Annotated in this window: 52 protein-coding genes and 1 pseudogene (1 of these 53 only partly in view); 19 read left to right on the top strand and 34 right to left on the bottom strand. The window is 41.8% G+C overall.

Annotation, left to right across the window (positions count from 1 at the left end):
* Positions 1-5: 5 nt before the first annotated feature.
* The 16 genes from FTU16_RS03080 to FTU16_RS03155 form a co-directional block, all read right to left on the bottom strand.
* On the bottom strand, positions 6-1,328 hold the full coding sequence (locus FTU16_RS03080; protein WP_180144622.1) for a TolC family protein: 1,323 nt from the start codon (positions 1,326-1,328) through the stop codon (positions 6-8).
* A 47-nt stretch (positions 1,329-1,375) separates the two neighbouring features.
* On the bottom strand, positions 1,376-1,807 hold the full coding sequence (locus tag FTU16_RS03085; protein WP_218954032.1) for a cation efflux protein, CzcI-like: 432 nt from the start codon (positions 1,805-1,807) through the stop codon (positions 1,376-1,378).
* 198 nt (positions 1,808-2,005) lie between these two features.
* Complete coding sequence (locus FTU16_RS03090; protein ID WP_078190870.1) at positions 2,006-3,409, bottom strand: amino acid permease; 1,404 nt, start codon at positions 3,407-3,409, stop codon at positions 2,006-2,008.
* 213 nt (positions 3,410-3,622) lie between these two features.
* Positions 3,623-4,261, bottom strand: a complete 639-nt coding sequence (locus FTU16_RS03095; protein WP_180073824.1) for an ATP-binding cassette domain-containing protein — start codon at positions 4,259-4,261, stop codon at positions 3,623-3,625.
* Positions 4,248-4,946: a molybdate ABC transporter permease subunit gene (gene modB / locus FTU16_RS03100; RefSeq protein WP_180073825.1), complete on the bottom strand. Its 699-nt coding sequence runs from the start codon at positions 4,944-4,946 to the stop codon at positions 4,248-4,250. The genes FTU16_RS03095 and modB overlap by 14 nt, the downstream gene beginning before the upstream one ends.
* A 3-nt stretch (positions 4,947-4,949) precedes the next feature.
* Positions 4,950-5,711 carry a molybdate ABC transporter substrate-binding protein gene (modA, locus tag FTU16_RS03105; protein WP_180162670.1) on the bottom strand — a complete coding sequence of 254 codons (762 nt, stop codon included), beginning with the start codon at positions 5,709-5,711 and terminating at the stop codon, positions 4,950-4,952.
* A 9-nt stretch (positions 5,712-5,720) separates the two neighbouring features.
* Entirely contained in the window at positions 5,721-6,971 is a 1,251-nt protein-coding gene (locus FTU16_RS03110; protein ID WP_180162671.1) for a molybdopterin molybdotransferase MoeA, read from the bottom strand.
* On the bottom strand, positions 6,968-7,891 hold the full coding sequence (moaCB, locus tag FTU16_RS03115; RefSeq protein WP_180162672.1) for a bifunctional molybdenum cofactor biosynthesis protein MoaC/MoaB: 924 nt from the start codon (positions 7,889-7,891) through the stop codon (positions 6,968-6,970). Before moaCB ends, FTU16_RS03110 begins: the two co-directional genes overlap by 4 nt.
* A gap of 60 nt (positions 7,892-7,951) precedes the next feature.
* Positions 7,952-8,515: a molybdenum cofactor biosynthesis protein MoaE gene (locus tag FTU16_RS03120; protein ID WP_180004420.1), complete on the bottom strand. Its 564-nt coding sequence runs from the start codon at positions 8,513-8,515 to the stop codon at positions 7,952-7,954.
* A gap of 2 nt (positions 8,516-8,517) precedes the next feature.
* Entirely contained in the window at positions 8,518-8,769 is a 252-nt protein-coding gene (locus tag FTU16_RS03125; RefSeq protein ID WP_180059966.1) for a MoaD/ThiS family protein, read from the bottom strand.
* Between the two features lie 2 nt (positions 8,770-8,771).
* Complete coding sequence (gene moaA, locus FTU16_RS03130; protein WP_180088303.1) at positions 8,772-9,809, bottom strand: GTP 3',8-cyclase MoaA; 1,038 nt, start codon at positions 9,807-9,809, stop codon at positions 8,772-8,774.
* Between the two features lie 356 nt (positions 9,810-10,165).
* Positions 10,166-10,789, bottom strand: coding sequence for a molybdenum cofactor guanylyltransferase (locus FTU16_RS03135; protein ID WP_373683881.1), 624 nt, complete (start codon positions 10,787-10,789; stop codon positions 10,166-10,168).
* Positions 10,789-13,581, bottom strand: coding sequence for a nitrate reductase (locus FTU16_RS03140; RefSeq protein WP_180162673.1), 2,793 nt, complete (start codon positions 13,579-13,581; stop codon positions 10,789-10,791). Before FTU16_RS03140 ends, FTU16_RS03135 begins: the two co-directional genes overlap by 1 nt.
* Before the next feature lie 291 nt (positions 13,582-13,872).
* The gene (nirD, locus tag FTU16_RS03145; RefSeq protein WP_180162674.1) at positions 13,873-15,483 is read right to left on the bottom strand and encodes a nitrite reductase small subunit NirD; all 1,611 of its coding nucleotides are present in this window, start codon (positions 15,481-15,483) and stop codon (positions 13,873-13,875) included.
* 113 nt (positions 15,484-15,596) lie between these two features.
* Entirely contained in the window at positions 15,597-18,143 is a 2,547-nt protein-coding gene (gene nirB, locus FTU16_RS03150) for a nitrite reductase large subunit NirB (RefSeq protein WP_218955616.1), read from the bottom strand.
* Positions 18,144-18,209: 66 nt separating this feature from the next.
* Positions 18,210-19,559: an MFS transporter gene (locus FTU16_RS03155; RefSeq protein ID WP_180009439.1), complete on the bottom strand. Its 1,350-nt coding sequence runs from the start codon at positions 19,557-19,559 to the stop codon at positions 18,210-18,212.
* A gap of 446 nt (positions 19,560-20,005) precedes the next feature.
* Between FTU16_RS03155 and FTU16_RS03160 the strand changes: the two genes are divergently transcribed.
* Together FTU16_RS03160 and FTU16_RS03165 are read left to right on the top strand one after the other, a co-directional pair.
* A complete protein-coding gene (locus FTU16_RS03160; protein ID WP_180162675.1) occupies positions 20,006-20,593 on the top strand; it encodes an ANTAR domain-containing response regulator in 588 nt (195 codons plus the stop codon).
* A gap of 3 nt (positions 20,594-20,596) precedes the next feature.
* Positions 20,597-21,592: an ABC transporter substrate-binding protein gene (locus FTU16_RS03165; RefSeq protein WP_180059975.1), complete on the top strand. Its 996-nt coding sequence runs from the start codon at positions 20,597-20,599 to the stop codon at positions 21,590-21,592.
* A 76-nt stretch (positions 21,593-21,668) separates the two neighbouring features.
* On the opposite strand, the gene catM is transcribed toward FTU16_RS03165, so the two are convergent.
* Complete coding sequence (gene catM, locus FTU16_RS03170; RefSeq protein WP_180109353.1) at positions 21,669-22,592, bottom strand: cis,cis-muconate-binding transcription regulator CatM; 924 nt, start codon at positions 22,590-22,592, stop codon at positions 21,669-21,671.
* A gap of 103 nt (positions 22,593-22,695) precedes the next feature.
* On the opposite strand from catM, the gene FTU16_RS03175 reads away from it, so the two are divergent.
* The 6 genes from FTU16_RS03175 to pcaD all read left to right on the top strand — a co-directional run bounded on the left by FTU16_RS03175 (position 22,696) and on the right by pcaD (position 27,807).
* Complete coding sequence (locus FTU16_RS03175) at positions 22,696-23,805, top strand: muconate/chloromuconate family cycloisomerase (RefSeq protein WP_180026996.1); 1,110 nt, start codon at positions 22,696-22,698, stop codon at positions 23,803-23,805.
* 20 nt (positions 23,806-23,825) lie between these two features.
* Entirely contained in the window at positions 23,826-24,116 is a 291-nt protein-coding gene (gene catC / locus FTU16_RS03180) for a muconolactone Delta-isomerase (protein ID WP_078190886.1), read from the top strand.
* Positions 24,117-24,270: 154 nt separating this feature from the next.
* Positions 24,271-24,957, top strand: coding sequence for a 3-oxoacid CoA-transferase subunit A (locus FTU16_RS03185; RefSeq protein ID WP_078193765.1), 687 nt, complete (start codon positions 24,271-24,273; stop codon positions 24,955-24,957).
* A gap of 19 nt (positions 24,958-24,976) precedes the next feature.
* Complete coding sequence (locus FTU16_RS03190; protein WP_180026995.1) at positions 24,977-25,627, top strand: 3-oxoacid CoA-transferase subunit B; 651 nt, start codon at positions 24,977-24,979, stop codon at positions 25,625-25,627.
* A gap of 126 nt (positions 25,628-25,753) precedes the next feature.
* Entirely contained in the window at positions 25,754-26,959 is a 1,206-nt protein-coding gene (gene pcaF / locus FTU16_RS03195; RefSeq protein ID WP_180162676.1) for a 3-oxoadipyl-CoA thiolase, read from the top strand.
* 68 nt (positions 26,960-27,027) lie between these two features.
* Positions 27,028-27,807, top strand: a complete 780-nt coding sequence (pcaD, locus tag FTU16_RS03200; protein ID WP_180162677.1) for a 3-oxoadipate enol-lactonase — start codon at positions 27,028-27,030, stop codon at positions 27,805-27,807.
* A gap of 83 nt (positions 27,808-27,890) precedes the next feature.
* Here the strand turns inward: pcaD and FTU16_RS03205 are convergent, their stop codons facing one another.
* The 7 genes from FTU16_RS03205 to FTU16_RS03235 all read right to left on the bottom strand — a co-directional run bounded on the left by FTU16_RS03205 (position 27,891) and on the right by FTU16_RS03235 (position 36,517).
* A complete protein-coding gene (locus FTU16_RS03205; RefSeq protein WP_180162678.1) occupies positions 27,891-29,258 on the bottom strand; it encodes an amidohydrolase family protein in 1,368 nt (455 codons plus the stop codon).
* A gap of 37 nt (positions 29,259-29,295) precedes the next feature.
* Positions 29,296-30,216 (bottom strand): ABC transporter permease, encoded by a 921-nt coding sequence (locus FTU16_RS03210; protein ID WP_180162679.1) that lies wholly within the window; start codon positions 30,214-30,216, stop codon positions 29,296-29,298.
* Between the two features lie 15 nt (positions 30,217-30,231).
* Positions 30,232-31,329, bottom strand: a complete 1,098-nt coding sequence (locus FTU16_RS03215; RefSeq protein WP_180162680.1) for an ABC transporter permease — start codon at positions 31,327-31,329, stop codon at positions 30,232-30,234.
* Between the two features lie 18 nt (positions 31,330-31,347).
* A complete protein-coding gene (locus FTU16_RS03220) occupies positions 31,348-32,943 on the bottom strand; it encodes an ABC transporter ATP-binding protein (protein ID WP_180162681.1) in 1,596 nt (531 codons plus the stop codon).
* A 78-nt stretch (positions 32,944-33,021) separates the two neighbouring features.
* Positions 33,022-34,122, bottom strand: a complete 1,101-nt coding sequence (locus FTU16_RS03225; protein ID WP_180162682.1) for a BMP family ABC transporter substrate-binding protein — start codon at positions 34,120-34,122, stop codon at positions 33,022-33,024.
* Positions 34,123-34,426: 304 nt separating this feature from the next.
* Complete coding sequence (locus FTU16_RS03230; RefSeq protein WP_180064061.1) at positions 34,427-35,416, bottom strand: isopenicillin N synthase family oxygenase; 990 nt, start codon at positions 35,414-35,416, stop codon at positions 34,427-34,429.
* 75 nt (positions 35,417-35,491) lie between these two features.
* A complete protein-coding gene (locus tag FTU16_RS03235; RefSeq protein WP_257227086.1) occupies positions 35,492-36,517 on the bottom strand; it encodes a BMP family ABC transporter substrate-binding protein in 1,026 nt (341 codons plus the stop codon).
* Positions 36,518-37,004: 487 nt separating this feature from the next.
* On the opposite strand from FTU16_RS03235, the gene FTU16_RS03240 reads away from it, so the two are divergent.
* Positions 37,005-38,357 (top strand): 8-oxoguanine deaminase, encoded by a 1,353-nt coding sequence (locus FTU16_RS03240; protein WP_180162684.1) that lies wholly within the window; start codon positions 37,005-37,007, stop codon positions 38,355-38,357.
* Between the two features lie 295 nt (positions 38,358-38,652).
* On the opposite strand, the gene FTU16_RS03245 is transcribed toward FTU16_RS03240, so the two are convergent.
* The 3 genes from FTU16_RS03245 to FTU16_RS03255 all read right to left on the bottom strand — a co-directional run bounded on the left by FTU16_RS03245 (position 38,653) and on the right by FTU16_RS03255 (position 42,800).
* Positions 38,653-39,891, bottom strand: coding sequence for a CaiB/BaiF CoA-transferase family protein (locus tag FTU16_RS03245; protein ID WP_180042190.1), 1,239 nt, complete (start codon positions 39,889-39,891; stop codon positions 38,653-38,655).
* 51 nt (positions 39,892-39,942) lie between these two features.
* Positions 39,943-41,370 carry an MFS transporter gene (locus FTU16_RS03250; RefSeq protein WP_168377497.1) on the bottom strand — a complete coding sequence of 476 codons (1,428 nt, stop codon included), beginning with the start codon at positions 41,368-41,370 and terminating at the stop codon, positions 39,943-39,945.
* A gap of 209 nt (positions 41,371-41,579) precedes the next feature.
* Entirely contained in the window at positions 41,580-42,800 is a 1,221-nt protein-coding gene (locus FTU16_RS03255; RefSeq protein WP_180162685.1) for an acyl-CoA dehydrogenase, read from the bottom strand.
* A 246-nt stretch (positions 42,801-43,046) separates the two neighbouring features.
* Here FTU16_RS03255 and FTU16_RS03260 point away from each other — a divergent pair, with 246 nt between their 5' ends.
* From FTU16_RS03260 to FTU16_RS03290, 7 genes are all read left to right on the top strand, one after another.
* The gene (locus tag FTU16_RS03260) at positions 43,047-43,982 is read left to right on the top strand and encodes a LysR substrate-binding domain-containing protein (RefSeq protein ID WP_180050982.1); all 936 of its coding nucleotides are present in this window, start codon (positions 43,047-43,049) and stop codon (positions 43,980-43,982) included.
* 104 nt (positions 43,983-44,086) lie between these two features.
* A complete protein-coding gene (locus tag FTU16_RS03265) occupies positions 44,087-44,788 on the top strand; it encodes an NAD-dependent deacylase (protein WP_180004398.1) in 702 nt (233 codons plus the stop codon).
* A 188-nt stretch (positions 44,789-44,976) separates the two neighbouring features.
* Positions 44,977-45,921: an ABC transporter permease gene (locus FTU16_RS03270; RefSeq protein ID WP_168377501.1), complete on the top strand. Its 945-nt coding sequence runs from the start codon at positions 44,977-44,979 to the stop codon at positions 45,919-45,921.
* The gene (locus tag FTU16_RS03275; RefSeq protein WP_180162686.1) at positions 45,921-46,802 is read left to right on the top strand and encodes an ABC transporter ATP-binding protein; all 882 of its coding nucleotides are present in this window, start codon (positions 45,921-45,923) and stop codon (positions 46,800-46,802) included. The genes FTU16_RS03270 and FTU16_RS03275 overlap by 1 nt, the downstream gene beginning before the upstream one ends.
* Before the next feature lie 81 nt (positions 46,803-46,883).
* Positions 46,884-47,900, top strand: a complete 1,017-nt coding sequence (locus tag FTU16_RS03280) for an isopenicillin N synthase family oxygenase (RefSeq protein WP_180008900.1) — start codon at positions 46,884-46,886, stop codon at positions 47,898-47,900.
* Positions 47,897-48,778, top strand: a complete 882-nt coding sequence (locus FTU16_RS03285; RefSeq protein ID WP_180162687.1) for a hypothetical protein — start codon at positions 47,897-47,899, stop codon at positions 48,776-48,778. The genes FTU16_RS03280 and FTU16_RS03285 overlap by 4 nt, the downstream gene beginning before the upstream one ends.
* A gap of 7 nt (positions 48,779-48,785) precedes the next feature.
* Entirely contained in the window at positions 48,786-49,115 is a 330-nt protein-coding gene (locus FTU16_RS03290) for a multidrug efflux SMR transporter (RefSeq protein WP_180073918.1), read from the top strand.
* A 140-nt stretch (positions 49,116-49,255) separates the two neighbouring features.
* On the opposite strand, the gene FTU16_RS03295 is transcribed toward FTU16_RS03290, so the two are convergent.
* The 4 genes from FTU16_RS03295 to FTU16_RS03310 form a co-directional block, all read right to left on the bottom strand.
* Positions 49,256-50,056, bottom strand: a complete 801-nt coding sequence (locus FTU16_RS03295) for a sulfite exporter TauE/SafE family protein (protein WP_180162688.1) — start codon at positions 50,054-50,056, stop codon at positions 49,256-49,258.
* A gap of 45 nt (positions 50,057-50,101) precedes the next feature.
* Entirely contained in the window at positions 50,102-50,596 is a 495-nt protein-coding gene (locus FTU16_RS03300) for a flavin reductase (RefSeq protein WP_180048946.1), read from the bottom strand.
* Between the two features lie 103 nt (positions 50,597-50,699).
* Entirely contained in the window at positions 50,700-51,728 is a 1,029-nt protein-coding gene (locus FTU16_RS03305) for a methionine synthase (protein ID WP_180114844.1), read from the bottom strand.
* A 270-nt stretch (positions 51,729-51,998) separates the two neighbouring features.
* A complete protein-coding gene (locus tag FTU16_RS03310) occupies positions 51,999-52,988 on the bottom strand; it encodes a putative oxygenase MesX (protein ID WP_180162689.1) in 990 nt (329 codons plus the stop codon).
* A 621-nt stretch (positions 52,989-53,609) separates the two neighbouring features.
* On the opposite strand from FTU16_RS03310, the pseudogene FTU16_RS03315 reads away from it, so the two are divergent.
* Positions 53,610-54,025 (top strand): annotated as a pseudogene (locus FTU16_RS03315) (epoxyqueuosine reductase QueH); the annotation flags it as partial.
* Positions 54,026-54,153: 128 nt separating this feature from the next.
* On the opposite strand, the gene FTU16_RS03320 reads toward FTU16_RS03315, so the two are convergent.
* From FTU16_RS03320 to FTU16_RS03330, 3 genes are read right to left on the bottom strand one after another with little or no spacing between them, the layout of a single operon-like run.
* A complete protein-coding gene (locus tag FTU16_RS03320; RefSeq protein ID WP_180162690.1) occupies positions 54,154-55,176 on the bottom strand; it encodes an ABC transporter substrate-binding protein in 1,023 nt (340 codons plus the stop codon).
* Positions 55,173-55,367 carry a hypothetical protein gene (locus FTU16_RS03325; protein ID WP_180162691.1) on the bottom strand — a complete coding sequence of 65 codons (195 nt, stop codon included), beginning with the start codon at positions 55,365-55,367 and terminating at the stop codon, positions 55,173-55,175. The genes FTU16_RS03320 and FTU16_RS03325 overlap by 4 nt, the downstream gene beginning before the upstream one ends.
* An 11-nt stretch (positions 55,368-55,378) precedes the next feature.
* The gene (locus FTU16_RS03330) at positions 55,379-55,819 is read right to left on the bottom strand and encodes a ribbon-helix-helix protein, CopG family (protein WP_180162692.1); all 441 of its coding nucleotides are present in this window, start codon (positions 55,817-55,819) and stop codon (positions 55,379-55,381) included.
* A 447-nt stretch (positions 55,820-56,266) separates the two neighbouring features.
* Here FTU16_RS03330 and FTU16_RS03335 point away from each other — a divergent pair, with 447 nt between their 5' ends.
* Positions 56,267-57,349, top strand: coding sequence for a putative zinc-binding metallopeptidase (locus FTU16_RS03335; RefSeq protein ID WP_180059581.1), 1,083 nt, complete (start codon positions 56,267-56,269; stop codon positions 57,347-57,349).
* Positions 57,350-57,537: 188 nt separating this feature from the next.
* Positions 57,538-57,671, top strand: the beginning of a protein-coding gene (locus tag FTU16_RS03340; RefSeq protein WP_180162693.1) for a triacylglycerol lipase. The gene runs 1,816 nt beyond the window's last position; only the first 134 of its 1,950 coding nucleotides appear in the window; it begins with the start codon at positions 57,538-57,540; its stop codon lies off the right edge, out of view.

Below are 57,671 nucleotides of genomic sequence, written 5' to 3' on the forward strand. Positions count from 1 at the left end.
CTGCCTTATTGTGCTGATGCGCTGTTGATGAGATTTTGGGATGCCTCAATGGCTTTCTTATTGAGTTGGCTATAAGCATCTGAACGGCTGATTTCTTCATAACTGGTTCCAATACTTAAGGCTTCAGCACTGAGTGCGCTTTGCCAAGCCTGCGCCAAAATTTGCATTTGGCTAAGTCGAAGGTCTTGGAGTTGTTTTGTGGTTTGCTGTACGTCTGTAATAGCAAATTTACCTGCCTGAAAACCTTGCAAAGTTCGGTTTTGAACCTTTTCAGCCAAACCAATCTGATTGCCTGTGGCATCAAACTGCATACGCAGACCTTTAAGCTGGTGAATGCTATTGGCAATGTCCAAAACTTGCTGTTTTAACTCGCGCTGTTGCTGATGATTTAATAAAATTTGCTGTTTTTGCGCCATTGGAATGGCATATTGCTGGCGGTTAAAAATATTGAGCGGAATATCCACACCAAGTACCAAGGCCGTATCATTGGCGTCAGTTGGAGATTTGGTACGTGACATGCCCATATTTAGGGTTGGGTTTGGGCGTGCCTGTACTTTTAAATGTTCAATTTGCTGATTTGCCTGCTGAATATTCAAGGCATACAATTTTTGTAACCAACCTTCCGATAAATTACATTCAACTAAACTTTGGCTCTGTTCAGGCCAAGGCGTAACGCTGTTATTCAACGCGATTTGCGACGTGGATTCACCCCATAAATTAGAAAGCTGACGTGCCACAGTTTGCTGTTTTAAAACTGCCTGTTGGTATAAACGCTGTATTTCCAATGCTTCAATTTGAGCGCGCTCCACATCCACCAAAGCGATACTGCCTGCTTGATAGCGTTTTTGCGCACTGTCCAAATTAGATTTACTGAGTTTGAGCTGTGTAGCGTAAATCGATTGCTCATTTTGAGCGATGGCTAGCTGTGACCATGCAAACTTCACAATCAGCTGACTTTGCGCATTCCAAATCTGCTGTTGCAACTGAATTTGCTGTGCAGAGGTACTCGCGAGTGCTTGATTGATTTTACGCTGACCGAATACATCCAATGGCTGGCTAATTCCGATACTGAGCTCTTGATCTTGATTTTTACCAAAACCATTTTGTTCAATCGATAGACTTGGGTTCTGCCAGAGCTTGCTTTGACGCACATTAAAATCAGAGATTTGCTGTTGTTGTTGCCAAATATCAGTTTGGGCTTGGTAGTTTTGTACTTTGGCAAATGCAGATTCAAAACTACTGACATTTTCGGCAAACGTACTTTGTAAGGCCGTCGAAATACCGACAGCTAAGCCTAGACGTATAAACGCCGTAAAATATAAAGACATGATTTTTCCCACTCATTTATTAAAAAAAGTGGCAGGAATGTTTTAGGCTACCCCGCCATTAGCGGGGCATAAACAGGAGGAGGTGTTTGCAGTAATAAATCAGGGGCTTGATAAAGATTCTTCCAAACAAATTTTGGCGAATATTCAAAGCTCTGATGTGCAATAAAAAGAATCGATTGTTGGTTTTGTACAATCAAATGCGTCATAGAAGGCAAATGGTCTTGATGATCTTCACCAAGTTGCAGATCGTTAGCGATATTTTTGACTGGTTTACTACTGGATTCATCAGATGCTTGATGCAACGAATGCTGTGGATTCGTTTCATTGCTAACGCATAAGGTATTTTGATGATGACCAAAATGATAGCTTTGAACAACTTGAGTTTGCTCTTCATGCACACAGAAAGCGGCTGCCACGTTCCAAAGGCTTTGGAACATGAACAATCCAACTAAGACTGTTATCCATGTCGCAGAACGCATATTGCATCAATCAAGAAAATTTTAACGATTATAAAGCTTGGAGTCGGTCGAAGGTCAAGTGAATCTTTGAATTTGTCTTAAAAATGGATTGCCATAGAGATATAACGTAAGGCATTCGCTTTAATCCCCTGACACGGCACATGCTAAAGACAATCCATTGGTTCATGATTACGATTTTTATCGGCGAAACCTTTATTTTTAATTCAGTTCGGAATCATTCTTCAACTTAGCTTTTCTTGTCACAACTAAGCCGCAGAGAACCACCAATGTCGTAACACCTAAAGATAATGAAGTTTCATAACTGTAGGCTGGAGATAAAAACATATAGATCAGCACACTTAAGATCACCAAAATGACTGCCCATGTCAGCCATGGAAATAGCCACATTTTAAACGCAACCTCAGTTCCATTTTTTTCGATTTGTGTTCTCAATTTAAGCTGTGAAAATGCAATCACTAAATAAACCAATAAGGCAATTGAACCTGTTGTAGACAGTAAAAATCCAAATACTTGGCCTGGAAATAAATAATTGACTGCACAGCAAATTAAGCCCACTACAGACGATGCAAATACAGCAATAGCAGGTACACCAGAGGCATTAATAGATGTGACCCATTGAGGTGCTTCTTTGCGTGTCCCCAATGAAAATAGCATCCTTGATGAACTATAAAGTGCTGCATTCATACAACTTGCAACTGCAATAAATACCACACTATCAATAATCAATTTTGATTGAGGGACATTTAAACTGACCAAGACATATTGGAAGGTGCCTAATTGTTGTAATTGCGGTGAACGCCAATCTACCAGTGCAACCGTTATAAAAATTGAAACCACAAAAAATAAGATGACCCGATACAATACTAAATTGGTTGCACGTTTAATTTTTTGTTCAGGATCTTTTGATTCTGCTGCAGCGATCGATAGTATTTCTACACCAAAGAATGAAAATGCTGAAATCAATATTGCTGAAAGTACACCACCCAGGCCATTTGGCATAAATCCATCATTTTTGAACAGATTTTCTACACCACTCACGTCAGGTGCTAAGGGCCAAAATCCAAATATTGCGGTGAGTCCAATGGCGATAAAAATCACAATAGCCAAGACTTTTATCAGAGAAAACCAAAATTCAAACTCACCAAAACTTCGAGTACTAAAAAAGTTGGCTAAACTGAGAAGCACAATGAAGAATGTTGCAAATACAGCACTGGATATTGATGGAAACCATGCATGCAAAATTTCTGCACCGGCAATTGCTTCAATAGGAATAACTAAAACCCAAAACCACCAATATAACCATCCGATAGTAAAGCCAGCCCATGGCCCTATGGCTTTTCTTGCATAGGTTGAAAATGAGCCGGTGTCAGGTTGAGCTACAGCCATTTCTCCCAACATTCGCATGACTAAAAAAACCAATATACTGGTAATTATATAAGCAAGAACGGCGGCAGGCCCTGCTTTTGCAATCGCAGCAGATGATCCAACAAACAGTCCAGCACCAATTACACCACCAATACTGATCATTGTAATATGCCGATTAGATAGCCCTGCACCCAGTTTTGCAGTTGAATTATGTGTGGCTAAGCTATCATCATGCATCGATTAGATTCCCTGTTTGCACGGTCAGTCGTACAAATCATTATTTCCAAGATCATTAGGAATAAAAAAGGGAAAACGCTGTGTTCTCCCTTGTTTTGTAACAATTTAATCTAGAAAATGAGTTTTTCATAGTTCTAATCAAAACTTTAAGATGCAGCTTAATACCATTTTTTCATCTAATTCACTGTTATTACTTATATAATTTATATTTATTTAAAAACTTATTTGACCATTTTCTAGATACAAAATATGGGCTTTTAAATAATCTAACTCATCGCCATGATGCGTAACATATATCATCGGCAGCGCCAACTGTTCTTTCACCGTGTTTAAAAATGGCAATATTTGATCTTTCAGCCTGCGGTCCAGTCCTGTCAGCGGTTCATCTAACAGCAGTAAGTCAGGCTGTGACAGCAATGCGCGTCCTATGGAAACGCGCTGCGCCTCACCGCCAGAAAGTTCATGCGCCCGCCGTTTGAGCAGTGGCTGTAACTCAAGCAGATTAGTCACTTGCTCAAATTTAAATTTCGCATTTTCCTGAGCGCCTAAGTTCTCCGCATATTGCAGATTTTGCTGCACATTCATATGCGGAAAAATCCATGCTTTTTGAAAAATCAGCGCAATACTGCGTTGATGCATCGGCACGTTAATCTTCTGCGCCGTATCGAACACATCACGCTGATTCAGCGATATATAACCTTGCTGCGGCTGCAGCAAACCAACCAAATTTTTCAGCAGCGTAGACTTGCCGCTGCCTGATGGCCCCATAATGCCAAGCAGCTGTTCTTGCATCTGCAGCCGAGCCTGCAATTGAAAATCTGCATATTGAAACTGAAAATTACACTGAAGCATGGCCGGCTCCGAGTTTTCGCTGATAGCGCTGTAAAATATAATAATTGGCAATCAATGCGCCAAAAGCCGCCAGCAGTGAAAGGATCACTAAACGCATTGCGGATTCTTCGCCATTGGGCTGCTGTATCAGCGAATAGATAGCAATTGGAATGGTTCGGGTTTCATCAGGAATATTACCCACAAAGGTAATGGTTGCGCCAAATTCGCCTAAACTTCGGCTAAATCCTAAAATGCTGCCAATTAAAATCCCTGGTAAAGCCAGCGGCAGGCTGATTGAGACAAATACCCGTAAAGGATGTGCGCCTAGTGAGCCTGCAACCTGCTCAAGCTGTTGATTGATCATTTGAAAAGACAAACGGATCGGCTGCACAATCAGCGGAAATGACACAATCATCGATGCTAAAACGGCGCCTTTCCAATTAAAAACCAGCTGAATTCCCCATTCAATTAGCATCTTGCCGATCCAGCCATTTGAACCAAACAGCACCAATAGCAAATATCCTAGAACCACCGGCGGCAGCACCATTGGCATTTGTAAAAGTGCTTCGACCAAAAATTTTAAATGAAACTCATAGCGCGCCAAAACCCATGCCAGCCCTATAGCAAATGGTAAGCAAAATACAGTGGCGCAAATGGCAACCTTAGCCGACAGATACAAGGCGCTCCACTCTTCAGGGCTTAGCATGCTTTAGCCCTTCACACCAAAGCCATAATTCTTAAACAGCATTTTGCTTTGCGCATGGTCTTTAAGATAACGGTAAAACTTCACGGCCTCAGGTTTAGCTGCGCCTTGCTGTGTTAAAGCCAATGGGTAAATGATGGGTTGATGGGTATGGTTTGGAAAAATCCCGGCTATTTTAACTTTAGAACTGATCAGCGCATCGGTACGATAAACAATCCCCGCTTGGCACTCACCTCGTTCGACAAAAGCCAAAGCCGATCGTACATCATCTGTCCCGACAATCCTTCCATTCAAACTTGATAGCCAGCCCAACTTGGTTAGGCTTTGTTTGGCATATTTTCCAGCAGGTACAGACTCCATTTGCCCTGTACATAAGTGACCTTTGAATGCCTTGGCAAAACTAAACTGCGGCACGGCTTTAAATTGCATATTCACCGCTTTAGGCGTAATCAGCACCAAATCATTGCTTAGCATGTTGAATACTTGCTTTGCAGGTATTTTCTGTTTTTGCACCAAATAATTCATCCAGTCCACATCTGCTGAAAAATACAAATCACTTGGCGCACCGGCTTCAATCTGTTTGGCTAAAGCAGATGACGCGCCAAATACCGGTACAATTTTGATGTCTGGATTCTGTGCCTGATATTGCTTTGCAATATCGCTGATAGCATTGCTTAAACTGGCTGCAGCATAAATTTTGACTATTTCCGCCTGAGATGCGCCAGCAATGAAGCTCAGTCCTACTGCTAAGATGTATTTGAAATGCATAGCAAACTCCTAATGCTGAATAAATACGCCTTGAAGAATTTGTCCTGCTTGCACAGACTGCCCTGCAGGAATCCGAACAATGCAATTGGCTTGCATTAAATTGCTCAACATATGCGACTGCTGTTTAGACAGGCTGGTTAGTTGAAGCTTGCCTTGCTTATCAAAGTGCGCCGACATTCTTAAAAACCGCTCACGTGCATCTGCTTTTAGGTCATGTGTCATGACTGCGCTGAACCAGTCCAGTGGAGTTGTTTGACCTTGTAAAGCTTTCAGTAATGTATCTGTATAAATTTGCATGCCCACATATACAGCAGCAGGATTCCCCGGCAGTCCGAGTAAATAACATGAGCTTGCATCATCTCGCTTATATTCCGCGAAAAGCATCGGTTTGCCCGGCTTCTGTTTTACTTTCCAAAAAATTTGTTTAAAGCCTAAGTCTAAGGCTACTGGACGGACAAAATCATAGTCACCCACAGATACGCCGCCAGTCGTTAAAATTAAATCAAAGCTGTCTTTTAAACGGTTGAATAAATCCAAGACCGCCTGCTTTTCATCTGCAATATGAATCACTTCAACTTGGATGTGCTGTGACTGAAACCATGCTGAAATCAGTGGCGCATTGGCATCAAAAATCTTACCTGCTCTATAGTCCTTAATATTTTCTGCGACTTCATCACCTGTAATGACCACAGCAACTTTAGGGTAAGCGTAGACCTCACAATGCGAAATACCAGCCATGCTCAGTGCTGCAATTGCCCCAACCGTTAGCTTTTGACCACGGACAGCCAAACATTGTCCGACCGAGAATTCCTCACCTGCATCACGAATATCCGCATGCGGGTTTAAGGCTGCAGTCAGTTCAATCTGCTGTGTATCCGCCTTCACTATTTCTTGCCGCGCTACTGTAGTCGTGCCTTCAGGAATCGGCGCGCCAGTAAATATACGGACAGCTTGGCCTGCTTTTAAAATAGTTTCAGCCGTTTGCCCTGCGCGGATTTCTCCAATGAGCTCAAATTGCGTACCTGCTTTAATTTCACCCGCTGCGCATATGGCATAGCCGTCTACAGCACTCTGAGCAAATAAAGGCAGCTGAATTTGTGAATGTACATCTGCCGCCAAATAACGGCCTAAAGCGTGCTGAAGCGCCAAAGTTTCATGCGCCAAACTTTGCGTATGTGTCTGAATCAGCGCAAGTGCTTCGTCCACTGAAATCAGCCCTGCTTCAGCACCGCAGCCTGTATGCAATACGGCTTGGTTCATTGGTAGCCTCCTGCATGGGGAATATTTTTCTGCACATCAAAGAGATGTACCAAGGCAGGTAAAATGGCAACTAGTGATTCTTTTGCGCCTTGTCTGCTGCCCGGCAGTGTAATTACTAAACTGTCATCAATATAGCCAGCAACACCGCGGCTGAGCGCTGCATAAGGCGTGCGTTTCTGCCCAAAACTGCGGGATGCTTCCATTAGCCCAGGAATTTCCCGTTTTAGCAGTGGCTGTATCGTTTCTACAGTTAAATCTTTTGGCCCTAAACCCGTACCGCCAACCGTCAATATCAGCGGGTATTGATTTTTTTGCTGCTCAATCAAGGTAAGCAGCTGTTCAGGACTGTCTGGTATCACTTGATAGCTGATGTTGCTGAAGTTTGCTTCTTCTAAAATTTCGAGGACATTTTGCCCCGCAGTATCTGGTTTTTTACCGGCAGCAACTGTATCTGAAAGCACAATAATCGAAGCCGATAAGCTTTCTTTTAATACACGGGTAAAATGTGATTTACCGCCTTTTTTCTTTTGCAGTTTCACTTGATCTAAGCATAAATCTTCAGGTTCACAATGCGGTTTCAGCATGTCATACAGCGTTAAACCGGCAAGACTGACCGCAGTCAAAGCTTCCATTTCCACACCCGTTGGACCAATGGTTTCAACCACTGCACTAATTTCGACATGCGCCTCAAATAATTCATACTCCACATCTGCACGGTAGATCGGCAGCGGATGACAGAGCGGAATAAGTTCATCCGTGCGTTTTGCGCCCAATATACCTGCAATCCGTGAGGTTTTCAGCGCATCGCCTTTTTCTGTATTGCCATTACGCAGCAGTTCAATGCAATGTGGCGGCGCATGCAGTATTCCAGTTGCAATGGCTGTACGGTAACTTTCCGCTTTCATGCCCACATTTTTCATTGCTCTATCCTTATTTTGTTCATTTTCAGCTGTAATATTGAAAATATTGAATTTTGGGTTTTATAAATGCCATTGGTAAATATTGGCGTTCAAATGCATGGTCTGGCTATTTTGATGTGAATGTTCGCATGACTCGCTATGAACATGAGCATGCTTCGTTTCGTGATCTGCCACTTCAGGCGCGTGATCCTTACGAATACAGCAGCCCTCTACATATTGACTGCTGCCATCCATATAAAACTCTTCTTTCCAAACAGGCACTTCATGCTTTACACGTTCAACCGCTTCTTCGCAGGCTGCAAAAGCTTCACGGCGGTGCGGTGCATAAGCCATAGCAATAATTGCAGTATCACCAATATCTAAACTGCCAATACGATGCACAACCCGTACATATGACACGTCGTATTTGGCTTGAATTTCCTGTTCAATTTGTCGGATCATTTTTTCAGCCACAGGCGCATAAGCTGTATATTTCAAAGCTTTTACCGCTTTGCCTTCATGGTGATTACGCACCGCGCCAATAAATACACCTATACCGCCACATTCAGGAAATGCCTCAATGCTGTCAAAATCAGCTTGGCTAAATACCGTATCTTGTATGCGTGAAATATGCTTGAGCTCCATATTCAGCCTCCCGCCACAGGTGACAGCAGCACAACGGTGCTGTCCTGCACCAATGCGGTTTGCCTTGGCACAATATCTTCCCCAATGGCACAGGCGCAGCGTTCAAGCATGCTGAATGACTCCGGAAATTGATCTGTAACTTGCTGTAAAACCTCTGCAATTGATTGCTGTGCCAAGCAAGTCAGACTTAAATTCGCTGGCAGCAGGCGTTCAATAGCGCCAAAAGATTCTATTTTGATGGTGATCTGAGTCATCTTTAACCTCCAATCATATGCATGCTGATTTTTCTAGATGGGCTGGATTGGGTAGTTATGGCATGAAAGCCTTGTTCCTTCTGCCAAATGTAACCGCCTAATTTTTGCTGCAAAGCCATTGCATCGAGCGGCATTAACTCTGTTGTTTTACTGCTTTTCAGCTGCTGAATTTCATGGCTGAGATTTAAACCTTTTCGGGCAAACAGGCAGTTAAAAAACTCGCCTTGCGCATTCAGTCTCAAACGGTCGCAGCTGCCGCAAAAAGAATTGCTGATGGTTGAAATAATACCTATAGGCAAGCCGTTGATTAAGTATGATCTGGCTGGTGACGCGCCTTGACCTTGCAGTGTTTGCACTTCAAAAGCAGTCTTTAGTTTATCCAGTATGTCTTGTTCAGTAACGACCGCAGCTTTAGACCAGTTTTGATCGCCATCCAACGGCATAAACTCGATAAACCGCAGTTCGAAACCTTTTTGCAGCGCCCATGCTGTTAATGGAATGATTTGCTGTTCATTTAGACCTTTGATTAACACAGAATTAATTTTGATTTCAAAGCCCGCTTGCTGAGCTGCTTCAATCCCGTCTAATACAGGCTGTAATTGTTTTTGTGTCAGCTGGAAAAATTGCGCTTCATCCAAACTGTCTAAGCTGATATTTATGCCGTCTAGTCCTGCTTGTTTTAGGGCGTGTGCATATTGCTTCAGGTAATGCGCATTGGTGGTCATGGAAATACGTTTAAGGCCTAGCTTTCTCAACTGCTGCAGCTGTTGAATAAAATGCACAACGCCTTGACGCATGAGAGGTTCGCCGCCCGTGATCCGGATCTGATCAATCCCGCGCAGCACCATAAACTCACAAAAATTGTAAAGTGATTCAAAACTAAGAAGATTATGTTTTTTCATCCATTCAGGATGTTCAGGCATACAATAGACACATTTAAAATTACAGCGGTCTGTCACTGAAATGCGCAATTTGCGTTTTTCACGGCCAAACTGATCCTTAAAAATGGTCGCTGGCTGTAATTGTGTCATGCTGTTCATGTTTATCTTCCATGGTGCTGTCATTTGCCCTGTCTTAGCTCAGTACAAATTTTGCGCCCTCTTTTCTTGCAGTAAAAATTGCAATAAGTGTTCCAACTTTGCGCTTTTTTGAATATTTATTTCAGAGGATTTGGTTTGTTTTTTTGACACACAAAATCAATAACTTATAAATAACTAATAGCAATTAAAAATATAAATTGCCGTTAAGCCCATTATCTAAGGTATAAAAGCAGTCTGTTTTATCTCTAGATATCATGCTCAAAAGCTTCATATTGGCTGTAGATTTTCTCTCTGGGTTCAAAAACAGCACATTAGGCTCATTATTTGAAATGAAAGCTCCGCAAAAGGTACAGCTTTTAGAGAAAATTCAGCTGACGGTGCTGCTGCAGCTCATCTAGAGAGTTAATGCTGTGAAAAAAGAGTGCATTATTTTGAAAACGTGCAACTTGCATGTGCATTTTACTAAAACACCCCTTCAAACTGCGCTGTTTTTGATCAAGATGCACCTGCAGCATTGTGAGACTGCTTCGTTTCAGCAAACAAAATGGATACAGCGCTTTGCCATTAATTTCCACTACAGCTACTTCACACAAGGGATCCCGCTGCATGGCCTGATGCAATCTCGAAAGCACTTTCTTCGGGATATAGGTCACATCGCACGGGACAAACAAAACATAATCAGACTCAACATGTGACCACGCGCTTTTCATCCCTATCAATGGCCCTAAAAATCCGGCTTCATCATCTTGATAAAAGCGGATCGAGGGAATGAGCCGTTTATAAATCGAATGGTCACGATGGCTGTTGATCCAGACATTTTCAACCCGTGATTTCAACTGCTGATGGATCTTAATCAGCTGAATTTCATTATCAAATTTTTGCAGCACTTTATTCATTCCGTTCATTCTGCGGGCCTGACCACCCGCCAAAATAACCAAGTCTGTTTCTGGATAGCCTACTGATTTGGTGATTTTCTTCATCATTCTGCGTACTCCGTCTGACAGGCTTTAATCAAACCCCGTATTTCTGCTAAGCACGAACCGCAATTACCGCCGGCTTTTAAACATGCTGTGACTTGTTTTTCATGGCTAATATTCTTTTCTTTAATGGTTTCGATAATGGTATTTTTGCCGACTTTAAAGCAGCTGCACACCAGCGGACCTGCACTGTTGGTCATATTCATTGGCTGACCTGCCAGCAGCGCTTTGCGGTGCATTGCGCTCAGCCGTTCACGCTTAAACATGCCTGCAATCCAATCACGATCAGGCAGCAATGCTCTAGGCGCAATATACAAGCTTGCAATCAGATGACCGTCTTGCAGCACCACGGTATGACTCAAATCGGCAGTTTGATCTTCCAAATTCAGCCATTCAAAGCTTTCATCGGTAAATGGCAGTAATGTTTTCAGCTGCTGAACCGTGTTTCTAAATTTTTTACGATCGGCCAACTCAAAACGCGTCGCTTTCGCTGTTTTAATTTTGGTCCACCACACCGTGTTTTGAATGGTGTTTTGCACCATTTGCTCAAAGCCGTCACGTACATACAGTACACCTTGCCACTGTGTATAAAACGGCTGTACAAATACAGGTGTATGTTTAAATTCAGGCTCACCAGATAGTGCATCGACCACAGGATTCACCACTTTGCCTATACGCGCATCCGATGCGACTTGGTCATTCCAATGAATTGGCGCAAAGATTTGACCGCGTCGAATTTGACTGCTGACCTGTGCACGTAAAATACATAAGCCCCAGTTAGATTTCACCTCAACCAGTTCACCATCTTTAACACCAAACTTCAGTGCATCTTGCGGGTGTATTTCACAAAATGGTTCGGCGATATGTGTACTCAAGTTTGCAGATAAACCCGTACGGCTCATGGTGTGCCATTGGTCACGGATACGGCCAGTATTTAAAACCAGCGGATATTCGCCGCAAATCTTGTTCAAAGGGTCAATAGCGGTTGTTGCGACAAACTTAGCTTTGGTATCGGCATGGCTGAATTGGCCTGCTGCAAACAAACGGCCGACTGCATCAGCGCTCTGATCTAACTGCCAAACTGGCCATTGCACGGGCTTTAATTCAGCATAATCTTGTGCAGATAACTTACTTAAACCCTGCAAGTTAAAGTAGCGAAAAGACTCAGTTGTATCACGTTGATCTAAAGGCGCATTTTGATAAGCAGATAATTTTGCATGTTCAATAAATATGTCATAGCTGCTGCTGTAGTCAAAACCGCTATAACCCATCTTTTTCGCAACTTGTGCAATAGACCACCAGTCTGCTCTGGCTTCACCCGGCGCATCTAAAAAAGCAGTTTGACGTGAAATACGGCGTTCAGAATTGGTAACGGTTCCGTCTTTTTCACCCCAGCCCAATGCAGGTAAAAGCACATCTGCATATATTGCTGTGTCTGTGTCTTTGCAAATATCCGACACCACTACAAACTCGCATTGCTCTAAGGCACGTTTGACTTGATCTGCATCTGGTAAGCTAACTACAGGATTAGTAGCCATAATCCAGATGACTTTTATTTTGCCGCTTTCAACCGCCTGAAACAGATCAACCGCTTTTAATCCCGCTTTATTGGCAATAAATGGACTTTGCCAAAACGCTTGTACTAATGCCTGATGCGCTGTGTTATCGACATCTAAGTGCGCAGCCAGCATATTGGCTAAGCCGCCAACCTCGCGGCCACCCATTGCATTGGGCTGACCTGTCATAGAAAAAGGCGCTGCACCTAATTTTCCGATTTTGCCAGTCAGCAAATGGCAGTTAATAATACTGTTGGCTTTGTCTACACCGCGCGAAGACTGATTAACCCCCATCGAAAATAGCGACATAACTTTGTCAGTTTGCGCAAATTTTTCAAAAAATAGCTGTAATTTTTCTAAAGAAATACCTGTACGCTCAGCAACTGCTGTCATAGAAGCTTCTGTTTTACTTTGCTCCAGCGCTTGCGCCAAACCTTGAGTATGTTTGGTGATAAAATCTACATCACTATGATTATTTTGTACTAAATACTGCAGCAAACCGTTGAACAGTGCGACATCTTGCCCCGGTAAAATTGGCAAATGCAAATCTGCAGCCTCACAGGTACTGGTAAAGCGCGGATCAATGACCACCACGAACAAATCACGTTCTTCTTTGGCTTTCATAATGCGCTGATACAGCACGGGATGGCACCATGCAGTATTGGATCCGACCAGCACCACCATATCTGTATGCTCAAAGTCTTCATAGCTTGCTGGTACAAGGTCTTCACCAAATGCACGCTTATGTGCCGCCACAGCCGATGACATGCAAAGCCGTGAATTGGTGTCAATATTTGCTGTACCTAAATAGCCTTTGACAAATTTATTAACGGCATAGTAATCCTCCGTCAGCAGTTGGCCCGACACATAAAAAGCGATGCTTTCACGTCCGTAAAGATCTATACATTGCTGAAATTTTTCGGCAATCAGTGCTGTTGCTGTGTTCCAATCTGTAGCCTGACGAGTATGAAATGGTGATGTTTGACGCCCAAGCATCGGCTGTAAAACACGTGTTTCTAATCCCATCGTATCGGCTAAGTTACTGCCTTTAATGCACAGCTTGCCATAGTTTGATGGATGGTTCGCATCGCCAGTTACGCTCACTTTTTGCCCTAAAGCTGTCTGTTCAACTGTTGCGCTCACGCCGCAACCGACACCGCAGTATGGACAAGTGGTTTGCGTTGTTTTAATTTTATTTTCTGTGGAGCTATGCAGTTCCACTATTGGGATGCTATTCACTTCTGCTGGCTCCTTTTCCAAACTTTTTTAAACACTTAACACGCTCGAATCGGTGTCTTTTCATTTACGTTTATATTTAAAGGTCAACATTCGGTTCGACCTACTTTTCTTTCGGGAAAAGTAGGCAAAACCATTGTCATCCGCTGAACTCGTCCACTACCGGCTTCTAACAGATGTATTGCAAATACATGACTATTCATCTGCAATCCTGCCTTAAACAACAGCGGATGACGTTATCGCGTATCCAATGACGATTTAAATCTTGTATCTTTTTTTATCAGGGCGATTCCGTTACCCTGCTTTCTTTAATGCAAAATCCTTACCAAACAGCAATTTGTTTCGGATGCTTGAAATTGGAGTTTGATCTGAAATCAATTCTGCATACCATGCACCGTCTTCAGTATCGCCAAACAGCACAGCGCCAATCACTCTATCTTTTTGAATAATAATGCGTTTATAGATTTGGCGTTTTTCATCATTCAAAATAATGTCTTCAAAATCATCCAACGGTTCAAAGTTGCCTGCAGAAAAAACATCACAGCCGCTGACTTTTAACTGCGTCGGAACCGTAGGCGCTTTGAAGGTTAAGCTGCCATGTTCGGCCAAATGCGATGCACAAATGAATGCCTGTCCCCAAAGCGGTTCAACTAAACCGAAAGTTTGGCTTCGGTGTTCAATACATTCACCCACCGCATAAATACTCGGATCAAAAGTTTGCATGGTGTCATTCACCATGACACCGCGGCCGCAGCGCAGTCCTGCACTTTGCGCAAGCTCAATATTCGGACGAATACCCACCGCAAAAACCACAAGATCTGCATATAAAACAGTACCGTCTTGCAAACGCAGCTGCTTCACATGGCCATCTTCACCCATCAACTCTTGGGTATTTGCTGCGGTCATGATTTTTATACCTTTTTGTTCAATCGCATGATTGAGCATTAAGCTGGCTTTTTCATCTAACTGACGGTCCATAATACGATCCATCAAATGCAGTACTGTGACATTCATGCCACGCTGTTTCAGGCCATACGCAGCCTCTAGGCCAAGTAAACCGCCGCCAATCACCACTGCATTTTGCTTAGATTTACAGTAATCCAGCATGCGGTTTACATCATAAATATCACGGAAGCTGAGAACACCTTTTAAGTCAGTTCCCGGTATAGGCGGAATAAATGGCTTAGAACCTGTCGCTAAAATCAGACGGTCATAATCGATGACCAAGCCTTTTTCTGTGTATACCTGCTTGCGCGGACGGTCTATGCGTACCGCCGCATCACCTGCTACAAAACGGATATTTTTGTCTTTATACCAAGCATGTGAATGCAGCATGATATCTTCAATGGTTTTATCACCTGAAAGCACAGGTGAAAGCATAATTCGGTTGTAATTACCCCAAGGTTCTTCACCAATGACCGTAATTTCATAACGCTCTGGTGCCATATCCAGCAGATCTTCTAAGCAACGCATACCTGCTAAGCCATTGCCGACCAAAACCAGTTTCATCAACTCAGACGATGGCGCGTTATTGGTAATATAGGTTTTTTGAGCAGTTGGACTAATCAGCACACGGCCATTTTCAATTTTGCTTGGAAAAACCAAGAGTTTTTGGTCTTTATCTTCTAAGCAGCGTCCAGTAGCAAGGCTGAAATGCTGTTTATAAATGGGTGATGCCACAACACGCTCACCCTGCAAGTCACCAATAATACCGCGGGACATAACATAGGCTTGGCTAAATGGGTCCTGATTGCTGAGCGCATAAACCCGCTTTTCTTCACCGACACGGAATATCGCAATTTGCTGATTTTCAATCAGTGCGCCCACACCTGTATTTGGCGTAATATCATCTAATGCACAAACATCAAACCAGTCTAAATCATTTATTTCTTTTAAAATTGTCATATTCTTGATCCTTTTTAAACTTCTTTTAGATCACTATCTTTTCATTTTCGCCTTAGCGAGAAACCGAATAAGGATGTAAATCAAATAAAAGAAGTTTTAAATTCGTTATTCTCTTAAGCTTCAACCACTGGAATGCGTGTCGTATCGCGTTCAGCTTCTGTTTTGGGTCTGATTTGACCGCGAACGGATGCAAACTGAATATGCGGATCATTTTGCTGTTCTGCTTTTGCATTCACGAAAGTCACAAAGCGTTTACGTACTTCAGGATCTTCTACAGCAGTACGCCATTCATCTTGATATGTACCCACAACATGGCTCATACGGCGTTCAAGTTCAGCCGCTACGCCAAGCGAATCATTCACAACGACATCTTTCAGGTAATCTAAACCGCCTTCCATGTTGTCGCGCCATACAGAAGTACGCTGCAAACGGTCTGCTGTTTGAATGTAGAACATAAAGAAACGGTCAATGTATTTGATCAATGTTTGCGTATCTAAGTCTGATGCCAAAAGCTCTGCGTGACGCGGCTTCATGCCGCCGTTGCCGCATACATAAAGGTTCCAGCCTTTTTCAGTCGCAATCACGCCCACATCTTTACTTTGCGCTTCAGCACATTCACGGGTACAGCCTGATACTGCCATTTTCAATTTATGCGGTGAACGCAGGCCTTTGTAGCGGTTTTCTAGGAAAATCGCCAAACCCACAGAGTCGTCTACGCCATAGCGGCACCAAGTACTGCCGACACATGATTTCACTGTACGCAATGATTTACCGTATGCATGACCAGACTCAAAACCTGCAGCAATCAATTTTTCCCAAATTTCAGGCAACTGATGCACTTGTGCACCAAACATATCGACACGCTGACCACCTGTCAGTTTGGTATATAGACCATATTCTTTCGCAATTTGACCTACGGCAATTAATCCATCCGGAGTAACTTCACCGCCTGCCATACGTGGCACGACTGAATAAGAGCCGTCTTTTTGTATGTTGCCTAGGTAGTAGTCATTACTGTCTTGCAAGCCTGCATGGCTTGGTTTAAGTACAAAATCATTCCAGCAAGACGCTAAAATATTGGCAACTGTCGGTTTACAGATGTCACAGCCTAAGCCATGGCCATGCTGTTGAATCAGGTCATCAAAGGTTTTGATCTCATTCACACGTACCAAGTGATACAGCTCTTGGCGTGAATAAGCAAAGTGTTCACATAAATGGTTATTTACAGTGACACCTTGACGCTGAAGCTCAGATTTGAGGACTTGAGAGACTAATGGCGCACAGCCGCCGCAAGCTGTTGCAGCTTTGGTGCATTTTTTCAATGCGCCTAAAGAGGTCGATCCGTCTGCAATGGCTGAGCAAATATCTGCTTTAGAGACATTGTTGCATGAACAAATCGTGGCGCTGTCTGGCAGCAGATCGACACCGCTGCCGCCCGATTTACCTGTAGATTGTGCATAGCCAGGCATGATTAGGCTTTCTGGGCTTTCAGGAACGTCTAAGCCATTCAGCATCATTTGCAGCAGGTCATTGTATTCTTTAGCACAGCCCACCAATACTGCACCAAGTAGCTTGGTTTTATCAGCATTCACGACAATTTTTTTATAGACCTGAGCTGCTTCATCTGCATAGAAATAGCTTAAGGCATTGGGTGTCATTGCATGCGCATCGCCAACAGATGCAACATCAACACCCATCAGTTTCAGCTTGGTGCTCATATCTGCACCAGCGAAAAGCGTGCAGTTTTGTTCCATCACATGCTTTGCTGCAATACGCGCCATGTCATAGCCCGGCGCAACCAGGCCATAAATTTTATTTTGCCAAAGCGCACATTCACCAATGGCATAAATGTCAGGGTTTGAAGTTTGGCAATAGTCATTAATCGCAATTCCGCCACGCTCACCAATGGCTAAACCGCTTTGGCGCGCTAATTCATCGCGTGGGCGGATACCTGCAGAGAATAAGATGATGTCGGTTTCCAGTTCAGAACCATCACCAAACTTCATTACATGCTTCGTATTTGCACCGTCTTCAATGCAAGATGTTGCTTTTTGCGTATGGACTTTAACACCTAGATTTTCAATTTTTGAGCGTAAAACTTTACCGCCTAGATCATCAATCTGAACTGCCATTAAGCGTGGTGCAAATTCAACAACATGGGTTTCTAAGTTTAAATCACGCAGCGCTTTTGCTGCTTCCAGACCCAATAAACCGCCGCCGATCACCACACCTGTTTTAGCATTCAAGCTTGCGGCACGGATGGCATCCAAGTCTTCAATGGTACGGTACACAAAGCAGTTTTCACGTTCATTGCCTGGAATTGGTGGCACAAAAGCGTATGAACCTGTTGCGAGCACTAGCTTGTCAAAAGAAAGAATATCACCGTGATTGGTTGTGACCGTTTTATTGCGCTGATCAATTTCAACCGCTTTGGTGCTAAGGCGTAAATCTATACCGTATGCATCGGCAAAGTCGCTGCGGCATAGGGTTAAATCTTTAGCCGATTTACCGCTGAAATATTCAGTTAAATGTACACGGTCATAGGCTAAACGCGGCTCTTCAGCCAAAATGGTTAATTCAACATCATCACCTGCGTGTTCCAGTACAGATTCGATAAATTTATGGCCAACCATGCCATGTCCAATCATGATGATTTTCATATTCTTTCTCCGCAAGATTTTTTTATTTGCCCCTAAATCGCGATGTTTAGAGGCAACTTTTCAGTATTAGTTTTGAGCTTCAGCTAAATTTCGTTCATTTACAGCTTGTTCAAATAGGCGCTGTTCTTTTTCTTTATGCTCTACAGAGAAGCGGATCATCAGTACACAGCTGGCTGCAATCACCACCAAACCGCCAAGCACCATTAGCGTGGTTTGAATATCCAGCATGCCTTTAAGCAAGAAGCCTGCAGCCACTGCACCTACGTTACCGCCTGCACCGATAATGCCTGCAACACCGCCTAAAGCATCACGGTCAATGAATGGCACCAGCGCATAGGTAGCACCGCAAGCCATATGTGTGAAGAGCGCAAAGACTGTCATTGCAAGGATTGCAAGCACTGCAGTATTCATTTGTGAGAAGACAATCAGGAATAAGCCTTCTAGCAGAATCATGGCAAATAACACTTTGGTACGGCCATCTAAGCCTTTTTTAGTCGCTACTTTGTCCGAAACAATGCCGCCAAGCGCACGAGCAAACAATGCAAGCAAACCAAAGATACCTGCTGCCATACCCGCCTCTTTTAATCCAAAGCTGAAATGGTCGACGTAGTACATTGCTACAATGTTGTGAATAAAGATTTCAATACCGAAACAAGCTGCGTAAGCGCCAAATAGAATCCATACACGGTAATTGCGTGCTGCATGCATTAGAATTGCCAAGCCGCCTTTTTTGTCACTGCCAACACTGATGCCTTGTTCGCGAAGTTCTTTAAAGTTGCCTTGCGGACAGTCTTGTGTGAACTTCCAGTAAAGCGCACCAACAATCAGCATCATCACACCAGGTACAATCAGCGCAATACGCCAGCCCATCGCTTGCTCTACACCAAACATAACGAGTGCGCCAAGCAGTAAAGGCATAAGGGCTTGAGTTGCACCGCCGCCTGCATTGCCCCAGCCTGCTGTTGCAGCATTGGCTGTACCCACAACATTAGGCGCAAACATAATGCTTGTATGGTATTGAGTGATGACGAAGCTTGCGCCAATCGCGCCGATCAGCAAGCGGAAGAAAAGAAAGGATTCATAGCTGCTCGCAGAAGCGACACCAAAGACTGGAATACTGCCGATGATTAATAAAGCTGTATAGGTTTTACGCGGGCCATATTTATCACATAAAGGACCAACGATCAGACGGACTAAAATCGTGATCGCAACAGCGGCAATATTAATATTGGCAATTTGATCTTTCGTGAGGTGAAATTCGCCAGCAATCACTGGCATCAACGGTGCACAGGCAAACCATGCAAAGAAGCAAACAAAGAATGCGAGCCAACTCATGTGGAAGGCCCGCATTGCTGCTGAAGAAAAATTAAATAGACTTATTTTTGTGGCTTTTTTGGCATTTAAATTTGAAGACACAACCTTCTCCTGACTGAACTGAACGCATGAATTACTCGGTTATGTCGCTAACACATAACAGAGTCGATCAGAACGGACGTCGTTGGCCGTCTAACAAATTTTTAGAGTCTTCTTTGACTCAATAAGTATTAAGCACGATACGTGCCAAGTTTTTATTTCAATCGTAAATTTCATCTCTATATTTAAGCATTGAGCGCCGATCTATCCGAAAATAAGCGAATTAAGGTAAATAGATAGTCAATATGCCTATAGAGATGCGGCTGAATGTTCAAACGTGGTTCAGCCCTGCACAAGATCAGTGCACGGAAATGGTTCAATTTTAAAATGTGCATATAACCAAGCTAAAATTTAGAAGCAGATTTATATTTTGTATTGTCTTAAAATTTGGCATTTAAATTGCTTAGAAAACTCAATACGTATTTGTTTGGCTCTGTCTGAGCGTTTGCATGCCAAAACTAAAAATAGCCCTAATTGATGATGATCAAGAACGCGCTGAATTTATTCAAGCCTCATTAATTCAACATGACTTTGATGTGGTCGCCAGTTTCATGATTGATCATTTAAATATGTCATATCTGCAAAATATTCAGGCAGATGTGATTTTATTGGATATGGATCATCCACATCGCGATGTCATTGAAAGCTGTGTCAGCCAATTTGACTTACCGACTGTTCTGTTCACTAAAAATTCGAGTCTTGAAATCATCCGAAGCGCGATTGATGCGGGTGTCACGGCATATATTGTCGATGGTATTGACCCTGCACGTTTGAATAGCATTTTAGAAATTTCGATTGAACAATATAAAAAGCATAAAAAACTGCTGAATGATTTGGCTGAAACCAAGTGCAAATTGGCCGATCGAAAAGATATTGAAAAAGCCAAAGTGCTTTTAATACAAATGCAAGGTTTAACCGAAGATCAAGCATTTAATTTGCTGAGAAAAAATGCCATGAGTCACCGTATGACGATGGGTGAAATGGCGCGCCGACTGCTTGATGCGCAAGCGCTGTTACAGTCTCAATTTAAGGAATAAACCATGCAAAAGCTTGAAAAAACTGATATTCAATTGGGCTATATTCCTTTACTTGACTGTGTTGCTTTGCTCTGGGCAGAACATCAAGGGTATTTTGCTGAACAAGGCTTGAATGTCACACTAACTCAAGAACCGTCTTGGGCAAGTTTACGTGACCGTCTAGCTTTTGGTTTTTTAGATGCAGCACACTGTTTATCGGCCATGCTGCCTGCGTCTGTGACGGGCAAAGACCATCTCGGCATCCCCTTACAAACCTCACTAACGCTCAGTACCAATTGCGCTTATATTAGTCTGAGTCAAAAGCTCTACTATGAATTAAAGATCCATGCATTAGATCTACCAATTAATTCAGCAGAGAAAATCGTATCTGCGATAAAGCAGAATCAAACGATTCAGTTGGCGCATGTTTTTCAGCATTCGATTCATCATTATATTTTAAGAGAATGGTTGGCACTTGCCGACACAGAACTCGCTCAAACGCAGACCTTTTCAACTCTACCACCGCCTTATATGGTGGAAGCAATATCAACGCAACGAATTGATGGATTCTGTGTCGGAGAGCCGTGGAATACGCAAGCTGAAATACAAGGCTATAGTCGTATCATCGTCAATAGCCAAGATATTATTAAGCCTATACCAGATAAGGTTTTGGCTTTTACTCATGATTGGGCAGAAAAACATCCCAATACCTTAAAGGCGATCAATCTTGCCATCCAAAAAGCCCAAAACGATCTACTTCAACAAACACATTTCTCAGAAATATTTTCTTTGTTAAAGCAATATCACATCATCCGTTTTGATTGTTCTGAGCAGATTCACGTCGAGGCTTTTCATCGGATCAAAAGCATCATTCAAAATTTTGGCAAGACCCAAGCGCCACAAACTTCAGACTTTGAATGGATGATTCAAAAAATGCAGCAATACGATCAATTAAATATTGAAGATGAAAAGGTTTTTGAAATAGCACAATCTTGTATTTATCAGGATGCTTTGGGCTGAAGTGATTGATATTCCATAAGACCCTATCATCTGAATAGTGGATCTTGTGTTACATCGACCATGAAACCTTGATTAGTTATGCATCTGCATCGATGGCGTGTAAGTCGATATTTTCTTCAACGAAGACTTCACGAATGCAATCCAGTATCTTTGGAATGTAATTACTATGATCCATATTTCGTACTGACAAAGAGATTGGACTATAGGCTTCCAAATCTAAGATTGGGATGTACATCAAATTTTTCATGCCAATATCACTGGCACTTTCAGGAATCAAGGAAATGCCCTCTCCCGACGCCACTAAGCCCAAAGCCATATGAATTTCACGCACTTCGGTTAAATGTTTAGGTACAAGTCCTAATTCGGTAAATATCGATTGAATGAGCGTGGAAAAATTCGGTTTCGGTGTCGTTGGATAGGCAAAAATTGGTTCATCTAAAATTTGAGAAAGATAAATGCCTTTGTCTTTAAATTCAGCCAAATGATGATTTTTATGAATAGCTAAACGTAGCGCTTCTTTTCTTAATAAAATACGTTTAATGGACGGATCAGTTAATCGAAGTCGTCCAAAACCAATATCGATTCGACCGGTTTTTAAGGCTTCAATCTGGTCGCGTGTACCACATTCTATGAGTTCAACATGAATATCTGGGTTGCGTTGTCGAAATAGATAAATAATTTGCGGCAATAATGCGTATAAAAGCGAACTGACATAACCAATGCGGACAGTTTTATCGACGGCATTAATTCGCTGTGCCATGGTTTTGGCCTGGGCGGTATGCGTCAATATCTGTACAGCATGCTCATAAAAGAACATACCAGCTTCTGTGGTTTTCACGGGTCTAGAACCACGCTCAAACAAGGTAATGCCCAGTTCTTCTTCAAGCTTTTGAATTTGGCGGCTCAAAGGCGGCTGAGCAATACATAATTTTTCTGCTGCCTTGGTAATACTTTGCTCTTCAACCACGGTGACAAAGTAACGTAAGTGCCTTAATTCCATTTATATACCTTTTAAGTATCTAAAAATACCAAAATCGCTCTAGTTAAAGATATTACATTAAATTAGGGTATATAAATAGTTGGATAGATAAGAAATACGCAAGATGTATAAGTCGATTGAAACCCTGCTCGTGGAAATCCCAACAATCCGTCCGCACAAGATGGCTGTTGCAACCATGCAAACGCAAACCCTTGTTTTGATTAAAATCACCACCGAAGATGGTTATATCGGTTGGGGTGAAGCGACGACGATTGGTGGTCTAGGCTATGGTGAAGAAAGCCCTGAAAGCATTCGTACCAATATTGAAACTTATTTTAGTCCTTTACTGAAAACTCTCACTGGTTTGAATGTTGCTCAAACCATGCAAGCTATTAAACGTAGTATTAACGGCAATCGCTTTGCTAAATGTGCCATTCAAACGGCGCTACTCGATATTTTGGCGCAGCGTTTAAATCTGCCCTTAAGTGAAGTATTGGGCGGCCGTTTACGTGACAGCTTGCCTGTTCTTTGGGTACTTGCATCTGGCAATACTGAAAAAGACATTGCCGAAGCACAAAAGATGATTGCGGCAAAACGACACAATATTTTCAAACTCAAAATAGGTTCACGCCCCGTTGAAGCTGATGTTGAGCATGTTTTAGCTATTAAAAAAGCGTTAGGTTCAGACATTTCTATACGTGTGGATGTTAACCGTGCATGGTCTGAATTAGATGCCATTAAAGGCATTCAGTTGTTACAAGATGGTGGTGTTGACCTGATTGAGCAGCCTTGCGCAATCGATAACATTGACGCGATGCGCCGTTTAACTCGTCGTTTTGATATTGGGATTATGGCAGATGAATCACTGATGGGGCCTCAAACGGCATATCAACTTGCTCGGCACAATTCTGCCTCTGTTTTTGCAGTCAAAGTTGCACAGTCTGGCGGTTTAATCGAAGGCTGTGAGGTTTCAAAAATCGCCAAACTTGCGGGTATCGATTTATACGGTGGAACCATGCTTGAAGGTCCTGTAGGCACTATTGCATCGGCACATGCATTTTCTACATTTGACAATTTAGCTTATGGCACTGAGCTTTTTGGTCCATTGCTGTTAACTGAAGAAATTTTAAAAACCCCACTTCAATATCAAGATTTCGAACTCAAGATTCCAACCACGGCAGGTTTAGGGATTGAAATTGATGAAAACAAAATTGATGACTTACGTCGTAAATAATATTTAGCTAGGAGTGAGAAATGCTTTTCCAAGTACGCATGGATGTCAATATTCCATTAGATATGCCAGTCGAAAAAGCCAATGAAATTAAAGCTGTAGAAAAAGCTTATTCACAAGATCTACAACGTCAAGGCAAATGGCGTCATATCTGGCGCATCACTGGTCAATATTCAAATATCAGTATTTTTGATGTTGAAAGCAATGAAGAGCTACACAACATTTTACAAGGGTTGCCCCTTTACCCGTATATGAATATTGAAGTTATGGCTTTAAATCGTCATCCCTCTTCTGTTCGTAGTGATGATAGCTGATGCGTTTGGATTCCAATTGTGTAGCACATGATTGGAGTCCATTGATCTGCATTTTTAAGTTTGTAAACATTTGAAATAAAAGATTATCTGCCATACATGACTGAAGTGGTTAGTCAGGTAAATAGTTTTATCGTTCTTGATGAAGGATCGTAGCATGATTGATAAAAGTACCGCTTCCTTAACAGAAGCACTTTCTCAAATTAAGGATGGATCTACCATTATGATTGGCGGCTTCGGTACGGCTGGTCAGCCTGCTGAACTGATTGATGGACTGATTGAACTTGGCATCAAAGATCTCATCATCGTCAACAACAATGCAGGTAATGGTGACTATGGACTTGCTAAATTACTCAAAGCTGGTGCTGTCCGTAAGATGATCTGTTCTTTCCCTCGCCAATCGGACTCTTGGGTGTTCGATGAGCTATACCGTGCAGGAAAAATAGAACTTGAGCTTGTACCACAAGGTAATTTGGCTTGCCGTATTCAAGCGGCAGGCATGGGTTTAGGTCCAATTTATACACCAACAGGTTTTGGTACGTTGTTGGCAGAAGGCAAACCTACACTCAATTATGAAGGCAAAGATTTCGTCCTCGAAAATCCAATTAAAGCTGATTTTGCTTTAATCAAAGCACATCAGGGCGACCGCTGGGGCAACTTGGTTTACAACAAATCAGCGCGTAACTTTGGCCCCATTATGGCTATGGCAGCAGATGTGACAATTGCTCAGGTTTCTGAAGTTGTTGAACTTGGTGCATTAGACCCAGAGCACATTATTACCCCTGGCATTTTTGTACAACATGTTGTGGCTGTTCAACCTGCACAGCTTGAGCAATCTGCATAAATCACGTGAGGAAAGAACCATGAGCTATACCAAATTAACCCGTGATCAAATTGCAGAACGTGTTGCACAAGATATTCCAGATGGTGCTTATGTCAATTTAGGCATTGGCTTGCCCACTAAAATTTCAAATTATTTACCAACAGATAAAGATGTTTTTCTACATTCAGAAAATGGACTTTTGGCTTTTGGTCCTCCTCCAGCTAAAGGCGAAGAAGACCCTGAGTTAATTAATGCAGGAAAAGAGTTTGTCACTATGCAAACGGGCGGCTGCTTTTTTCACCATGGTGACTCTTTTGCCATGATGCGTGGCGGGCATTTAGATATTGCAGTATTAGGCGCTTTTCAGGTTGCCCGAAATGGTGACTTAGCAAATTGGCATACTGGTGCGCCAGATGCAATTCCTGCTGTAGGTGGTGCAATGGATTTGGCTGTTGGGGCGAAAAAAGTCTTTATTACTACAGACCATGTGACCAAAAAAGGTGAACCGAAAATTGTTGCTGAATTGTCATACCCTGCGACAGGCCTGCAATGTGTCGATCGTATTTACACAGATTTGTGCGTCATTGATGTAACAGTTGAAGGCATGAAAGTGATTGAAAAAGTTGAGGGTCTGAGCTTTGACGAATTACAGTCAATGACCGGTGCAAAGCTGATAGATACGACAGCATAAAGCAAAAAGTCCCTCCTTGATTAAAGGAGGGATTTAGGGAGGATTAATATTAAAAAATTAACTTCCTGTAAATCCCTCCCAACCTCTCTTTAAAAAGGGAGGAGCTGAGTTTTTAGGATTTATAAAATGAAAAATGCCTATATTATTGATGCAATCCGCACCCCTTTCGGTCGTTATGCGGGCGGTTTAGCAGCAGTGCGTACCGACGACCTAGGTGCCTTACCCATTAAGGCACTGATGCAGCGAAATCCAAGTATTGCTTGGGAGTCAGTTGATGACGTGATTTACGGCTGCGCGAACCAAGCCGGTGAAGATAACCGTAATGTTGCACGAATGTCGTCGCTACTTGCAGGTGTACCTTTTCAAGTTCCTGCTACAACTGTAAACCGACTTTGTGGTTCATCACTTGATGCGATTGCGATGGCAGCCCGTGCAATTAAAGCAAATGAAGCAGACTTAATTATTGCCGGCGGTGTAGAGAGTATGTCCCGTGCGCCCTTTGTTATGGGTAAATCGGAAAGTGCTTATGGACGCAGTCAAAAGATTGAAGACACCACCATGGGTTGGCGTTTTATCAATCCAATACTCAAGCAAATGTATGGCGTGGAAACCATGCCTCAAACCGCTGAAAATGTGGCAGAACAATTCAACATTAACCGTGCTGATCAAGATGCTTTTGCCTTAGAAAGTCAGCGCCGTACAGCCGCTGCACAGGCCAATGGTTTTTTTGAGAAAGAAATCATCCCTGTAGTCATTCCACAGCGTAAAAGCGACCCACTGATAGTCGATACAGATGAGCATCCACGTGCATCGACGACAGCAGAAGGCTTAGCAAAACTCAAACCTGTGGTGAAAGCTGATGGGACGGTAACTGCGGGCAATGCTTCAGGGATCAATGATGGTGCAGCTGCACTACTGATTGCTTCAGATAATGCTGTCAACAAATTTAAGTTAAAGCCACGGGCCAAAATTATTGCGGCAACGGTGGTGGGTGTTGAACCCAAAATCATGGGCTTTGGTCCTGCGCCTGCCATAAAAAAGTTGTTAGCTCAAACAGGTCTAAGCCTTGAACAAATGGATGTAATCGAGCTGAATGAAGCTTTTGCGGCTCAAGCCTTAGCGGTTACCCGTGAATTAGGTTTAGAAGATGGTGCTAAACATGTTAATCCAAACGGGGGCGCTATTGCTTTGGGTCATCCATTAGGTGCATCTGGAGCACGTTTAGTCACGACTGCATTAAATCAGCTTGAGGAAATTTCAGGTCAATATGCCCTCTGTTCGATGTGCATTGGTGTCGGTCAAGGCATCGCTTTGATTATTGAACGTGTTTAATCCTCAATAAAAGTCCACCTTATCAAAGGGGGGATTTAGGGGGATTTATAAAATTAAGGATTCAAAACATGCCTACATTTATATCCAATGATGCAACGATTAATTACGCAACCTTTGGTGACCACATACGACCTGCGATTGTGTTTTCTAATTCTTTAGGCACAAAATTCAGCATGTGGCAGCCTCAGATAGAGGCACTACAGCAGGATTATTTTGTGATTTGTTATGATACACGTGGTCATGGTGCATCTTCTGCCCCTCAAGGGCCATATAGCCTTGATCAATTGGGTACAGATGTCATCCATTTATTGGATCATTTAAATATTCAACAAGCCACATTTTGTGGAATATCGATGGGTGGTTTAACAGGCCAATGGCTTGCAAAACATCATCCTGAACGCTTTAACCATGTCATTGTATGCAATACCGCTGCAAAAATTGGGCAAGAATCAGCTTGGAATGAACGTGCGCAATTAGTCCGTCAACAAGGTCTGGAACCAATTGCAGAAACGGCAGCATCACGATGGTTTACAGAACCCTTTATCCAAAGTAACACAGCAACTGTACAATCTTTGAGTAACGACCTCGGAGCTGGCAGCCCAGAAGGTTATGCAAGTTGTTGTGAAGCTTTGGCTAAAGCGGATTTGCGCAATGAAATCTCGTCTATTCGCATACCGGTATTGATTATTGCAGGTCAACAAGACCCTGTAACTACAGTTGTAGATGGTCAATTCATGCAAGAACGCATCGCAAATAGCCAATTATTTGAAATTAATGCATCGCATATTTCAAACATTGAACAGCCTGATGCATTTAACCAAACACTCATCTCTTTTATCAGTGCTTAAATCCTGCATATTGTTCTTCGATAAAATTTAAAAAACATAAAGCCCAAATTGATTTGGGCTTTATGTTTTATGTGTTGAAAGTTTTAGGTTCTTTGCAACTCATTGACTGCTGCACCGCGTAAACTGAGCCAGTCAGAACGACGTTTAAATAATGCAGGTGCGGCAAAATTAATTTGGTCAATAAATTGTTGTAAGTCTGCATTAAGCAGTTGACCATTTTTGACCAAAACTTTTCCTGCAACCATCGTCATCACGACATCTTGGCCCTGAACCGCATGGACCAAGTTTGTATGTAAATTAAATAAACTGCCTTGGTTTATTAAAGGTGTCATGCGTGGTGTAGCCGTGTTTACTACGATTAAATCCGCCTGCTTACCAACTTCGATTGAGCCAATTTGTTGCTCAAGTCCTAATGCACGTGCTCCATCTCGAGTCGCCATTTGGCAAACTGACCATGAATCTAAAGCCGCTGCATCTAAATTTGAAAACTTAGCCAATAATGAAGCCGTTTTCATTTCCTCAAATAAATCTAAATTGTTATTTTCCTTTTCACCATCTGTACCTAAACCCACTGCAACGCCTTGTTTGAGCAATTGAGTCACAGGTGCAGCGCCTGAGGCAAGTTTCATATTTGAAATGGGGTTATGTGCGACCCCAACGTGATAATGTTTTAGCAGCTGAATTTCGTCATCATCTAACCATACACAATGTGCCAGCAAGCATTTTGGCACATCGAGCATGCCTAATTTTTCAAGGGTTTGAACAGGCCGCATGCCGTAACGTTTCAGATTTTCCACGACATCAAATTTGCTTTCGTTACTATGGGTATGAAATCCAGTTTGATAGTCCTGACACATTTTTTGGATACGACCTAAGGCCTGATCTTCTGCATAAAATAAGTGTTCTAGCCCCACCCAGACCTGAATGCGACCTTCTGCTCGCATGTGCCATCGTTGAATCAGCGCTTCATTGCTCTCTAGTGTTTCAAAATAATTATGGTCTGGATGTTCTGCGACATACGGAACCAATACAGCTCGAATCCCTAAGTCTTCGGCTACTTCGGCACTGCCATCCATATAGCGCCACATATCAACAATCGTGGTCGTCCCTGACAGTAGTGCTTCGGCATAGCATAAATAAGAAGCCAATTGTGCATCTTCGGGTAATAACACTCGGTGCATGGGGTCAATGAATTGTTGTAACCAGTCCCAAACAGGTAGGCCCTCTGCCGTGCCGCGAAGTAAGCCCGAATGACAATGTGTATTGATTAAACCTGGCATCAACAATCCATCGGGATAATGCTCATGTATCGCATCTGGAAACTGCTTTAAAAGATCTTCTCGCTTCCCAATCGCTTGGATCACTTGACCGTTGACTAATACTGCCCCATCTTGAATATAGTCTAAGGACGAATTCATGGTTAATACATGGCTTGCACTCAGTAATTTCATTCTTTTGCTCCTTTGAACATTGTGTTATTGGCCAAAATTAAGGGCTAAAGGTTTTCCCAAGAGAAGCTGGTAAATTCAGTTTTAGATGCTTTTTATTACGAGAAATCAGCACTAAGACCACAATCGTTGCCACATATGGAAGTGCAGAAAGCAATTCATTCGGCACATTTAAACCTAATGCTTGAGCATGAAACTGAAGGATCGTAACGCCACCAAATAGATAAGCTCCGAGCATTAAGCGGGTAGGTTTCCATGTCGCAAAGACCACCAAGGCAATTGCTATCCAACCACGACCTGCCACCATGTTCTCAATCCACATCGGGGTATAGACTGTCGATAAAAATGCGCCACCTACTCCAGCCATAGCCCCACCAAAAAGAACCGCACAGTAGCGAATCGCTAAGACGTTATAGCCCATAGCATGCGCACTTTCTGGTGACTCGCCCACCGCTTTTAGTAGCAAACCAAGGCGAGTTTTTGTGAGTACCCACCAAATAATCACAAACGCCAACATGGACAAATACACAACATAGTTATGCTGAAATAAAATAGGCCCTAAGACAGGAATTTCACTTAAAAGCGGGATGTCTAAACCCTGCAAGCCGGGCAATGCCATGCTCACGTAGTTTTGTCCTATAAATGCTGAAATTCCGATACCGAAAATTGTGAGTGCTAACCCGCAAGCGGATTGGTTGGTACTTAAGGAGAGGGTAAAAAATGCAAAAATCAGTGCCATCAATGTGCCTGCAACGCCACCGACCATTAAGGCACTTGCCACACTCGCATCATATTGTGCAGCGAAGGCAAAGCCAGCGATAGCACCAACCAACATCATACCTTCTACACCGAGGTTTATGACCCCTGTCCTTTCTGCGACTAATTCACCAAGACCTGCAAAAATGAGTGGCGTTGCTGCGGCGATCGTGCCAGCTAAAATGGCTGTAATTTCAATGCTCATTCTTTTCTCCTCAATTTAAGCCGTAGTCGCTTGACGATCTGTCAGCGTTTTATTTTTTTTCGGTGCAAAACGATAGCGGTTTTCAATCAAGGCATCTGAAGCTAAAAGAAAAAATAACAATAAGCCTTGGAAGATACCTGTAATCGCAACCGGAAGTTGCAGCTGCATTTGTGCCATTTCCCCACCCAAATAAATCAGTGCCATCAATAAACCTGAAAGAACGATTCCAATTGGGTTTAAACGACCTAAATACGCCACAATAATGGCTGCATAACCATAGCCCGGAGAAATGTTTGGATTTAACTGTCCAATAGGCCCTGCAACTTCACAGATGCCAGCAATCCCCGCCATCAATCCAGATAAACCTAAACTGAGCCAGATGGCCTTTTTAGATGAAAACCCTGCATATTTCGCTGCCAATGGGGCTTGCCCACTAACTTCAAGTTTGTATGCAGTTAAACTTTTACGAATAAAAATCCATAAAATCACTACAGCAATGATCGTGATGAAAATAGATGCATTGACTCGAGTCCCTTCCCAAATTAAGGGCAATGTCGCTGACTCACTAAACATGACCGATTGAGGAAAATTCATGCCATCTGGATCACGCCACGGCCCATTGACCAGATATAACAGAATAAATAAGGCCACATAATTCATCATGAGCGTCGTCAGGGTTTCTTCAGCATTAAAGTGCGTTTTGAGTAATGCAGGAATGAGTCCCCACAATGCGCCACCAATTGCCCCCATCAGCACCATGAGCAGCAATATCCACCAACCCATTTGTTCGTGAAATAAAATTGCGATACCACCACCAAAAATAGCGCCCATGGTCAGCTGACCTTCGGCCCCGATGTTGAATAATTTGGCACGAAAACCAATGGCTAAACCCAACGCAATTAAAATCAGGGGTGAAGCTTTAATCGCAAGTTCACTTAAGCTATAGATCGAGGTTAAAGGCTCGATAAAAAAGATATACAGCGCATTGAGCGGATCAACACCTAAGGCTAAAAATAACAGACTGCCCACCACCAACATTGCCAAAAGCGCAATAATCGGTGACAGCCATTTCATCATTTGAGAGGGATGCTCTCTAGGTTCTAATAAATGCATGGATTTATCCTTTCATTGCTAGGCATGTGCCTGATTCAGAGACATTTCTGTAGAGTTTTTAGAGTTTGAAATACCCGACATCAATAGACCGATTTGCTCGGCATTGGTATCCGTGGTTTTCATCGGTTTTGACAGTTGACCTGCGGCAAGTACACAAATTCTGTCGCTAATCTCAAACAGTTCTTCTAATTCTTCAGAGATCACCAATATTGCAACCCCTTGTCGTGATAGATCGATCAGGGTTTGTCGGATAAACATCGCTGCGCCTACATCAACGCCCCATGTTGGTTGCGATACAATCAGCACTTTGGGGTTTTGTAGAATTTCACGTCCGACAATGAATTTCTGTAAATTCCCGCCCGAAAGTGATCGAGCTTCAGCATCAGCCCCTGAGGCTTTGACGCCAAACTTTTCAATACACTGCTCTGCAAAGGCACGCATTTTTGTAAAATTGATTAGCCCCCAATCGCTTAATTCTTTACGAAAAGCAGTTAATAAACCGTTTTGTGACAGCGTCATATTTGGAACAGCACCTCGTCCCAAACGCTCTTCAGGTACAAAGCCCAACCCTTGATCACGGCGCAGTCCTGCACTTTGCAGTGAAATATCGACACCTTGAAAAACAATGCTGCCTTTTTTTGAAACTTGCTCACCTGAAAGTAAGGACAGCAGTTCCGCTTGACCATTGCCTGAAATACCTGCAATTCCTAAAATTTCACCGCCATACAAATCCAGTTGGATTTGTTTAAGCGATACTCCAAATGGATCTTCGGATTCGTAATTCAAATCATCGACAGAGAAAAGCTGTTGTTTTTGACCAGAAAAATCCACATGTTTGTAGGTTGGCAAGTCTCGACCAATCATTAAACGTGCTAAGTCACTGGTTGACTGATCTTTTGGATAGACATGTCCTGTCACCAGACCGTTTCTTAAGATCGTCGCTTCATCACAAAGTTCTTTAATTTCATGCAATTTATGACTGATATATAAAATAGATACGCCCTGAGAAGCCAGTAATTTCAAGGTTTTAAATAATTGCTTGACCGCCTGAGGTGTGAGTACCGATGTCGGCTCATCTAAAATGATTAAGGATGGATTTTGTAATAAACAGCGAATAATTTCGACGCGTTGACGTTCACCCACCGACAAAGAAAAGACTTCTCGACGCGGGTCTACACGTAATCCATATTGTTCAGACACGGCAACGATACGTTCATGCAATTGTTTTAAATCTACTTTTTCGTCGAGTCCCAACAGAATATTTTCAGCAACGGTTAAGGTTTCAAATAGTGAAAAATGTTGATAAACCATACCAATACCTAGCTTTCTTGCGGCTGATGGGCTATCAATATTGACCTCTTTGCCATTCCAAATGACTTGGCCTTCATCTGCACGTGTTGCCCCATAAATGATCTTCATCAGGGTACTTTTACCCGCACCGTTTTCTCCCAAAATGGCGTGGATTGCACCGGGCTGAACCGTTAAATGAATTTGATGATTGGCTTTGAGTGAGTTATAGCTCTTGCAAATATTAATGAGCTCAAGACGAGGAATGACATTTTTATGCTCAGCTCGATCGAATGGGTTTGCAGGTTCTTGTTGAAATGCATTCATAACTTAAGCTCTCTTCAACGTAAATTTATAGGACCAAAAGTGAGATGCACTTTTGGTCACAGCTTGAATGTTTCAAAATTATTTAGGTAAAACCCCTTCTACGCCTTTCACGTAATAATTCATTTTGTTGAGATCAGCATCAGTCATGTTTTTACCTTGAGCGAGCGCTAAACTGCCATCTTGTTTATATACAGGGCCTGCAAATGGATGTAATTTTCCAGTTTGAATTGCGGTTTGTACGCCTAAGGCTTTTTGCTTAACAGCAGGTGCTAAAAATGGTGCAAAGGCTTCAATTTTGACCGCATCTTGTTTCACGCCATACCAAATTGCACTTGGTTTCCATGTTTTATTTGTGACTTGCTGCATGACTGGGGTATAGATTTTTTCCCAGTGCAACACTGAAGCCGCCAATTGTGCTTTAGGTCCAAACTTGCTCATATCTGAGTCCCAACCAAAGGCATATACGCCTTTTTGTTGTGCGGCTTGCACCACGGCTGGAGAATCGGTGTTTTGCATCAACACATCCGCTTTTTGAGAAATCAGTGCTAATGCTGCATCACGTTCTTTGCCTGGGTTAAACCATGAATTGACCCAAATCACCTTGGTTTTAATTTTAGGATTGACGCTTTGTGCGCCACGGGTATAAGCATTGATATTGCGTATAACTTCTGGAATTGGAAATGAGCCAACGACACCTAAGATGTTACTTTTCGTTTGCTGTCCTGCGACAACGCCGAGCATGTATGCACCTTCATAAGTACGTACGTCATAAACCCCTAGGTTTTTGCCCTGTTTATAACCTGTCGCATGCATAAAGACGGTATTTGGAAATTGTTTTGCCACTTTTTCCATTTGGTTCATATAGCCAAAAGACGTCCCAAAAATGACTTTATTACCCTGTTGCGCTAAGTTTCGGATTACACGTTCGGCATCGGCAGTTTCAGGGACATTTTCAATATGTGTGGTTGTATATTTTCCAGCTAAGGCCTTTTGAGCTTTAATACGCCCCTGATCATGTGAATAGGTCCATCCATGATCACTGGTTGGGCCAATGTAGACAAAGGCTGCTTTATCTGCGGCGTGTAGCTGAGTCATCAAGCCTGCACCACAGAGACCTGCTGCGCTAAATATTAGTGCCATCTTTTTTAAACGGGTTACAAAGCTTTTCTTTTGCATCATTTCATTCCACCAAAAACATTAAAACTTGATCTAATTTATAAAAAACTAAAATTATTCTGCATAAATGCGATTTTCTATTTATAGTTAGCAAATATCGTTCCAACATTTATTTTAAAATGAAAAAATATTTTAAATAAAATTGAATAATTAAAATAAAGGTGAATTTATATATAAAATCGAATCCATGAATTTTATTTAAATGAATATTTTTTTAATAACAAATCATTTTATATTGATCATAAAAAAAGCCCTATCGGGCTGAACGAAGGGCTATAAAAGGAAACCAAGAAATTAGAATAAGAGATTAAGTGATTTTTTCCAGTACTGATTGTTCTTCTAGACTTAAATCATAAGCCTGCTGATACATTTGTTCCATGTGTTCACCTGCCGTACAGGGTGCATAACGGTAAATTTCACCATCTTTCACCGTTCCTGGTAAGGCATTGATTGGCGTCATGTAATTCGGTCCATAAAAAAATGGAATCGAATACCGAGACTGACCTTTTGAAAATAAATTTCTAACACGATGTGGATTTGATTTGTACAAGTCATTACTCCAACGTGGGATCAGATCGCCTAAATTGACAATAAATGTATCTTTGATCGGTGGCGCTGCAACCCATGTCCCATCTGGTAAACAAACTTCCAGTCCGCCACATTCATCTTGCGCTAAAATTGTGATAGATCCCCAATCAGTATGTGCTCCAACGCCAAAGCTATATTCATCTGCACCGACAGGATGCGGTGGATAACAGAGCATTTTTAGGGTAATCATGGGGTCGATACAACAGTCATCAAAATAGCTTTCATCTAAAGACAAGGACAGTGCTAAGAGTTGCATAATGCGCTGTGCTAGGCCATTTAGCTGTGTTATATACTCCTGACAAAACTGTTCCATTTCAGGTACTTCAGCACTCGGCCATTGATTAATGCCATAACCCTGATATTTGGCTAAAACATAGGGATGATCTGTAGGGTAATTTTTAGCACAGTAGAAACCTTCCTTAATATCTGGCTTTGCGCTGTAGTCTGACTTTTGCGCTGCAAGCTGTTCAAAGCCCAGATGGCTATCATTCAAACTTTGATCATATTTAAGTTTGGTTCCCAATGGCAATGCAAAGATTTTAGCTGCCAATTCAAACTGACGTTGAATCAACGCAGATGATATTCCATGATTTTTTACATAGAAAAAACCTGAACTGGTTGCTGCCGCTCTTAACTTTTCTACTACATCCGAGATATTGGCTGAGGAAGGCGTCAATGCCTGCGCTAAATCAATTACGGGAATACTCATAATCACTCGACCTATGTAGAGCAAGTTGCCTCTCTTGCAACTTGCAATTTTTAAAATGTATTGTTTATCAAATTTTTATTTAGGCAGTGACCCATCTACACCTTTGACATAGTAGTTCATTTTAGACAAATCGATATCCGTCAATGTTTTGCCTTTTGCGACCAGTAGACTGCCATCTTGTTTATAAATCGGTCCTGTAAATGGATGTAATGCCCCAGCACGTAATGAATCACGAACTGCAATGGCTTTGGTTTTCATTGCAGCCGTCGTTTCTGGGCCAAAATTTTCAATATTTACAGCACTTTGTTTTACGCCATATTTGATCGCCGAAGGCTTCCATGTATTTGCCGCGACTTGTTTCATCACAGGTTCATAGATTTTTTCCCAATGTAGCACTGCCGCTGCAAGGTGTGCTTTCGGTCCAAATTTACTCATATCTGAGTTCCAGCCAAATGCATACACCCCTTTTTGTTGTGCGGCTTGTACTACAGCAGGTGAATCGGTATTTTGCATCAACACATCTGCTTTTTGAGCGATTAATGCCAATGCTGCTTCACGTTCCTTACCCGGGTTAAACCATGTATTGGCCCAAATTACTTTGGTTTTGACCTTCGGGTTTACACTCTGCGCGCCCAAGGTATAGGCATTGATGTTTCGAACGACTTCAGGAATTGGAAATGACGCGACTACACCAATGGTATTGGTTTTGGTCTTTTGCCCCGCAACCACACCAAGCATATACGCCCCTTCATAAGTTCGAAGTTCGTACACACCTAAATTTTTTCCTTGTTTATAACCCGTTGCGTGCATAAAGACTGTTTTAGGAAATTGTTTCGCAACTTTTTCCATCGAGTTCATATAACCAAATGATGTACCGAAAATGACTTTGTTGCCTTGTTGTGCCAAGTTACGAATAACACGCTCTGCATCGGCAGTTTCAGGTACATTTTCGATATATGTGGTTTTATATTTTCCAGCTAAAGCTTTGTCTGCCTTGATGCGCCCTTGTTCATGTGAATATGACCATCCGTGGTCACTGGTTGGACCCAAATATACAAATGCGGCCTTTTCCGCTGCATAAGATTGACTCAAACCCAGCATACCAACTGTCGAGAAGACTAAAATCGTTTTGACCAATGTTTTTAATTTAAAACTCATTCTATTTCCCCACAGTGTTTAAAATATATTTGATGCGATACTATTAAAAATAAAGGATATATTTTAAAAATGTTATTTTGGATGAAATTAAATTCAACTACATTTAAAAATATTTTTTTGATTATAAATACTATTATTTTTTAAAATAAATAATCACATATTTATAATGCAAAGGTCCTCAACACTTATCGATGTACGCCATGCAATAAATAAGTTGCTTTAACTGTTTGGTCTATTGCTAAGTTTTTGAAGATTCTTTCTAAAAATTAGAACAGGAAAAACCATTCTTAAATAAATACATGTTTCTTATAAAAAAATTATAGGTATTCAACCTAAATATTGCTGAAATCAGCTTTAAGTTGCATTTTTTTAAATTTCAGTGGTATGGAAATTGCTCAAAATCCATTATTTCTTTGATCAGGATTTTGTTATGACTATAGTATGGATAAAAAATCCGCTTGCGGTATTTACTGCCAATGATCAGGACGCTCGTGGTGGTGTACTGATTTCTCAAGGAAAAATTATTGAGCTGGTGGGGTTAAATGCGCTGCCCAGTCAAGCTTATGACGAAGTATTTTATGCAAAAGATTTGGTCATGCTCCCAGGCCTGATCAATAGCCATCATCATTTTTACCAAACACTGACACGTGCGTGGGCACCCGTGGTCAATGCACCATTATTTCCATGGCTAAAAACTTTGTACCCCATTTGGGCCAAATTAAACCCAGAACAATTACACTTGGCGACTCAAGTGGCTTTAGCAGAATTATTACTGTCGGGATGTACCTTCGCTGCGGATCATCATTATTTATTTCCAAATCAACTGAACCGTGCCATCGATGTACAAGTCAATGCAGCACAAGACTTAGGTATACGAGTGATGCTTACTCGTGGTTCGATGAGTTTAGGTGAAGATGCCGGTGGTCTCCCACCACAGCATACCGTTCAGGACATGGATATCATTTTAAAAGACTCTGAATGTTTGGTATCGAAGTATCATCAACGGCAGGAAGACGCCATGGTGAATATTGCCCTTGCACCTTGCTCGCCTTTTTCAGTCACGCAAGACATTATGCGAGAAAGTGCTAAACTTGCAGCAGCACTTGATGTGCGTCTACACACGCATTTGGCAGAAACCATAGATGAAGAACATTTCTGTCTACAGAACTTCGGCATGCGCACCGTCGATTATTTGGAAAGCGTGGGTTGGCTAAATGAACGTACGTGGTTGGCACATGGCATTCATTTTAATGCCGAAGAAATTCGATGCTTAGGACAAGCCAAAGTAGGCATTTGTCATTGCCCACATTCCAATATGCGCTTGGCTTCTGGTATTTGTCCAACACTTGATTTAACCCAGGCAGGAAGCAAAATTGGTTTAGGCGTAGATGGCTCAGCGTCAGGTGATGCATCAAACCTACTCCTTGAAGCACGTCAGGCTATGTACTTGCAGCGCTTAAAATATGGTGCAGAAAAGATCACACCTGAGCTTGCCTTGAGCTGGGCAACACATGGCTCTGCACAGCTTTTAGGGCGTGAGCAGAACTTAGGTCAAATCGCTGAAGGCTTCCAAGCCGATTTTGCATTTTACCGATTAGATGACATACGTTTTTCAGGCTCGCATGATCCGATCGCGGCTTTGCTACTCTGTGGTGCAGATCGTGCTGAACATGTCATGGTCAAAGGCGATTGGGTCGTCAAAAATCAAAGCTTGGTTAATGTTGATGTCGATGAACTGCAGGCCAAACACCGCGTAGCTGCAAAAGCCTTACTTGCGGCATGATCAATAAGACCGAAGTATTGGAGTCCTTCGGTCTAAACTTTTAATTTTGACGATACTTTTAATGCCCAAATATTAGTGCTTTTTCAAAAAGCAAAAAATAATCATTAATCGGTACTTAAATTGTCAATAAAAGCCCCATCTCCGTTTGGGATGAGGAGCATGCTCTGTAAGATTGAGCATAAAACAACCTCTCCCTAACCCTCTCCTGAAAGGAGAGGGAATTTAAAACATGAATTTTAAAAGTTCAAAAAATGATTTATGCACGAGGTCTATTCCAAAATTTAATTAGGAAATTTTAAGCTGCAGGATGACTGAGTTGATCAATAATACCTTGTGCAGCCAATTCATTTAATTCAGCTTCAGTTCTATATTGGGACAAAATTTCTGTCGTGTGCTGTCCTAACTGTGGTGGTGCATGACGGTATTCCACAGGTGTATCAGATAACTTCATCGGTGAACCAATCACTTTAAAATCATGATTTAAAGCATGTGGAATATTCACTACCATGTTACGGTGTTGAATTTGTGGTTCATTTAATGCGTCGTCTACAGAGTTGATTACACCGACTGGCACTTTTACCGCATGAATCGCATCGACCCAAACTTGAGCATCTTGAGTCAGAAAAAAGGCACTCAATAATGGAATCAATTCATCACGGTGTTTTACCCGATCTTGATTACGTAAATAGTTCGGCTGATCTAACAGTTCTGTATAGCCAATCGCAATACACAAGTCTTTAAATTGCTTGTCGTTACCACAGGCAATAATAAACTCCTTATCTTTGGCTTTAAAAGTTTGATACGGCACAATATTCGGGTGATTATTTCCCATACGCTTGGGTGCTTTACCTGAGGTCAAATAGTTCATACCTTGATTGGCTAAAGCTGCCACCTGTACATCGAGTAAAGACATATCAATATATTGACCGCGTCCAGTATGCTGCCGCGCCAACAATGCCGCCTGAATGGCAATCGTTGAGTACAGTCCGGTCTGAATGTCGACTACAGCGACCCCCACCTTTTGTGCTCCGCCACCGATTACATCATCAGATTCACCAGTAATACTCATTAAGCCGGACATACCTTGAATAATAAAGTCATAGCCCGGTTCTTCCGCGCGAGGCCCATCCTGACCAAAACCTGTAATTGAGCAATATACGATATTTGGATTTAGCGCACTGAGCGATGCATAATCCAAACCATATTTGGCAAGTGAACCTGCTTTGTAGTTTTCAATCACGACATCTGCAGTTTGGGCAATTTCACGGACTAGGGTTTGCCCTTCTTCACTGGCAATATCAATGGCTACAGAATATTTATTACGGTTCGCACATTGGTAATAGCCTGATTCTTTCGTCGCTTGACCTTGCTGATTTGGCATCCAAGGTGGTCCCCACATACGGGTATCATCCCCGACTTTAGGACGCTCAATTTTGATTACCTCTGCACCTAAATCAGCCAATATTTGACCGCACCAAGGACCTGCTAAAACACGGCTTAAGTCCAATACACGAATTCCTTTTAATGCACCCATAGTTCACTCCAGATGTGCCATAGTATTGAGCTATGGCACAGATCTTTTTAATTATTTTACTGTTGCAGTTTTTGCAGACGCTTTTTGCTCTGCATCAGCTACATGTATATCTAAACTGGCCAGTTTTTCTTTTTCCGCATCTGAAGAAAGTGATGCTTGCTGCGGGTCATATTGACGTTCACGAATGAACAAGCCTGGAATAACACCTGCAATAAAGTAAGCAGCACCCATCACAATAAAGGCCATAGTGAACGATCCGCCTGCGGCAATCATACCAATGGTTGCTGGTGCAATGGCTGCGCCTAAGCGCCCCATATTGTAAGCACCGCCAATGGCTGTACCGCGCACATCCGTAGAGAAACTTTCTGCCATATACGTTGCATTTACACCGTATGGAATACCGTATAAGAAACCGAAAGTTACGAGTAAATAGGCAATGTTGGTTGGTGTGTTATAGAAAATGATGATCGGTAAAAATGCTGCCGTGGCTACCGTACCAAACACAAAGGTTATACGACGTCCGAACTTGTCAGCGGCATAGCCGGCTAAAATTTTGCCCAGAATCATGGCGGTATATGCACCTACCATATAGCCTGTCATGGCTTTAAAGTTCATGCTGAGTTCGGTTTCTAGATACGTTGGCATCCAGTTGTTAACACCGTAATAACCGAATTGTAGAAATGCAGCGGTCGACATCCAAAAGAAGAACATTTTGCGATGATTAGTGTGTCCAAAAATACGTTTATAAATACTTTCAGAAGGTGCATTTTGATTGACTGCAGCTTGCTGCTGTACAGGTTCAAGTTTTAATTCACGGCGTTTTAGCTGCTCAATTTTTGCTTCCTGCCAAGATTTTGGTTCAGGAACAAAACGCATAAAGATAAGGGCAAAAGCAGCAGGAATAATCGTGACATAAAATAGCATGCGCCAGCCGTGATCTGGAATAATGGCACCCGCCATCAGCGTTGCAACGATATACCCCACGGTTTGACCCGTTTGCAAAGTCCCAAGTACCGTTGTGCGGTATTTGGTTGGTACATATTCTGCCATGAGCGTATTACACGCCATATAAAGTGAACCCAAACCAAAAGCGCCAATAAAACGTAAAATTAAAAATTGTTCATAGCTTTGGGTAAAGCCTAAAATACATGTCATGATTGAGAAAAATACTACTGACCAAGCAATAGTTTTCACACGACCAAATTTATCGCACGCCCATCCACCAGAAATACCACCTAGCGCCATCCCTGCTAAAGAAGAGCTACCAAGCATTCCTGCTTGAAATGTACTTAAACCAAACTCAGCCTTTAAACTGGTGAGGCTGAATGACAGCAACATAATGTCTACACCATCAATCACCAATGAAATAAAGGCAAAAATAAAGGCCATTTTCCAAGTGTTGCTGGTAATACGATGCATCGTGCCCACGTTAGAAGGCAATTTGAGCGTTCCTGCTCCGTTTTGCATTTCGTTATTCATTTCCTTGTTCCTCATTTTCCCAAATGAGTCATCGGCATTCCTATGTCTGCACATTTGCCTTTTTTATTCTTTTTATTTCATCACTGCTCAGGCTATTGCACAGAGTTACAAGAGTGTTTCACGATGAATCCTTTATTGATTAAGTTTATTTTTGCATAAAAAGTCTCTAAGGCACTCTATGTAGAGCACCTTATTGATATTGAATTCAATTAGTTACCAAAAGCCGCGATGCCTGTTTGCGCACGACCTAGAATCAGTGCATGTACATCATGTGTGCCTTCATAAGTGTTGACGACTTCGAGGTTAACCAAATGGCGGGCAACACCAAACTCATCAGAAATACCATTTCCGCCCATCATGTCACGCGCTACACGGGCAATATCTAAAGCCTTGCCACAGTTGTTACGTTTAATGAGTGATGTGCCTTCTACTGCAGCTAAACCTTCATCTTTCATACGTCCAAAGCGAAGCGCAGCTTGTAGCCCCAAGGCAATCTCAGTTTGCATATCCGCCAATTTCTTTTGAATCAGCTGATTCGCCGCCAATGGTCGACCGAACTGTTTGCGGTCCATGGTGTATTGGTGCGCTGTGTGCCAGCAGAATTCAGCTGCGCCCATTGCGCCCCAAGCGATACCATAACGTGCACTGTTTAGACAGGTAAATGGACCTTTTAAACCACGTACTTCTGGAAAAGCGTTCTCTTCAGGGACAAAAACATTGTCCATGACAATTTCACCGGTAATCGATGCACGTAAGCCAACTTTACCGTGAATCGCTGGTGCTGATAGCCCTTCCCAGCCTTTTTCCAAAATAAAACCACGAATGTCACCTACATTGCCTTCATGCGATACTTCTTTCGCCCAAACAACAAACACGTCGGCAATTGGGCTGTTGGTAATCCACATTTTTGCACCCGTGAGACGATAGCCACCTTCGACTTTTTTTGCACGAGTAATCATGCTACCTGGGTCAGAGCCATGATCTGGTTCAGTTAAACCAAAACAGCCAATGTATTCGCCTGTTGCCAGTTTTGGTAGGTATTTCTGTTTTTGCTCTTCAGAGCCAAATTCATTAATCGGCACCATCACCAAAGAACTTTGAACGCTGGCCATTGAGCGGTAGCCAGAATCCACATATTCAATTTCACGCGCAACGAGACCATAACTAACATAGTTTAGACCTGCGCCGCCGTATTGCTCTGGAATCGTTGGGCCAAGTAAGCCAAGTTCGCCCATTTCTCGGAAAATAGATGCATCGGTTTTTTCATGGCGGAATTGTTCCAGTACACGTGGCTGTAAATGCACTTGACAGTATGCATGCGCAGTATCGCGAATCATGCGTTCTTCTTCAGTTAATTGCTGTTCCAAAAGAAACGGGTCTTGCCAGTTAAATTGTACTTTTGCCTTTTTTACATTGACCATTTGATTCATCGCATCCTCTGCTTTTTCAGGTTTTCGTTGTTTTATTTGATGCTATGTGTGAAAAGTGATTCATTCAAACGATTAATTTGCATGTAGATATGCGCCTTTCGCATACCTAAGCTTGGCTCACAGCGTGTTAAGCACTTTAGCCACTGATTTGAACTGCGGATTGCTTTATTTATAGACTATAGTGGTATATGAAAATCATTCTTATATGCCATTTTGTGATACCTATCGATAAAAAGGACTTTATCTATGCGGCGCAATATTCCGTCATTGCAAAGCTTAATTTGCTTTGAATCTGCTGCGAAACACGCAAGTTATACGCATGCTTCCCAAGAGTTATTTATTACGCAAAGTGCCGTGTCGCGCCAAATTCAACAGCTTGAAGAATATTTAGGTGTAATGCTATTTAGCAGAACACGTCACGGTGTCGATCTCACAGAAGCAGGCAAGCAATATGCAAAAAGTATTAAACCCTTTTTGCAAGGTATCGAAAAAAGCACTTCAGATATTATGATGCACAAAGGCTTGGGCGGTACTTTAAAGCTGGGCGTTGTGCCAACCTTTGCCACACGTTGGCTGTTGCCAAAATTACATAAATTAAATGCGCAACATCCTGAAATTACAGTGCATTTGGAAACCAGTACTAAACCCTTTTTATTTAATGAAAATGTCTTTGACGCGGCGATTTTTGCAGGAACTCAGCAACAAATTGAGCATTGGCCGGGCATTCAAGCGCATTATTTAATGGATGAAGAAGTGGTTCCCGTTTGTTCCCCCAAATTGATTAAAAGCAACTTTCCCCATGCGGAAATGACCGGTGATCACAGTTTTAATTTAAGCGATGAAGAATTGCTTCAATTGCCCTTATTACAGCAAACCACCCGTCCAAGTATTTGGCAAGAATGGTTTCAAGCCCATCAGCTTCAGCATCCCAAACCATTTGATGGTCAGCGACATGAATTATTTTCCATGCTTTCTGTGGCAGCCAGTCATGGCATGGGTATGGCACTTATTCCACAAATGCTGATTGAAGCTGAACTGAGAAAAAAAGAATTGGTGATTGCATCAAATAAAAAACTGCACGGTAGCCGAAAATATTATTTAGTCCACTCGAGCCAAGACAGCTCACCACAAATACAAAAATTTGTCGATTGGGTGCTACAAGAATTGCATCAACTAAGTTGAAGTAATCGCTATATTTTGAGTACAGTAAATTCGCTGAATCATCCATTCAATACATGCAACCGTACGCATTGGACTCATCAATTAAAATATAAGGCTAAATATCTATGCAAAAAATTGTGGTGTTTTCAGGTGCTGGCATGAGCGCAGAAAGCGGCATCAATACCTTCCGTGACAGTGATGGTCTTTGGGAACAGCATCGTATTGAAGATGTGGCCACACCTGAAGCTTGGGCACGCGATCCCGCTTTAGTACAGCGTTTTTATAATGAACGCCGTAAACATATTTTAGCCGCAGAGCCAAATGCAGCGCATAAATTAATTGCTGAACTCGATGATTTTTTTGATGTACAAGTCATTACTCAAAATATTGATGATCTACATGAACGTGCAGGCAGTCAAAATGTACTACATCTGCATGGAAATATTCGTTACGCAAAAAGCTCTGGCCCTCAGGCGCAATATACGCAGGAATTGTTTCCCATTGAAGGTGCAGATTTAAACTTAGACACCGACAAATGCCCTGAGGGATATCCTTTACGGCCACATGTGGTCTGGTTTGGCGAAGCAGTTCCTGCCTATGAAGATGCCAGTGTGAGTGTGCAAACGGCAGATATTTTTATTGTGATTGGCACGAGTCTGGCTGTCTATCCTGTGGCTAGATTGATTCACGAAATCCCTGCCAACTGCCGTGCATTTTATATCGATCCGAAAGCAGATTATCAACGTGTACCTGAGCAATATCAATTGATTAAAGCAGGCGCCAGTGAAGGCATGAAAATGCTTTTTCAGCAATTGATTGCGCCATAAAAGCACATTTTAGCATCAGTATTGATCAAAAAAACTAATATTGCCTGCTTCTTTTGCAGGCTTTTTGCTGTTTATAGCCTATCTAACTTTGCTTAAGTCCAATAAATAACGGCATACACACGTTTGGCATTCAAATTGCTTAACGGTATTACGTTTTATTAAAAAAGTAATATTGGGGCCTGGTCAGTATGGGTTATGTCGCAAGAGAGCTCAGTCCAAAAAGTAAGCTATTGCTTGGCTTAGGATCATTTTTAATTCCTGTGCTCATTTGGTGTGCAGTGAGTTATTTACCATTTTTATGGCATCCACAGGTGCAAATTACGCAGTCAGGCAGTGTGCCTTATTTTCAGGTGGATAGCCGAGTCGACAAAGCGGTGTTTTATGCCGAAGCGCAATCTGCGGTCAATGCAGGTTTAGCGCCACCTCAAGGTAAACTGGTCAATCCAATCTATCTACCTGCACCGCATGAAGTGGCAAAAGCGCTGGTTACAGCCTTTATTACCCCGCCTGCCCAACCTGATGCCCCATGGTTTCATCAAAGCTTATGGCACAGTATTAAAATTGTGTTCAGCGCATTTTTTATTGCCTCTCTCATCGGTATTCCGCTGGGTATTCTTTGCGGTTTTTCTCAAAAAATATCACAACTGACCGAACCCTTTGTTGAGTTTTTTCGCTACTTGCCCGCCCCTGCTTTTGGTGCCTTAGCCGTTGCGATTTTAGGCATTAATGATGCACCTAAAATCGCTATTATCGTGATCGGTACGCTATTTCAGCAAATTCTAATTATTGCCAATACCACACGGATGGTTGACCGTGGCCTGATCGAAGCAGGTTTTACGCTAGGCACCAATAAATTGAAAAGCTTATTTCATGTGGTGATTCCGGCAGCGCTTCCTGACATTTACCGCGACCTACGTGTATTACTGGGCTGGGCTTGGACTTATCTGATCGTATCTGAACTAATCGGCACGACCTCTGGGATTACCTGGTTTATCACCCAACAAGCACGTTACCAAAACTTTGACAATGTCTATGCCGCGATCCTCATCATTGGGGTGATTGGTTTGGTGTGCGATGTGGTGCTAATGAAACTCGGTCAACGTCTATTTAAATGGAAAGCAGGAGCAAAATAATGAACAGCACAGAGTTTAATGCCACCACTTATTTCGATGCAATTTATGCACGCCCTGTTATTTTAGAAGCAAAAAAACTTACACAAAGTTTTAAGCACGGCAAAACTGAACGCACTATTTTAAATCAGTTGGATTTAAAGATTCATAAACGTGAATTTATCTGCGTGATTGGCCCATCGGGTTGCGGTAAATCGACCTTTAGCCGAATTGTGGCTGGGCTTGATCCTTACAGTAGCGGTGAATTGCTGGTCGATGGCCAAGCCATTGAAGGCCCAAGCCCTGAGCGTGGCATGGTGTTTCAAGGCTACACGCTTTTTCCATGGAAAACAGTCAAAGAAAATGTGATGTTCGGCCCTTTAATGAAAGGCGCCAGCAATGCTTCGGCAGAATCCAGCGCTCGCGAATGGATTGATATTATTGGTCTAGAAAAATACCAAGATCAGTACCCACATCAGCTTTCTGGCGGGATGAAACAACGCGTTGCCATTGCCCGCGCATTGGTCAATGAACCAAAAATATTATTGATGGATGAGCCTTTTGGCGCGCTTGATCCACATACCCGTCAAAAAATGCAAAAACATTTAATGGATCTTTGGCAAAACATTGATATCACCATCATTTTTGTGACCCACGATATGGATGAAGCGATTCTATTGGCGGATCGTATTGTGGCGCTCAAAGCCAATCCTGGTGAAATTAAAGAAATTATTGAGGTCGATTTACCCCGTCCTCGTAATCCTGAACTCATGCTGAGTCCTGAATTTAAACAACTGCGCGAAAGGGTGGATTTCTTGGTACATGCGCAGGAAGACGAGCTCGACCCTGCATTGGAGAACTTACCGAAAATTCCGCGTATGACCCAAGTCAGTACGCAAAAATAACTGGATTAATCCCTCTTCATCTTTAGGACGGCCTAAATGATGTACTACAGCGTTGGACGGCCAACATTACAGGAATTGAAGATGAATGAATCTTATGTTTTGCCACTTGTTGATATATCGAAAATGCAAAGTACGGTACTGTCAGAACGCTTAGAAGTAGCCTCTGCATTGGATCAAGCCTGTAAAGATGTTGGTTTTCTATATTTAAAGGGTGATCAGTTCAATTTTGATTTTGCGACATCACTAATTCAGGTGGCAAAGCGTTATTTTCAACAAGATACCGCAAGTAAAATGCAACACTATGTTGGACTGTCGAAAAATCATAGTGGCTATGTGCCAATTGGTGAAGAACAATTTGCAGGCAACAGCTACGACTTAAAAGAAGCCTATGACGTCAATTATGATTATCACGGCGAAGCGACAGCATTTCCTTTGCTTGGCCCTACGTTATGGCCAGATGATGCCACATTTAAAAGTACGGTCAGTGATTATTACTGCCATTTACGCAGTATTAGCGAGCAGATTTTTCAGGCCTTTGCTTTAGCATTGAATGTCGATGAGCATTTTTTTGATTGCAAAATTACCCATCCGACCAGCCAGCTGCGTCTAATCCATTATCCGTATAACCCTGAAGTGAAAGATGCCGAAGGTATTGGCGCGCATACAGATTATGAGTGCTTTACACTGCTCTTACCGACTGCACCAGGTTTGCAGGTACTCAATAAACAAGGTGAATGGATGGATATTCCATTGATTGAAAATACCTTGGTGATGAATATTGGCGATATGATGGAAATTTTTTCGAATGGCAAATATTTGGCCACCAAACACCGTGTTAAAAAAGTCTCTGAAGAACGCTACTCTTTCCCCTTATTCTGCGCCTGTAATTACGACACGATCATTGAGCCAGTACATTCAACAGAAGCGCCTAAATATCAGCCCTTAATTGGTGGTGAACATTTATTTAATCAAACCGCGCAAACCTTTAGTTATCTTAAAAAACGTATCGCTTCAGGAGAGCTGAGTCTAAGAAATGCTGTGCCTTTGTCCTCATTTGGTATGGATGAAAATACAGAAGTACAAGGAGCAAACGCATGAATTTATTTCAGGCTTTAGCACAGCTTCCAGCCAGCCAAGAGATTTCAGGTCCTATTCCAGACTATTTGTATGGTGCATTTCGTCGTAAAAGTATCAGTTTTTCAAATGGTTTAACGGATGAAAAAACCATTGTGTATTGGTTTCAATCACGTAGTTTCACCATCGATCTACGTTTAAAAAGCCAAGAAAATACGCCAGTGAATGAGCGTCAAGGCTGGATTGGCAACACTCTTTGGGATGCTGAACAGCAATTATTGTCTTGGGACGTTAAAGCACACTCAAATTATCAAAATCATGTGCAATGGCCAGAACCTGCAAAACTGCATGCGATTGGCAACTGTATTTTAGAATTCTCTCCAAGCAATGCCTATGTTGAAGACTGGCGTCAACAAGTTCATGAAGGGCTATTTTTAGGCCTGCGGTTGCAGTCAGCCCTCGATGTAGAAAGTCATCAACCCTTGCAGATGGATGGCGGTTTAATTATTTGTGATAAGCATGTGGCCTTCGCACTGAGCCGTTTACCTACAGATCAGCAAACAGTTGCCAGCATCAACATATCATCTGCACCTACTATGTATGAAACGTTGATTGAAAGCTTTGAAGTGTCCATCGCTGTAGATGGTCTGCATAAGTACTATACAACGACCTCATCTCAACAAGATCAATCACTTAATTTTGATGATTTTAAAGTTATTAATGAAACACATTTGATGCAAAACGTCATTATTAATGGTCAAGCAGTACAGCTGATGTACGAGGTGGATATTTATGTTCCACATTATGCATTTCAGCGTCGCACTGATACCACGACAGAAAGTGCAGATTGGTTGCAAAATGAAAAACAGCACCTGTTGCACCATGCAATAGAATGTCTATAGGAAATCAATGTCGTTTATTTATTTGCTTATTGCAATCATTGCCGAAGTGATTGCTACATCCGCCTTAAAAGCCAGTAATGGGTTTACCGAACTAGTACCTATTATTTTTACCGTATTGGGCTATGCCATTGCGCTATTCTTTTTAGGTTTGACCTTTAAATCGATTCCTATGGGATTGGCATACGCCATGTGGTCGGCTGCAGGCATTGTGCTTATTTCATGCGTGGGCTGGTTTGTGTTTAAACAAAATTTAGACCTACCTGCCATGATTGGTTTGGCCTTTATTTTATTGGGTATTGTGATTATCAATATTTTTTCTAAAAGCACAGAGCTTTAAAATGTCGGTTTTGAAATATAGTTTTTAGATAATATCTCTGAAATTTTAAAGACTTAAATTGCTATAGATAAAAATACTCTAGCTAGCTGTTGCACACTAGAGCATACTTTTCGAATGAATAAACTATAATCTGTCGGATTCTATAAGATGCCTTTCACTAGAAAAAAGCATCCAACAATACATAACAGCACAGCAAAACATTTTTTCAGTACTGCTGGTGAAAGCGCATGCGCAGTTTTCGCGCCATATTTAGCCGTAAAGAAACTCATCACACTAATGCCCAAAAAGGCATAGATATGAATAAAGCCAATGGTATTTGGAATTTCAACATGCTGCTGCATGCCAAAGAACATAAAACCTAATGCGCCAGCAATGGCAATGGGTAAACCGCAAGCGGCAGACGTCCCGACCGCTTTTTGCATCACCACGCCATTTGCCGTTAAATACGGCACCGAAATACTGCCGCCGCCAATCCCGAAGATGGCCGATGCAACGCCGATACCCGAACCTGCTGCAATTTGTTTAGCTGTAGATGGTAGTGTTTTATTTGGATCGACTGGCTTTTTTGCTCCCATAAACATGGTATAAGCCACCCAAAGTAAAAACACGCCGACAATCATTTGCAGATGTAAACCTGACAGCCAGCCTGCAATCCCTGCGCCTGCAAAACAGCCAATCGCCATAGACGGAGCTAAATTTTTAAATACAGGCCAAATCACAGCGCCATTTTTATTGTGCGCCATCAAGGAGCTGATCGATGTCACCACAATCGTAGCCAAAGATGTGCCGAGCGCCAAATGCATAATCACATCGGGACTATAGCCCATTTGGCTAAAAACAATATAGAGCAAAGGCACAATGATAGTACCGCCGCCAACGCCAAACAGCCCCGCAGCAAAACCTGCAAATGCGCCAATAATTAAGAAAGTAATGAGTTCCACGAAATAGATACTTTTAAAGTGATGTATTGAAGAAGTCTGACTGGTTTAAGCCAACTCCACTTGACCCACAGCATGATAAGCGCGGTTGAAATATACCAAGCTTTCCTCCTGCTGACTTTGCTTGATTGCAACCACACGGCACATAAACACACTGTGCGTACCCACTTCTTGAATCTGTTCAATCTGACAGTCAAAACTGACCAAAGCATCTTTTAATATCGGTGAACCTGTTTCTAATACAGTCCAAGAACCCAATTTAAAACGCTCTTCCGAATTGAATTTGCTTGAAGCAAAAGCATTGGAAATGTGTTCATGCTGTGCGCCTAAAACATTGACAGAAAGAACTTTATTTTCAAGAAAATGCGCATGAGAACGAGATGATTGATTCATACAAACCAGCAAAGTTGGCGGTGTATCTGTCACACTGCATACTGCTGATGCTGTAAATCCATGCATGCCTGCTTCGCCCTCAGTCGTAATCACGTTGACTGCAGTCGTCAATAAAGACATTGCATTTCTAAAATCAGTTGCTTCAATCATCTCTTCAATCTCAATGGTCTATATGGCTTATCTCTTTCTCAGGTTTGGGCAATAGGGATTTCATTTCCTTCTTGCCCCTACATGAAATTGAGTCAGCTCGAATTTATGCGGTCAATTCTTGGCGAATAATGGCAGCGCCTGCACTTAGCGCATTTAGTTTGCCTTGTGCCACTTGGCGAGGTAAAGGCGCCATACCGCAGTTCGTTGAAGGATATAGCTTGTCGGCATCTACAAACTGAAGCGCTTTGCGTAATGTATTTGCTACTTCTTCTGCTGTTTCAACCTGATTGGTTGCTACATCAATGGCGCCAACCATCACTTTTTTACCGCGGATGAGTTCGATTAAATCCATCGGTACACGAGAGTTTTGGCATTCAAGCGAGATGATATCGAGCTTCGATTGCTGCAATTTCGGGAATGATTCTTCGTATTGGCGCCATTCATTACCTAAAGTTTGTTTCCAATCAGTATTGGCTTTAATGCCATAACCATAGCAAATGTGAACGGCTGTTTCGCATTTCAAACCTTCAAGCGCGCGCTCTAAAGTCGCAATACCCCAGTCATTGACTTCATCAAAAAATACGTTAAACGCAGGCTCATCAAATTGAATGATATCTACGCCTGCCGCTTCAAGCTCTAACGCTTCTTGATTCAGGATTTTAGCAAATTCCCAAGCCAATTTTTCACGGCTTTTGTAGTGACCATCATACAAGGTATCAATCATCGTCATCGGGCCGGGCAGTGCCCATTTGATCGGCTGATTGGTTTGGCTACGTAGGAATTTTGCATCATCCACAAACACTGCTTTCTTACGAGATACTTCACCAACCACAGACGGTACACTTGCATCATAACGATTACGAATACGCATCGTTTCACGCTTTTCGAAATCTACCCCTTCAAGATGTTCAATAAATGTGGTCACAAAATGCTGACGGGTTTGTTCACCATCGCTAACAATGTCAATGCCTGCATGGATTTGTTCATGCAAAGATAATTTCAATGCATCACATTTTGCATCTAATAATTCTTCGCCTTCAAGCTTCCATGCTGACCACAATTTTTCAGGTTCAGCTAGCCAAGACGGTTTAGGTAAGCTGCCAGCAGTTGAAGTTGGGAGTAAAATGGCCATATTCGATCTTCTATCTCTATATTCTAAATTTTGCAAAAACCAAAAAGTTATCAGTTGATTATTAAATTCATATTGAAAGTCCCTTCTCCCTATGGGATGAGGAGCATACTCCGCAAGAGGATGAGGGAGCATTTCATATAAATCCTCTCCCTAACCCTCTCCTTAAAAGGAGAGAGAAATTTCTTTACGAAATAAATATTGATCACAAATTAACTGATGCATGAAACATATTCTTTAAAAAAGCTGCTTTAAATCACAAGTGATTTAAAATTAAGCTGCGTCTGCATTTTCAATACTAAAATTAGTCGCCCACTCATTCAAAATGTCTTGATATGGCTGGATAAAGTTCTCTTCCGTCCATTTGCCCTGTTTAACCGCCAACTGGCCACGTTCAACACGGTCGTACACAATACGTGTTAATGAGTAATCGCCAAAGCTTAAGCTTGGTTGATACACTAAACCTGCTGCCGCATTGGTATTGTAAATTTCAGGACGGTAGATTTTTTGGAAGCTTTCCATGGTGCTGATCGCGCTGATCAGTTCGAAATCTGTATAGTCGCTCAGCAAGTTATTTGCTGAATAGAATGCCAATGGTGCAGTCGCATTTTCAGGTTTGAAGTAACGAACGCTTAAGCCCATTTTTGCAAAATAATCATCGGTACGTGAATAATCATCATTGGTATATTCCACACCTAAGATCGGATGCACATTTGCAGTACGGTAATAGGTTTTTGTCGTTGAAACACTTAAACAGATGACAGGTTGTTTCTTAAATTCAGCTTTAAATACCTCTGAATTGATCAAATGTTGATATAGCTTGCCATGTAAATCACCAAAATCTTCAGGTTTTTCATTGAACTTACAGCCGAGTGCTGGTAATACCACGCTGAAGTCATAGTCACGTACATACGATGAAAAACTGTTGCCGATCATGCCTTCAATGCGTTCATTGGTTTTATGGTCGATGATGGTACTCTTTAAAGTTTCAATAAATGGGAAAGTTTGACCATTGCCTTCTACATCGAGTTCAGCCGAAATGATGTCAATTTCTAGTGAATAACGATCTGCATTTGGGTTGTCACAAGTAGCTAAACTATTGAAACGGTTATTAATCATTGCCAAAGTACGGCGCAGATTCTCTTCACGGTGTTCACCACGTGCCAAATTGGCAAAGTTCGTTGTTAAACGTGTATTGTCAGCTGGTTTATAGTTTTCATCAAAGCGGATACGTTTGATTGAACATGCAAATTTATGACTCATGGAGATTCACTACCCTAAAATTAAAAATAATCAAAATTTCTGTATGGAGTAATTTATACGTGAAACTTAAGATGAATAAAAATGATTTAACCTCAACTCAAAGTGAGATAAATTCATGTTTAAGATTTAAATACAATGAATTTTCTTCAACTATGCATCATTCAACTGGCGATAAAAAACTGCCACCCAGGTAGCATTTAAATTTTATTTAATATAAATAAGGGCTTAAAAAAAATTCAATGAAAATTTTTTCATTCAAACACACATCTGAAATGTGTCGAATCGTACAGATTGGCTCAATATCTCAACTCTCAAAATTTAGCGATTTATTCATTAGGGTGAATTTTTCTAACTTTAAAATGAAAAAAGATCAAATCACTAATTGTTTTAATATTGAATCTGTAACACTAATATACTTTTGTCCTGAGCTATAAAGTTCTTAAACCTTGCCATAAATAGATAAACAAAATATGAAATAAGCATATATTCATGTCGTTTCAGCTTTTTAGTCAATATACTGAATATGACTCAACTTGTACTTAGAAAAATCAGCATATTCGAGCTTTGGTATGTTAAGGAATCGCTAAAATATTCGGTTTATACTTATACCTTCTTAAAATCATGTCTAATAAATTAGAACGTCAGACACTGACTCTCCCAGTAGGTCATGACAAGCTTTTACTCCACTCTTGCTGTGCACCATGCTTTGGCGAAGTCATGGAAACATTAATTGAATCAGGTATCGATTTTTCAATTTTCTTTTACAATCCCAATATTCATCCTGTGAAAGAATATGAAATCCGTAAAGAGGAAAATATCCGCTTTGCCGAGAAACATAACATTCCGTTTATTGACTCTGACTATGACACAGACAATTGGTTTGCTCGCGCTAAAGCTATGAAAATGAGCCTGAAAAAGGCATTCGTTGCACGATGTGTTTTGATATGCGCTTCGAGCGTACTGCACTTTATGCGGCAGAACATGGTTTTAGCTTAATTAGTAGCTCACTGGGAATTTCACGCTGGAAAAATAAGAAGTAGATTAATGACAGTGGTCATCGCTCCGCTTCATATTATGAAGGCATAAGTTATTGGGACATTAAATTGATGTTGTTAGCCCTGAAGCATTTATACTATTCAGAGCTTATTTTTATTTACGTTTCAACTTATTTCAGTTCTTCAACCAATGTTGGATAGATTGATCCATCGACATCCATTTCAGTTTTATAAATGCCATTTGCAACATTGAATTTATTTACGTGGTAGCTAGAACCATAAATAGAGTCAAAACCAGTTCCTTTTTTAAAGACTTGTTTATTGGCAGCCAAGTCCAATAAATGTGTGCCTCCAATAAACTGTTCATATTGTGCAGGGTCAACACCAACTCGGGTTGACATGATTTTCACTGCATCGGCATGCGTTGCAGGGTCGTTGATGTATTTAACCGTTTTATCCCAAACTTGAATGATTTTTTTCCATTCTTCTTTGTTGGCAGATAAATGCGTCATGTTGACGGTTAATGTGTCGTAAATCAGACCGGGTTTATCTTTCGATGTATAAATGATTTTAGAACCTGCTACCGCTTTCAAAGCTTGATTTGCGACCGGTTGCCACACGGCAATCGCTGCAATATCAGGACTTGCAAATACTTGTGGCAGCTCATTGGTCATGGTGTTGACCAACTTCACTTCAGAAGCTTGAATTTTTGCATCATCCAAAGCCGTCGCTAAAAGCAAATGATCAACCAAGCCTTTTTCAGTCGCGACACTTTTTCCTTTTAAATCGGCAAGGCTATTGACGCCATCTTTAGCAATGATGACATCATTACCCGCAGAATAGTCCGTCGCCATAATCATGACGCCTTTCGTGCCGCCAGAACCCGTGACTAAGTTGTCGCCATTGGTGACCAAAACAGCATCCAACTGATTAGCCGCAAATGCAGATAATGAAGCTGAATAATCAAACCATTTAAAGTCCACATTGACACCGGCTTCTTTCAACCAGCCTTTTTCAATAGCAACTTGCCATGCGACAAAACCAGGCCAGTCGCTATAGCCAATTGTGATGGCTTTTGTATTGACTGTGCCTTCTGCTTGCGCGTTTGGTTCAGGTGTTTTGGCTGTATTGTCACAACCACCCAGTAAGATGGCGGTCAAAACGGATGCAGATAAGCAGGCTTTTTTGATCATAGTGCGATTTCCCCGATGGCATTACAGTTAAATTTGGTATTGGTGTACAAAAACGATGGTGTATTCGGATTACTGACTGATTTAGCATTGTGCTTTGCACGATTTGGTTTATGGTTGGCTGCAATAGCATGTGCTTGCTGTTTATTTGTGATTTGGTCTTTATGACCTTGTGATCGATATAATTGGCCCATTTTAAAACTCCTTAATTCTTTGCATTTTGCGGAATTGGCGGCATCACAGCGTCCATCAACTCCAAATGTCCTTTAATCACACTCTTAAGTGCTGAAAAATGCTGACTGATAACTTTGAGCTCTGAACTGACGCCTTGCAGAATCATGACTTCTAAAATTTTGTGGTCATCGAGTTGAATATGCAGCGAGCTCACTACTTGTTCTAAAAACTGCTGCTGTAAATCTAAAAGCTGAATACGTAGCGCCGTACTACTTGCGTCATAAAGTAAGGTAAATGTGCCGACCATCACTTCATTTCGTTGCTCCTGATCGGCAATCAGATGCTTATTGATCATGTCGACAATGGCCTGAGAACGGCTTTCATAATGCTGATCGACAATTTTTTGATCCAAAGCATCGACTGTTTTTTCAGGTACTGTAATACTGATACGCGCCAGCTTTTGTTTAGGCACTGTTGTTCCTTATTTTTTTTGCTGAATATAGAAACCCGCACGGGCGCTCAGTAGCTCAATAAAAAATTGCTTTAATTGATGCAGAAATGTTGCAGATTGATGGCGGTTCATATGCATCTCCTGTTTAAGTAATACAAAATATTTATTTCGTAATATCGATAGAAATGCAGAAACTGTGCCAAGTGAGGAACATGAAAAATGATCGTTTTTTGGGACTCTTAACTTTCTTTTAGATTTTACTGTTCATGATTTGTGCAATAAATGCACTCATCGAGACCCCTTTGCACTATTGCTGCGATGTATTATTTGATGAAAGACTATTTCTAAAGGTCGTTGTTCTTAAGCAAGAGCATTGACCGACATGCAACAAACTCGAAGTTCAATTTATTTCATCAACATTGAACATCATTTATACTGATTGATCATTCTATTCATCACTCAACGCCTATGAAGTATTTCAGCTGCGCGGTATGTTCTAACCAAATCTTTTTTGCCAATTCACACTGTGTCAATTGTCAGACTGCGCTGGGTTATATTGCCTCTGAAAAGCAAATGGGCTGTTTTGAAAAGCACAGCACTACGCTGTGGCTTGCGTTAAATCCTGAAATAAAGGGAAAACGCTTTAAACCTTGTCATAATTATCAGCATCATCAGATATGTAACTGGATGGTGCCTGCTGACAGTGAGGAAATTTATTGTGAGTCTTGCCTGCTCACGCACACCATTCCCAACTTAGATAACCCAGACCATATTGTGTACTGGGCACGATTGGAACATGCTAAACGGCGTTTTTTGTATTTAATGCAGCAGCTCAATACCATGCCGCGTCCTAAACGCAGCCAAGATGACCGTTTTGGACTTCGTTTTGATTTTCTGATGCCAACAGAAAATACACCTGTTATGACCGGTCATGCCAATGGAATTATTACCTTGAATGCCAGTGAAGCAGATGTGATTTACCGCGAAACAACGCGTATAAAAATGGGTGAAAACTACCGTACACTTCTAGGTCATTTTAGACATGAAAGTGGTCATTATTATTTTGATTTGATTAAACATTTACACCCAGAGCTGATTGATGAATTTCGGGAACTGTTTGGTGATGAACGACAGGATTATAGTGAAGCTTTGAAACGACATTATAATGACGGTGCGCCGCAAAATTGGGCGGATTACTATGTTAGTTCCTATGCCAGTACGCATCCTTGGGAAGATTGGGCGGAAACATGGGCGCATTATTTGCATATGATGGACACTCTGGAAACAGCCTACTATGCAGGATTGGTGGTCAAAACCAATAAGTCGGATTTGAATAATTTAGAACTGAAAGAAAACCCGATTGGTGCTCAGGATTTTGACCTATTGCTGCAACACTGGATGACCTTGACCTTTAATTTAAATGCACTGAACCGCAGCATGGGCTTAGATGATGCATATCCGTTTACGCTGTCGAATCCAGTATTGGATAAATTACGATTCATTCACCACAAACTGCTCAACATGACCTTAAAAAATCAGCAGCACAATTAGATTAAATTTAACACGTGACAGTGTTTGAATCTCAAATCAACTTTTCTGTATTACAGCATTCGTACATTAGCTTATAGAAAGGATGTATACGTAGTAATTTTCTTGGATTGAGCGCTGTAACACCTGCCCTATTTTTACTATTTTATAAAGGTTAAAATAACAAAAAATAGATGCCTGTGACCTTTCCAATGATGCCTTTCACGCATTTACCCGCTCGTTTTATGTGTATCATCAGCCTGAGTTTGCTCAGTGGATGCCAATTGGTCAAATTACAAGAAAATCAACTCAGTGCGTCACTAAATAATAAAACAGATAGCATATT

This window comes from Acinetobacter sp. YH12069, from assembly GCF_013419675.1.
In the GTDB taxonomy this organism is placed as follows: domain Bacteria; phylum Pseudomonadota; class Gammaproteobacteria; order Pseudomonadales; family Moraxellaceae; genus Acinetobacter; species Acinetobacter amyesii.

Bases quoted from the DNA above. Each gene is read 5' to 3' on its own strand.
- FTU16_RS03305 (WP_180114844.1), bottom strand. From the start codon at position 51,728: ATGGCCATTTTACTCCCAACTTCAACTGCTGGCAGCTTACCTAAACCG.
- FTU16_RS03335 (WP_180059581.1), top strand. From the start codon at position 56,267: ATGAAGTATTTCAGCTGCGCGGTATGTTCTAACCAAATCTTTTTTGCC.
- FTU16_RS03205 (WP_180162678.1), bottom strand. From the start codon at position 29,258: ATGAAATTACTGAGTGCAAGCCATGTATTAACCATGAATTCGTCCTTA.
- nirB (WP_218955616.1), bottom strand. From the start codon at position 18,143: ATGAAAATCATCATGATTGGACATGGCATGGTTGGCCATAAATTTATC.
- FTU16_RS03240 (WP_180162684.1), top strand. From the start codon at position 37,005: ATGACTATAGTATGGATAAAAAATCCGCTTGCGGTATTTACTGCCAAT.
- FTU16_RS03095 (WP_180073824.1), bottom strand. From the start codon at position 4,261: ATGCTTCAGTGTAATTTTCAGTTTCAATATGCAGATTTTCAATTGCAG.
- FTU16_RS03310 (WP_180162689.1), bottom strand. From the start codon at position 52,988: ATGAGTCATAAATTTGCATGTTCAATCAAACGTATCCGCTTTGATGAA.
- FTU16_RS03280 (WP_180008900.1), top strand. From the start codon at position 46,884: ATGAATGAATCTTATGTTTTGCCACTTGTTGATATATCGAAAATGCAA.
- FTU16_RS03085 (WP_218954032.1), bottom strand. From the start codon at position 1,807: ATGCGTTCTGCGACATGGATAACAGTCTTAGTTGGATTGTTCATGTTC.
- catC (WP_078190886.1), top strand. From the start codon at position 23,826: ATGCTTTTCCAAGTACGCATGGATGTCAATATTCCATTAGATATGCCA.
- FTU16_RS03270 (WP_168377501.1), top strand. From the start codon at position 44,977: ATGGGTTATGTCGCAAGAGAGCTCAGTCCAAAAAGTAAGCTATTGCTT.
- FTU16_RS03320 (WP_180162690.1), bottom strand. From the start codon at position 55,176: ATGATCAAAAAAGCCTGCTTATCTGCATCCGTTTTGACCGCCATCTTA.
- FTU16_RS03220 (WP_180162681.1), bottom strand. From the start codon at position 32,943: ATGAATGCATTTCAACAAGAACCTGCAAACCCATTCGATCGAGCTGAG.
- modA (WP_180162670.1), bottom strand. From the start codon at position 5,711: ATGCATTTCAAATACATCTTAGCAGTAGGACTGAGCTTCATTGCTGGC.
- FTU16_RS03185 (WP_078193765.1), top strand. From the start codon at position 24,271: ATGATTGATAAAAGTACCGCTTCCTTAACAGAAGCACTTTCTCAAATT.
- FTU16_RS03250 (WP_168377497.1), bottom strand. From the start codon at position 41,370: ATGAATAACGAAATGCAAAACGGAGCAGGAACGCTCAAATTGCCTTCT.
- FTU16_RS03190 (WP_180026995.1), top strand. From the start codon at position 24,977: ATGAGCTATACCAAATTAACCCGTGATCAAATTGCAGAACGTGTTGCA.
- FTU16_RS03325 (WP_180162691.1), bottom strand. From the start codon at position 55,367: ATGGGCCAATTATATCGATCACAAGGTCATAAAGACCAAATCACAAAT.
- catM (WP_180109353.1), bottom strand. From the start codon at position 22,592: ATGGAATTAAGGCACTTACGTTACTTTGTCACCGTGGTTGAAGAGCAA.
- FTU16_RS03260 (WP_180050982.1), top strand. From the start codon at position 43,047: ATGCGGCGCAATATTCCGTCATTGCAAAGCTTAATTTGCTTTGAATCT.
- FTU16_RS03215 (WP_180162680.1), bottom strand. From the start codon at position 31,329: ATGCATTTATTAGAACCTAGAGAGCATCCCTCTCAAATGATGAAATGG.
- FTU16_RS03090 (WP_078190870.1), bottom strand. From the start codon at position 3,409: ATGCATGATGATAGCTTAGCCACACATAATTCAACTGCAAAACTGGGT.
- FTU16_RS03290 (WP_180073918.1), top strand. From the start codon at position 48,786: ATGTCGTTTATTTATTTGCTTATTGCAATCATTGCCGAAGTGATTGCT.
- FTU16_RS03080 (WP_180144622.1), bottom strand. From the start codon at position 1,328: ATGTCTTTATATTTTACGGCGTTTATACGTCTAGGCTTAGCTGTCGGT.
- FTU16_RS03300 (WP_180048946.1), bottom strand. From the start codon at position 50,596: ATGATTGAAGCAACTGATTTTAGAAATGCAATGTCTTTATTGACGACT.
- FTU16_RS03265 (WP_180004398.1), top strand. From the start codon at position 44,087: ATGCAAAAAATTGTGGTGTTTTCAGGTGCTGGCATGAGCGCAGAAAGC.
- FTU16_RS03165 (WP_180059975.1), top strand. From the start codon at position 20,597: ATGCAAAAGCTTGAAAAAACTGATATTCAATTGGGCTATATTCCTTTA.
- FTU16_RS03235 (WP_257227086.1), bottom strand. From the start codon at position 36,517: ATGCTGGGTTTGAGTCAATCTTATGCAGCGGAAAAGGCCGCATTTGTA.
- FTU16_RS03110 (WP_180162671.1), bottom strand. From the start codon at position 6,971: ATGAACCAAGCCGTATTGCATACAGGCTGCGGTGCTGAAGCAGGGCTG.
- pcaD (WP_180162677.1), top strand. From the start codon at position 27,028: ATGCCTACATTTATATCCAATGATGCAACGATTAATTACGCAACCTTT.
- FTU16_RS03120 (WP_180004420.1), bottom strand. From the start codon at position 8,515: ATGGAGCTCAAGCATATTTCACGCATACAAGATACGGTATTTAGCCAA.
- moaA (WP_180088303.1), bottom strand. From the start codon at position 9,809: ATGAACAGCATGACACAATTACAGCCAGCGACCATTTTTAAGGATCAG.
- FTU16_RS03230 (WP_180064061.1), bottom strand. From the start codon at position 35,416: ATGAGTATTCCCGTAATTGATTTAGCGCAGGCATTGACGCCTTCCTCA.
- FTU16_RS03135 (WP_373683881.1), bottom strand. From the start codon at position 10,789: ATGAAGAAAATCACCAAATCAGTAGGCTATCCAGAAACAGACTTGGTT.
- FTU16_RS03245 (WP_180042190.1), bottom strand. From the start codon at position 39,891: ATGGGTGCATTAAAAGGAATTCGTGTATTGGACTTAAGCCGTGTTTTA.
- FTU16_RS03275 (WP_180162686.1), top strand. From the start codon at position 45,921: ATGAACAGCACAGAGTTTAATGCCACCACTTATTTCGATGCAATTTAT.
- FTU16_RS03160 (WP_180162675.1), top strand. From the start codon at position 20,006: ATGCCAAAACTAAAAATAGCCCTAATTGATGATGATCAAGAACGCGCT.
- FTU16_RS03125 (WP_180059966.1), bottom strand. From the start codon at position 8,769: ATGACTCAGATCACCATCAAAATAGAATCTTTTGGCGCTATTGAACGC.
- modB (WP_180073825.1), bottom strand. From the start codon at position 4,946: ATGCTAAGCCCTGAAGAGTGGAGCGCCTTGTATCTGTCGGCTAAGGTT.
- nirD (WP_180162674.1), bottom strand. From the start codon at position 15,483: ATGACAATTTTAAAAGAAATAAATGATTTAGACTGGTTTGATGTTTGT.
- moaCB (WP_180162672.1), bottom strand. From the start codon at position 7,891: ATGAAAAATGTGGGCATGAAAGCGGAAAGTTACCGTACAGCCATTGCA.
- FTU16_RS03175 (WP_180026996.1), top strand. From the start codon at position 22,696: ATGTATAAGTCGATTGAAACCCTGCTCGTGGAAATCCCAACAATCCGT.
- FTU16_RS03255 (WP_180162685.1), bottom strand. From the start codon at position 42,800: ATGAATCAAATGGTCAATGTAAAAAAGGCAAAAGTACAATTTAACTGG.
- FTU16_RS03210 (WP_180162679.1), bottom strand. From the start codon at position 30,216: ATGAGCATTGAAATTACAGCCATTTTAGCTGGCACGATCGCCGCAGCA.
- pcaF (WP_180162676.1), top strand. From the start codon at position 25,754: ATGAAAAATGCCTATATTATTGATGCAATCCGCACCCCTTTCGGTCGT.
- FTU16_RS03285 (WP_180162687.1), top strand. From the start codon at position 47,897: ATGAATTTATTTCAGGCTTTAGCACAGCTTCCAGCCAGCCAAGAGATT.
- FTU16_RS03225 (WP_180162682.1), bottom strand. From the start codon at position 34,122: ATGATGCAAAAGAAAAGCTTTGTAACCCGTTTAAAAAAGATGGCACTA.